This is a genomic window from Streptomyces sp. NPDC088725 (genome assembly GCF_044751305.1).
GTDB lineage: Bacteria > Actinomycetota > Actinomycetes > Streptomycetales > Streptomycetaceae > Streptomyces.
In genome coordinates this window covers 807401-864930 of sequence record NZ_JBIVLO010000001.1, presented here as the reverse complement: position 1 = coordinate 864930, position 57530 = coordinate 807401, and the positions used below count along the sequence as shown (strand labels likewise).

47 protein-coding genes (2 of these 47 running past the window's edge) are annotated in these 57530 nt (G+C 70.3%); 23 read left to right on the top strand and 24 right to left on the bottom strand.

Annotated elements, in window-relative coordinates:
- Window positions 1-767 carry the end of a Tex family protein gene (locus tag ACIP6N_RS03650; protein ID WP_401812651.1) on the top strand. Its footprint begins 1585 nt before the window's first position, so the window shows 767 of its 2352 coding nt (coding positions 1586-2352); the start codon falls outside the window, past its left edge; the stop codon is at window positions 765-767.
- A gap of 349 nt (window positions 768-1116) precedes the next feature.
- On the opposite strand, the gene ACIP6N_RS03645 is transcribed toward ACIP6N_RS03650, so the two are convergent.
- The 4 genes from ACIP6N_RS03645 to ACIP6N_RS03630 form a co-directional block, all read right to left on the bottom strand.
- On the bottom strand, window positions 1117-2754 hold the full coding sequence (locus tag ACIP6N_RS03645) for an ABC-F family ATP-binding cassette domain-containing protein (protein WP_401812517.1): 1638 nt from the start codon (window positions 2752-2754) through the stop codon (window positions 1117-1119).
- A gap of 78 nt (window positions 2755-2832) precedes the next feature.
- Window positions 2833-4668, bottom strand: a complete 1836-nt coding sequence (locus tag ACIP6N_RS03640; RefSeq protein ID WP_401812515.1) for a BCCT family transporter — start codon at window positions 4666-4668, stop codon at window positions 2833-2835.
- Between the two features lie 66 nt (window positions 4669-4734).
- A complete protein-coding gene (locus ACIP6N_RS03635) occupies window positions 4735-6021 on the bottom strand; it encodes a M14 family metallocarboxypeptidase (RefSeq protein WP_401812513.1) in 1287 nt (428 codons plus the stop codon).
- On the bottom strand, window positions 6021-8009 hold the full coding sequence (locus ACIP6N_RS03630; RefSeq protein ID WP_401812511.1) for a Xaa-Pro dipeptidyl-peptidase: 1989 nt from the start codon (window positions 8007-8009) through the stop codon (window positions 6021-6023). Before ACIP6N_RS03630 ends, ACIP6N_RS03635 begins: the two co-directional genes overlap by 1 nt.
- 419 nt (window positions 8010-8428) lie before the next feature.
- Between ACIP6N_RS03630 and ACIP6N_RS03625 the strand changes: the two genes are divergently transcribed.
- On the top strand, window positions 8429-9469 hold the full coding sequence (locus ACIP6N_RS03625) for a LacI family DNA-binding transcriptional regulator (RefSeq protein ID WP_401812509.1): 1041 nt from the start codon (window positions 8429-8431) through the stop codon (window positions 9467-9469).
- A 111-nt stretch (window positions 9470-9580) separates the two neighbouring features.
- Here the strand turns inward: ACIP6N_RS03625 and ACIP6N_RS03620 are convergent, their stop codons facing one another.
- The 4 genes from ACIP6N_RS03620 to ACIP6N_RS03605 form a co-directional block, all read right to left on the bottom strand.
- Complete coding sequence (locus ACIP6N_RS03620; RefSeq protein ID WP_401812507.1) at window positions 9581-11755, bottom strand: 3-hydroxyacyl-CoA dehydrogenase NAD-binding domain-containing protein; 2175 nt, start codon at window positions 11753-11755, stop codon at window positions 9581-9583.
- Window positions 11756-11858: 103 nt separating this feature from the next.
- Window positions 11859-13073 carry an acetyl-CoA C-acetyltransferase gene (locus tag ACIP6N_RS03615; protein ID WP_401812506.1) on the bottom strand — a complete coding sequence of 405 codons (1215 nt, stop codon included), beginning with the start codon at window positions 13071-13073 and terminating at the stop codon, window positions 11859-11861.
- 40 nt (window positions 13074-13113) lie between these two features.
- The gene (locus ACIP6N_RS03610) at window positions 13114-14238 is read right to left on the bottom strand and encodes a CaiB/BaiF CoA transferase family protein (RefSeq protein WP_401812504.1); all 1125 of its coding nucleotides are present in this window, start codon (window positions 14236-14238) and stop codon (window positions 13114-13116) included.
- Window positions 14239-14343: 105 nt separating this feature from the next.
- Window positions 14344-15024: an endonuclease V gene (locus ACIP6N_RS03605; protein WP_401812503.1), complete on the bottom strand. Its 681-nt coding sequence runs from the start codon at window positions 15022-15024 to the stop codon at window positions 14344-14346.
- 35 nt (window positions 15025-15059) lie between these two features.
- On the opposite strand from ACIP6N_RS03605, the gene ACIP6N_RS03600 reads away from it, so the two are divergent.
- From ACIP6N_RS03600 to ACIP6N_RS03590, 3 genes are all read left to right on the top strand, one after another.
- The gene (locus ACIP6N_RS03600; protein WP_401812501.1) at window positions 15060-15353 is read left to right on the top strand and encodes a YciI family protein; all 294 of its coding nucleotides are present in this window, start codon (window positions 15060-15062) and stop codon (window positions 15351-15353) included.
- A 211-nt stretch (window positions 15354-15564) separates the two neighbouring features.
- On the top strand, window positions 15565-15981 hold the full coding sequence (locus ACIP6N_RS03595; RefSeq protein WP_401812650.1) for an SsgA family sporulation/cell division regulator: 417 nt from the start codon (window positions 15565-15567) through the stop codon (window positions 15979-15981).
- Window positions 15982-16319: 338 nt separating this feature from the next.
- A complete protein-coding gene (locus ACIP6N_RS03590; RefSeq protein WP_401812499.1) occupies window positions 16320-17906 on the top strand; it encodes an ABC-F family ATP-binding cassette domain-containing protein in 1587 nt (528 codons plus the stop codon).
- On the opposite strand, the gene ACIP6N_RS03585 is transcribed toward ACIP6N_RS03590, so the two are convergent.
- Window positions 17878-18816 (bottom strand): alpha/beta fold hydrolase, encoded by a 939-nt coding sequence (locus ACIP6N_RS03585; protein ID WP_401812498.1) that lies wholly within the window; start codon window positions 18814-18816, stop codon window positions 17878-17880. The genes ACIP6N_RS03590 and ACIP6N_RS03585 overlap by 29 nt on opposite strands.
- A gap of 201 nt (window positions 18817-19017) precedes the next feature.
- On the opposite strand from ACIP6N_RS03585, the gene ACIP6N_RS03580 reads away from it, so the two are divergent.
- Entirely contained in the window at window positions 19018-19992 is a 975-nt protein-coding gene (locus ACIP6N_RS03580) for an acyl-ACP desaturase (protein ID WP_401812497.1), read from the top strand.
- A 63-nt stretch (window positions 19993-20055) separates the two neighbouring features.
- On the opposite strand, the gene ACIP6N_RS03575 is transcribed toward ACIP6N_RS03580, so the two are convergent.
- The 3 genes from ACIP6N_RS03575 to ACIP6N_RS03565 all read right to left on the bottom strand — a co-directional run bounded on the left by ACIP6N_RS03575 (window position 20056) and on the right by ACIP6N_RS03565 (window position 22483).
- Window positions 20056-20328: a WhiB family transcriptional regulator gene (locus ACIP6N_RS03575; RefSeq protein WP_401812495.1), complete on the bottom strand. Its 273-nt coding sequence runs from the start codon at window positions 20326-20328 to the stop codon at window positions 20056-20058.
- A gap of 121 nt (window positions 20329-20449) precedes the next feature.
- Window positions 20450-21244 (bottom strand): VOC family protein, encoded by a 795-nt coding sequence (locus ACIP6N_RS03570; protein ID WP_401812494.1) that lies wholly within the window; start codon window positions 21242-21244, stop codon window positions 20450-20452.
- Between the two features lie 174 nt (window positions 21245-21418).
- Entirely contained in the window at window positions 21419-22483 is a 1065-nt protein-coding gene (locus ACIP6N_RS03565) for a multicopper oxidase domain-containing protein (RefSeq protein ID WP_401812649.1), read from the bottom strand.
- 251 nt (window positions 22484-22734) lie between these two features.
- Between ACIP6N_RS03565 and ACIP6N_RS03560 the strand changes: the two genes are divergently transcribed.
- From ACIP6N_RS03560 to ACIP6N_RS03550, 3 genes are all read left to right on the top strand, one after another.
- On the top strand, window positions 22735-25173 hold the full coding sequence (locus ACIP6N_RS03560) for a ThuA domain-containing protein (protein WP_401812493.1): 2439 nt from the start codon (window positions 22735-22737) through the stop codon (window positions 25171-25173).
- On the top strand, window positions 25170-27389 hold the full coding sequence (locus tag ACIP6N_RS03555; protein ID WP_401812491.1) for an OmpL47-type beta-barrel domain-containing protein: 2220 nt from the start codon (window positions 25170-25172) through the stop codon (window positions 27387-27389). The genes ACIP6N_RS03560 and ACIP6N_RS03555 overlap by 4 nt, the downstream gene beginning before the upstream one ends.
- Before the next feature lie 198 nt (window positions 27390-27587).
- Entirely contained in the window at window positions 27588-28685 is a 1098-nt protein-coding gene (locus ACIP6N_RS03550) for an FAD-dependent monooxygenase (RefSeq protein WP_401812490.1), read from the top strand.
- 19 nt (window positions 28686-28704) lie between these two features.
- On the opposite strand, the gene ligD is transcribed toward ACIP6N_RS03550, so the two are convergent.
- On the bottom strand, window positions 28705-29715 hold the full coding sequence (gene ligD, locus ACIP6N_RS03545; protein ID WP_401812488.1) for a non-homologous end-joining DNA ligase: 1011 nt from the start codon (window positions 29713-29715) through the stop codon (window positions 28705-28707).
- Between the two features lie 73 nt (window positions 29716-29788).
- On the opposite strand from ligD, the gene ACIP6N_RS03540 reads away from it, so the two are divergent.
- Together ACIP6N_RS03540 and ACIP6N_RS03535 are read left to right on the top strand one after the other, a co-directional pair.
- Window positions 29789-30859, top strand: coding sequence for an ATP-dependent DNA ligase (locus tag ACIP6N_RS03540; protein WP_401812487.1), 1071 nt, complete (start codon window positions 29789-29791; stop codon window positions 30857-30859).
- 165 nt (window positions 30860-31024) lie between these two features.
- On the top strand, window positions 31025-31414 hold the full coding sequence (locus tag ACIP6N_RS03535; RefSeq protein WP_401812648.1) for an SCP2 sterol-binding domain-containing protein: 390 nt from the start codon (window positions 31025-31027) through the stop codon (window positions 31412-31414).
- Window positions 31415-31459: 45 nt separating this feature from the next.
- Here ACIP6N_RS03535 and ACIP6N_RS03530 read toward each other — a convergent pair whose 3' ends face one another.
- Window positions 31460-31921: a YchJ family protein gene (locus tag ACIP6N_RS03530; protein WP_401812486.1), complete on the bottom strand. Its 462-nt coding sequence runs from the start codon at window positions 31919-31921 to the stop codon at window positions 31460-31462.
- Between the two features lie 147 nt (window positions 31922-32068).
- Here ACIP6N_RS03530 and ACIP6N_RS03525 point away from each other — a divergent pair, with 147 nt between their 5' ends.
- Genes ACIP6N_RS03525 through araD form a run of 3 tightly spaced genes read left to right on the top strand, consistent with a single transcriptional unit; the run spans window position 32069 to window position 35519 of the window.
- Window positions 32069-32728 carry a GntR family transcriptional regulator gene (locus ACIP6N_RS03525; protein WP_401812484.1) on the top strand — a complete coding sequence of 220 codons (660 nt, stop codon included), beginning with the start codon at window positions 32069-32071 and terminating at the stop codon, window positions 32726-32728.
- A complete protein-coding gene (locus tag ACIP6N_RS03520) occupies window positions 32725-33762 on the top strand; it encodes a dihydrodipicolinate synthase family protein (RefSeq protein WP_401812482.1) in 1038 nt (345 codons plus the stop codon). The genes ACIP6N_RS03525 and ACIP6N_RS03520 overlap by 4 nt, the downstream gene beginning before the upstream one ends.
- Window positions 33759-35519: an L-arabinonate dehydratase gene (araD, locus tag ACIP6N_RS03515; RefSeq protein WP_401812480.1), complete on the top strand. Its 1761-nt coding sequence runs from the start codon at window positions 33759-33761 to the stop codon at window positions 35517-35519. The genes ACIP6N_RS03520 and araD overlap by 4 nt, the downstream gene beginning before the upstream one ends.
- Window positions 35520-35582: 63 nt before the next feature.
- Here araD and ACIP6N_RS03510 read toward each other — a convergent pair whose 3' ends face one another.
- On the bottom strand, window positions 35583-36425 hold the full coding sequence (locus ACIP6N_RS03510) for an SMP-30/gluconolactonase/LRE family protein (protein ID WP_401812478.1): 843 nt from the start codon (window positions 36423-36425) through the stop codon (window positions 35583-35585).
- Window positions 36426-36433: 8 nt separating this feature from the next.
- Window positions 36434-37204: an IclR family transcriptional regulator gene (locus ACIP6N_RS03505; RefSeq protein ID WP_401812476.1), complete on the bottom strand. Its 771-nt coding sequence runs from the start codon at window positions 37202-37204 to the stop codon at window positions 36434-36436.
- Between the two features lie 220 nt (window positions 37205-37424).
- Between ACIP6N_RS03505 and ACIP6N_RS03500 the strand changes: the two genes are divergently transcribed.
- The 7 genes from ACIP6N_RS03500 to ACIP6N_RS03470 all read left to right on the top strand — a co-directional run bounded on the left by ACIP6N_RS03500 (window position 37425) and on the right by ACIP6N_RS03470 (window position 46002).
- Window positions 37425-38588 carry a mandelate racemase/muconate lactonizing enzyme family protein gene (locus tag ACIP6N_RS03500; RefSeq protein WP_401812646.1) on the top strand — a complete coding sequence of 388 codons (1164 nt, stop codon included), beginning with the start codon at window positions 37425-37427 and terminating at the stop codon, window positions 38586-38588.
- Window positions 38585-39643, top strand: coding sequence for a zinc-binding dehydrogenase (locus ACIP6N_RS03495; protein ID WP_401812474.1), 1059 nt, complete (start codon window positions 38585-38587; stop codon window positions 39641-39643). The genes ACIP6N_RS03500 and ACIP6N_RS03495 overlap by 4 nt, the downstream gene beginning before the upstream one ends.
- Before the next feature lie 73 nt (window positions 39644-39716).
- Window positions 39717-40724 carry a hypothetical protein gene (locus tag ACIP6N_RS03490; protein WP_401812472.1) on the top strand — a complete coding sequence of 336 codons (1008 nt, stop codon included), beginning with the start codon at window positions 39717-39719 and terminating at the stop codon, window positions 40722-40724.
- Between the two features lie 6 nt (window positions 40725-40730).
- Complete coding sequence (chvE, locus tag ACIP6N_RS03485) at window positions 40731-41840, top strand: multiple monosaccharide ABC transporter substrate-binding protein (protein ID WP_401812470.1); 1110 nt, start codon at window positions 40731-40733, stop codon at window positions 41838-41840.
- 29 nt (window positions 41841-41869) lie between these two features.
- Window positions 41870-43390: a multiple monosaccharide ABC transporter ATP-binding protein gene (gene mmsA, locus ACIP6N_RS03480; RefSeq protein WP_401812645.1), complete on the top strand. Its 1521-nt coding sequence runs from the start codon at window positions 41870-41872 to the stop codon at window positions 43388-43390.
- Between the two features lie 5 nt (window positions 43391-43395).
- A complete protein-coding gene (gene mmsB / locus ACIP6N_RS03475; protein WP_401812469.1) occupies window positions 43396-44580 on the top strand; it encodes a multiple monosaccharide ABC transporter permease in 1185 nt (394 codons plus the stop codon).
- Window positions 44581-44649: 69 nt separating this feature from the next.
- Window positions 44650-46002: a 6-phospho-beta-glucosidase gene (locus tag ACIP6N_RS03470; RefSeq protein WP_401812468.1), complete on the top strand. Its 1353-nt coding sequence runs from the start codon at window positions 44650-44652 to the stop codon at window positions 46000-46002.
- Window positions 46003-46219: 217 nt separating this feature from the next.
- On the opposite strand, the gene ACIP6N_RS03465 is transcribed toward ACIP6N_RS03470, so the two are convergent.
- Window positions 46220-46456 (bottom strand): DUF397 domain-containing protein, encoded by a 237-nt coding sequence (locus ACIP6N_RS03465; protein ID WP_401812466.1) that lies wholly within the window; start codon window positions 46454-46456, stop codon window positions 46220-46222.
- Window positions 46457-47320, bottom strand: a complete 864-nt coding sequence (locus ACIP6N_RS03460; protein WP_401812465.1) for a helix-turn-helix domain-containing protein — start codon at window positions 47318-47320, stop codon at window positions 46457-46459. It abuts the gene before it with no gap.
- 207 nt (window positions 47321-47527) lie between these two features.
- Here ACIP6N_RS03460 and ACIP6N_RS03455 point away from each other — a divergent pair, with 207 nt between their 5' ends.
- On the top strand, window positions 47528-47992 hold the full coding sequence (locus tag ACIP6N_RS03455; protein ID WP_401812463.1) for an ATP-binding protein: 465 nt from the start codon (window positions 47528-47530) through the stop codon (window positions 47990-47992).
- Window positions 47986-48420, top strand: coding sequence for a hypothetical protein (locus tag ACIP6N_RS03450; protein ID WP_401812462.1), 435 nt, complete (start codon window positions 47986-47988; stop codon window positions 48418-48420). The genes ACIP6N_RS03455 and ACIP6N_RS03450 overlap by 7 nt, the downstream gene beginning before the upstream one ends.
- 17 nt (window positions 48421-48437) lie before the next feature.
- On the opposite strand, the gene ACIP6N_RS03445 is transcribed toward ACIP6N_RS03450, so the two are convergent.
- The 6 genes from ACIP6N_RS03445 to ACIP6N_RS03420 form a co-directional block, all read right to left on the bottom strand.
- Window positions 48438-50624 carry an alpha-galactosidase gene (locus tag ACIP6N_RS03445; RefSeq protein WP_401812460.1) on the bottom strand — a complete coding sequence of 729 codons (2187 nt, stop codon included), beginning with the start codon at window positions 50622-50624 and terminating at the stop codon, window positions 48438-48440.
- 71 nt (window positions 50625-50695) lie between these two features.
- Window positions 50696-52090: an ABC transporter substrate-binding protein gene (locus ACIP6N_RS03440; protein ID WP_401812459.1), complete on the bottom strand. Its 1395-nt coding sequence runs from the start codon at window positions 52088-52090 to the stop codon at window positions 50696-50698.
- Complete coding sequence (locus ACIP6N_RS03435) at window positions 52087-53208, bottom strand: acetylxylan esterase (protein WP_401812457.1); 1122 nt, start codon at window positions 53206-53208, stop codon at window positions 52087-52089. Before ACIP6N_RS03435 ends, ACIP6N_RS03440 begins: the two co-directional genes overlap by 4 nt.
- Window positions 53202-55643: a glycosyl hydrolase family 95 catalytic domain-containing protein gene (locus ACIP6N_RS03430; protein ID WP_401812455.1), complete on the bottom strand. Its 2442-nt coding sequence runs from the start codon at window positions 55641-55643 to the stop codon at window positions 53202-53204. The genes ACIP6N_RS03435 and ACIP6N_RS03430 overlap by 7 nt, the downstream gene beginning before the upstream one ends.
- An 89-nt stretch (window positions 55644-55732) precedes the next feature.
- A complete protein-coding gene (locus tag ACIP6N_RS03425) occupies window positions 55733-56650 on the bottom strand; it encodes a carbohydrate ABC transporter permease (RefSeq protein ID WP_401812453.1) in 918 nt (305 codons plus the stop codon).
- A gap of 11 nt (window positions 56651-56661) precedes the next feature.
- Window positions 56662-57530 carry the 3' portion of a carbohydrate ABC transporter permease gene (locus ACIP6N_RS03420; protein WP_401812643.1) on the bottom strand. 76 nt of this gene lie beyond the right edge of the window, so the window shows 869 of its 945 coding nt (coding positions 77-945); the start codon falls outside the window, past its right edge; it ends in the stop codon at window positions 56662-56664.

Below are 57530 nucleotides of genomic sequence, written 5' to 3'. Positions count from 1 at the left end.
CGTTCCGCTCCCGCAAGTCGCTCAAGGCGGTTGCCCGGCTCGGCCCGAAGGCGTACGAGCAGTGCGCGGGCTTCCTGCGGATCCGGGACGGCGAAGACCCGCTGGACTCGTCGAGCGTGCACCCGGAGGCGTACCCCGTGGTGCGGTCGATGGTGAAGGCCGCGGGCACGGAGGTCGCGTCCCTCGTCGGGAACGCCCAGGTACTGCGCTCACTGAAGCCGGCCGACTTCGTGAACGACTCCTTCGGCCTCCCGACGGTCACGGACATCCTGCGCGAGCTGGAAAAGCCGGGCCGCGACCCGCGACCCGCCTTCAAGACGGCCACCTTCAAGGACGGCGTCGAGAAGATCGGCGACCTGACACCCGGGATGATCCTGGAGGGCGTCGTCACGAACGTGGCGGCGTTCGGCGCGTTCGTCGACATCGGTGTGCACCAGGACGGTCTGGTCCATGTGTCCGCGATGTCCAGGACATTCGTCAAGGACCCGCGCGAGGTGGTGAAGCCGGGCGACGTGGTGAAGGTCAAGGTCCGCGAAGTCGACGTCCCCCGCAAGCGGATCTCCCTGACCCTGCGCCTGGAGGACGAGGCGGAGCCGAAGACGGCCAGCGGCTCCCGTCCACCGCAGCCACGCCAGGGAGGCCGCCGTGAGGCACGCGGATCCGGCGGCAACGGCGGCGCCAGGCGCCAGGCAGCACCCCCGGCCAACAGCGCGATGGCAGACGCCCTGCGCAGGGCGGGCCTGACAGACCCCAAGCGGGGCAGCTGACCGCCACAAGGGTCTCGTGTGCCGCGATTCACCGGCGCACGAGACCCGCACCACCGGTGACCGGTGACCGGTCGTCCGCGGACGGAAGGGGGCCGCGGAGGGGCTGTGTCCAGAACGTAAAGCGTTACTTTGCGTAGCGGACACCACCGGCCCGGTGTCCGCTACGCGTCAACGCCCCGTAAATAATGCAGTGGCGGACACTGCCCCTGCGCGGAACCCGGCACCGACCGCACCCAAGACGCCCCGGCCACAGAGACCCGCACGGCTCCGGGGCGACAACCGCGACCCCGACCACCACCCCGACCGGCCACCCCGCCCCGAGACACCGCAACGGGCCGCACGGCGACACTCACCGCTCCGAGACCCGCCCCGCCGCCACCTCGAATCGCCTCGACGTGGCGACCGCGTCCAGCATCCGCCGGTCGTGCGTCACCAGCAGAAGCGTCCCGTCGTACGAGTCGAGCGCCGACTCCAGCTGTTCGATGGCCGGCAGGTCCAGGTGGTTCGTCGGCTCGTCGAGGACGAGCAGGTTGACGCCCCGCCCCTGGAGCAGCGCGAGCGCGGCACGGGTCCGCTCCCCCGGCGACAAGGTCACCGCGGGGCGCGTCAGATGGCCCGCCTTCAGGCCGAACTTGGCGAGCAGCGTGCGGAGTTCGGCCGGTTCCGTGTCGGGGACGGCCAGCCGGAACGCGTCGAGCAGCGCCTCCGTCCCGGCGAAGAGCGCACGCGCCTGGTCGACCTCGCCGACCACCACGCCCGAGCCCAGCGCCGCGTGCCCGGCGTCCAACGGCAGGCGCCCCAGCAGGGCGGCCAACAGGGTTGATTTACCTGCGCCGTTGGCGCCGGTGATGGCGACCCGGTCGCCCCGGTCGATCTGGAGCGAGACGGGGCCGAAAGCGAACTCGCCGCGCCGTACGGCGGCTTCGCGGAGTGTCGCCACCACGGCGCCCGACCGCTCGGCGGAGGCGATCTCCATCCGCAGCTCCCACTCCTTGCGGGGCTCCTCCACCACGTCGAGGCGTTCGATCAGCCGCTGTGTCTGGCGCGCCTTCGCGGCCTGCTTCTCGGTGGACTCCGTACGGAGCTTGCGGCCGATCTTGTCGTTGTCCGTGGCCTTGCGGCGGGCGTTCTTGACGCCCTTGTCCATCCAGGCGCGCTGCATCTGCCCGCGCGCCTCCAGCGAGGACTTCTTGTCCGCGAACTCCTCGTACTCCTCACGGGCGTGCCGCCGCGCGGTCTCCCGTTCCTCCAGGTACGCCTCGTAGCCGCCGCCGAAGAGCGTGATCTTCTGCTGGGCCAGGTCGAGTTCCAGCACCTTGGTGACCGTACGGACCAGGAACTCGCGGTCGTGGCTGACCACCACCGTGCCGGCGCGCAGCCCGCGCACGAATGTCTCCAGCCGCTCAAGACCGTCCAGGTCCAGGTCGTTGGTCGGCTCGTCCAGCAGGAACACGTCGTAGCGCGAGAGGAGCAGTGACGCGAGGCTCGCGCGGGCCGCCTGGCCGCCGGAGAGCGTGGTCATCGGCTGGTCGAGCCCGACGGTCAGACCGAGCGACGCGGCGACCTCCTCGGCCCGCTCGTCCAGGTCCGCGCCGCCGAGCGCCAGCCAGCTCTCCAGTCCGGCCGCGTACGCGTCGTCGGAGCCCGGGGCGCCGTCGACCAGTGCCTGCGTCGCGGTGTCCAGCAGCGCCTGCGCGGCGGTGACTCCGGTCCGCCGCCCGAGGAAGTCCCGTACGGTCTCCCCCGCACGCCGCTCGGGCTCCTGCGGAAGGTGCCCGACGGCGGCACCCGGCGGCGACAGCCTCAGCTCGCCGTTCTCAGGCGTGTCGAGGCCGGCGAGCAGCCGGAGCAGGGTCGACTTCCCGGCGCCGTTGGCTCCGACGAGACCGATCACGTCGCCGGGTGCGACGACCAGGTCGAGTCCGGTGAAGAGCGAACGGTCGCCATGTCCCGCGGCGAGATCCTTGGCTACAAGCGTGGCAGTCATCAGACCCAGATCTTAACGAGAGCCCGGACCGGCTCCGACCCACGGCTCCCGGCGGCTGCCGCGGGTCGGAGCCACGGCTCAGGACCGCGTGTCGGCGCCCTCCCGGTCCGGCAGGCTCACCCTGTCAGTCCGATCAGTCCGATCAGCCCGGTCCGCCCTGTCCGGCAGGCTCACCCTGTCAGCCCGGTCCGCCCCGTCCACCCTGTCCGCCTGATCCTCCGGGCCCGCCTGGTCCTCCGCGGGCCCGATCCGTAGCTCGAAGTCACCGTCGTACCTCTCCTGTCCCGCGATCACCGCGGACTCCATGGCCTCCTCGCCCTGCTCACCGCGCACGATCAGCGGGTCGCGCCGCAGGTCCCGCAGGAGTGCCACGCACATGCCGGTCATGACGACGACGAAGGGCGCGGCCACCAGAATGGTGAGGTTTTGGAGGCCTTCGAGCGCGTCGCCCCCGCCACCGCCGATGAGCAGCATCACCGCCCCGACGGCGCCGGTGACGACGCCCCAGAAGATGACCACGGACCGGGTCGGTTCGAAGGCGCCCTTCTGCGAGAGCGTGCCCATGACGATGGACGCGGCGTCCGCGCCGGAGACGAAGAAGATCCCGACGAGGACCATCACCAGCACGCTCATCACGGTGGCGAGGGGGAACTGCTGGAGCAGCGCGAAGAGCTGGCCCTCCGGGGTCGCCTCCTTCACGAGCTGTCCGTTCTGTTCCTGCGCCCTGATCGCCGAACCGCCGAAGATCGCGAACCAGAGGAGGCTCACGGTGCTGGGCACGAGAATGACCCCGCCGATGAACTGCCGGATGGTCCGGCCCCGGCTGATGCGCGCGATGAACATGCCGACGAACGGCGTCCAGGAGATCCACCAGGCCCAGTAGAAGACCGTCCAGCCGCTCAGCCAGTCCGCCACGCCCTTGCCGCCCGTGGCGCCGGTGCGGCCGGCGAGCTGGGCCAGGTTTCCGGCGTACGCGGCGACGGACGTCGGCACCAGGTCCAGTACGAAGACGGTCGGCCCGGCGATGAACACGAAGAGGACGAGCACCACGGCGAGCACCATGTTGGTGTTGGACAGCCACTGGATGCCCTTCTCCACTCCGGAGACCGCGGAGGCGACGAAGGCGACGGTCAGTACGGCGATGATCGTGACGAGCAGTCCGGTGCCGGCCTTGTCCATCCAGCCCAGCTCATGGAGTCCGCTGCCGATCTGCAGCGCGCCGAGGCCCAGGGACGCGGCGGAGCCGAAGAGCGTGGCGAAGATCGCCAGGATGTCGATGACCCGGCCGGTGGTGCCGTACGCGTGCTTCTTCCCGAGGAGCGGGACGAACACGGCGCTGATCGTCTGCCGCCGTCCGCGCCGGAAGGTGCTGTACGCGATGGCGAGGCCGACCACGGCGTAGATGGCCCAGGGGTGCAGCGTCCAGTGGAAGAGTGTCGTGGCCATGGCGGTCTGCAGCGACTCGGCCTGGGACGCCGGGTGGGTGCCGGGCGGCGGCTCGGTGAAGTGCGCGAGAGGTTCGTTCACGCCGTAGAACATCAGCCCTATGCCCATGCCCGCGCTGAACATCATCGCGACCCAGGACACCGTACGGAACTCGGGATCCTCGCCCTCCTCGCCGAGCGTGATCTTCCCGTACCGGCTCACCGCGAGCCACAGCGCGAAGACGACAAAGCCGGAGGCCGCCAGGACGAACGCCCACCCACCGTTGCTTATCAGGCCGTTGAGCGCGCTCGTGGACACGTTCTCCAACGAGTCGGTGGCGAGCGCGCCCCAGGCCACGAAGGCGAGGGTCAGCGCGGCCGAGATGCCGAACACCAACCGGTCGGTGTGCGGCCGCCCTTCCCGGTGGGCACCGGGGAGGTCCGGTGCCGGCCCTCCCCGGTTCTCCGCTTTCTGTACGTCCTCTGACACGAGCTGCACCTTTCGGGTTTCACGGAGCCGGAGCGTCGCCCCGCCGGCCCGAACCCGGGTCCGGGCTCAGCAGGCGGTCACGGGCGTTCCGGCCGTCAGGTGGTATTCCGCACGCTCGTCCAGGAGCAGCGGCACCAGGTTCCGCTGCGACTGCCGCAGCGGTACGAAGGCCGCCTTCCCGAGGGGTACGGAAAGCACACCGTGCAGAGCGAGCCGATCCTTCACGTCTGCGAACTGGTGTGCGTCGAGCCGGTATCCGCAGGGCGGATCCTGGAGAATCTCGTCGGCCGTTGCCGGATCGTTGTCCGCGCCGCCGAGATAGACAGGGCCCCGGTCCTTCAGACCGGCCAGCCTGGCGGACGCCGTGGCGGTCACGATGGCGGCCCGGTGTGCGTCGGTGTAGGTGAGTAGACCGCCGAGGGAATCGAGCTGACTGGTAACCCGGCGCCGGTTGTTGAGCGACGGGTCGGCCTTCTCCGCGTCGGTCGTCGGGTCGACCCGGCTCTCGATGAGCAGGCCGAGGGTGTTCTTGACGCCGGCGGTGTTGCGGAGGATGCGTTCCTGGCCGTCGCCCGCGGTCTGTTTGACGGGGTCTCCGGTCTCCGGGTCGGTCCAGATGCCGTAGGTGCCGATGGAGAATCCGGCGGCGCGCGCGGCGGGGCGTACGTACTGCTCGGACAGCGTCTGCGACTCGTCGTGGATCCGCTGGTCGGTGTTGAGGTTGCGCGGCCAGAGGTCGAACAGGTCCTTGTCGTAGTAGCGCGGGGTGGCGCCGTATTCGTGCAGGTCGTAGATGATGTCGGGGTGCCGGTCGCGCATGACGGCGGCCATCGCGCGGGCCTCCGCGGTCTCCAGCGCGATGTGGTCGCGGTTGATGTCGGTGCCGTCGGAGTTGCCTCGGGTGTCCGCCGCGTGGCCGTCCGGGTTGGCCGTCGGGACGACCAGCACGGTCGTACGGTCGAGGAAGCGGCGGGTGGCGGGGTCCTTCGCGTAGGCGAGGTCGCGGATCTCGGTCAGACACGCCTCGCGCCCTGACGGTTCGTCGCCGTGCTGGCTGCAGATGAGCAGCACGGTGGTGGCGGCGTGCGCGGCGCCGACCCGGACGAGCTGGAGCGGGCGGCCCTGCTTCGTCGTGCCGATGGTGGTGAGCGAGGTCCGGTCGCCGCCCCGGTCGACGGCGGCGAGGAAGTCCTGTTCCTCGGGCTGCCCCGTCCAGCGTGCGCCGTCGGTGGTCTCGAATTCGGTGCGGGGCGGGCTGTCCGCCGCCTGGGCGGGGACGGTGACGGTGACAGCGGAGATCGCGAGCGCCAGGGCGGTGGCCGCCGGCGCGAGGGTGCGGAAACGGGGTGTCATCAGCGGTGCTCTCCCGGGATCGGCGGTGTCGGGCGCGGCTGGGCCGGCCCGCTCTTACGGGACTCGCGCGGTGCGCTGTGCGGCGGGACCGGGTCCGTCGTGGCCCGGGTGAACGCCTCGGCGCCGCCGGCCAGCGGCAGCGCGGCGGCGGTCTTGGCGAGGTCGAGGGTGAGGGTCGGCTTGGTGGACGGCGGGTCGATGAGGCCCCGGTCCGTACCGCCGATGATCAGGGCGAGGCGGTGGCCCGCCGGGACGACATGGTCGCTCGCCGCGAGGGCCAGCGTGATCGTGTACGGCGCGCCCGGGGTGAGCGGGCTGCCGTGGTCCGCCGACGTGGCCGTGCCGAGATCGGCCCAGCCGCGGCTGAAGACGGTGTGCTCCACGGCGGTCGTGTCGGCCTGGGTCTCCTTGTAGCAGGAGCTGTCGCCAGTGGTGCTCGAACCCCAGCAGGTGCGCTCGGTCAGGGTGGTGATGCCTTCACCGGAGGCGGAGTAGTCGCGGATGGTGGCCGGGCCGAGGTCGACAAGCACCGCGGAGAGATGGGCTGTCGCGGTGGACGGGGTGGCGGTGACGGTCACCGTGGAGGTTCCGGACAGCCGCAGGTCATGGCTGAGCGGCGGGGTGGTGAAGCCGGACTTGCCGGGGGTGGCGGTGTCGATGTCCGCGGCCCAGTCGTCCTCGTCGAGGGCCGGGTCGTCGGTGAAGGCCGCGGTCGCGCCGGGCTCGGCGGCCGTAAGGCTGAGGACGCCGGCGCCGCTGTTCTCCGCCTTGCCGGGGTGCAGGGTGGTGGCGTCAGTGGCGCTCGGCGGCCAGACCCGGTCGGTGGACCACTGGTCGGGTGCGCGCTCGATGTCCGCCATGGGTTCGCGGTCGATGCCGTTGTCGTAGCCGAGGAGGGTGTGGTCGAACCAGCGGTGCAGGGTGTCGACCCACTCGGCGCGGCGGTAGTCGAAGGGGTCGACGTGACCGGTCTGGGAGAGCCAGACCTTGCGCTGCACACCGGCGCCGGCGAGCGCGTCCCACCACTGACCGAGGTGTCTGGTGCGGACGTTGAGATCCTGCATGCCCTGGACGGCGAAGACGCTGGCCGTGACCTTGCCCGCGTCCTTCACGTAGTCGCGCTCGTCCCACAGCGCGGTCCGGTCGCCGGTCCTGGGCGCTCCGTCGACCAGGCGCCGCTGTACGGCCTGGCAGCGGTCGTGGGCCTCGGGGCTCTCCACGTAGCCGGCGAGCCAGTCGGGGCCGGAATCGTAGAGGGGCGCGCCCTGGGCGAAGAAGTAGTCGTACCAGGAGCTGATGGCGCTGATCGGGACGATGGTCTTGAGGCCCTTGACCCCGGTGGCGGCGACGCCGTTGGCTATCGTGCCGTCGTAGCTCTTGCCGATCATGCCGGTGCTGCCCGTGGTCCAGTCGGCCCGCGCGGGCGTGATGCCGGTGCGGGTGGAGTAGCCGTGGGCGCGGCCGTTCAGCCAGTCGACGACGGCCTTGGCGGACTGGACGTCGGAGCGGCCCCCGACGTCGACGCAGCCGTCGGAGCGGTTGGTGCCCGCGAGGTCGACGGCGACGAAGGCGTAGCCGCGCGGCACGAAGTAGTTGTCGTAGTGGAGCGGGAAGCCGACGGGCGCGCCCGTCTCGTCGTAGGTCTTCAGCTGGTTCTCGTTGCCGCGTCCGCAGCAGGAGTAGTAGGGGCTCGCGTCCATGATCACGGGGATCTTGCGGCCCTGTCGCGCGGTCTCGCTGGGGCGGACGATGTCGACGGCGACGCGGTCGGTCCTGCCGTCCTCGTCGCCGTCGAGTCCGGTGTCCACCCAGACCGATTCACGGATCGCGTTCTCGTAGGAGTAGACCGGGCTGCTCTCCTTGGCGCGGGGCGACGGCTGCGCCCCCTGTGCCCCGGCCGGGGCGAGCAGCACCCCCATCAGCGCGGCGGAGGCCGCCACGACCAGCGTTCTGTACGACCAGCGGACCTGCCGCGCACGGATCTTCATGGGGGTGGAAGGTACCTCGGTCAACTCCCTTGCAAAAGAGGGCAGTCGAGGGGCGGGTGAGGAGCGGGGGACGGTCGGCGCGTTTCTGCTGCCTTTTCTCGGCGTGCCCTCCGCGTGGCAAATCGTGCGGCAATCGCGTGCGCCGCGTCGTGGAAGGGGATCGTCGCGGCGGACGGCCGGGGCCGCCGCTGTCGGCTCGCGCGAAACGTCCGTGCCGTGCCTGTGCCGTGCCGCCTCCGGGGCGGTGCGGCACAGTGCTGTTTCGCCGATCCCGTGCAGGGGCTGTGAAAGCGCTCTCAAAAGTTCGAGGACGGGGCATTACGCTGGAGGACGTGTCTGGTGGATCTTGCCGTGCGCGTGGGCGCCGGCGGTCCGACAGGACACACTTCAGCCCGATCCGCCGACGAGGAGCGCATGCCGTGCCCGAGCCGTTCTCTGGGGACCGCCCCACGCTGGAAGCCGTCGCGGCCCGCGCCGGTGTCTCCCGCGCCACCGTCTCCCGGGTCGTCAACGGCAGCACGGGCGTACGGCAGTCGCTCGTGGACAAGGTGGTTCTCGCGGTCGAGGAGCTGGGCTACGTACCGAACCACGCGGCCCGCACGCTGGTGACCCGGCGCACCGGCGCCGTCGCCGTGATCCTCGCGGAGCCGGAGGACCGGATTTTCTCCGACCCGTTCTTCTCGCTCCAGATCCGTGGTATCAGCAAGGAACTGACCTCCCACGACACCCAGTTGGTGCTGCTGCTCGTGGAGGGATCCGGCGACCACGACCGGATCGCGCGCTATCTCGCGGGCGGCCATGTCGACGGTGCGCTCGCCTTCTCCCTGCACACCGACGACCCCTTGCCCGCGATCGTCCGCCGGGCCGGGCTGCCCACGGTCTACGGCGGCAGGCCGTTGTGGACGGTGGCCCCCGAGCAGCAGGCCGTCCCGTACGTGGACGCCGACAACCGGGGCGGCGCGCGGGCGGCCGTGCGGCATCTGCGCGATCTCGGGCGGACCCGGATCGCACACATCGCGGGCCCGCCCGACCAGACGTCGGCCACGGACCGGCTCGACGGCTACCGGGATGTGCTGGGGGACGCCGATCCCGCGCTGACCGCCCAGGGCGCCTTCACCACCGAGAGCGGCGCGCGGGCCATGACGGAGCTGCTGGAGCGGCGGCCCGACGTGGACGCGGTGTTCGCCGCCAACGACCTGATGGCGTCGGGCGCGCTGCGGGTGCTCAGGGAGCGGGGCCGTACGGTCCCCGGCGATGTGGCGCTGGTGGGCTTCGACAACCTGGACTCGGTCGCCGAGACCACGCAGCCCCCGCTCACCACGGTCCAGCAGGATGTCGAGGGCCAAGGCCGCCTGATGGCACGGCTGTTGCTGCGCCGGCTCGGCGGGGAGCCCGAGGACGGGCCCGACCAGGGCTCGGTGGTCATGCCGACCACACTGGTGCGGCGGGCGTCCGCCTGAACTGGTGCGGCGGGCGTCCGCCAGAGCCGTACGGCCGGCGCCGCGGGCCATGCGCGCCGGGGGCGCGAGCCGCGCTCACCGTGAAGTGAACACGGCCCGCGGCCGGGGGACTTACGCGTCGGAGAACGTCTCGCCCTTCTCCGCCTTCTCCGCCAACAGCCGTGAGGGCTCGAATCGTTCACCGTATCGCTCCGCCAACTGCCTTGCTCGCGCGACGAATCCGGCGGGGCCGCCCGCGTAGCCGTTGATGTACTGGAGCGCACCGCCGGTCCACGCGGGGAAGCCGATGCCCATGAGGGAACCGATGTTGGCCTCGGCGACCGAGGTCAGGATGTTCTCCTCCAGGCAGCGGACGGTGTCCAGCGCCTCCGAGAAGAGCATCCGCTCCTTCATGTCGGTGAACGGGATGTCCGCGTCCGGCCTGCCGAAGTGCTCACGCAGGCCCGGCCAGAGGCGGGTCCGCCGGCCGTCCTCGCCGTATTCGTAGAAGCCCGCGCCGCCGCTGCGTCCCGGGCGGCCGAACTCGTCCACCATCCGGTCGATGACGGCGTCCGCGGGGTGCCCGGACCAGTCGCGGCCCGCCTCCTGTGCCGCGCGCCGTGCCTCGTCACGGATCCTGCGCGGGAGCGTGAGCGTCAACTCGTCCATCAGGGAGAGCACCCTGGCCGGGTAACCGGCCTGCGCCGCGGCCTGTTCGACCGACGCGGGCTCGGCGCCCTCGCCGATCATCGCCACGCCCTCGTTGAGGAACTGTCCGATGACCCGCGAGGTGAAGAAGCCGCGTGAGTCATTGACGACGACCGGTGTCTTCCTGATCCTGCGGACCAGGTCGAAGGCGCGCGCCAGGGCCTCTTCGCCGGTCCGTTCGCCCTTGATGATCTCGACGAGCGGCATCTTGTCGACGGGTGAGAAGAAGTGCAGGCCGATGAAATCGGCGGGCCTGGACACACCTTCCGCGAGGACCGTGATGGGCAGGGTGGAGGTGTTGGAGCACAGCAGCGCGTCGGGCTCGACGACGTCCTGGATCTCCTGGAACACCTTGTGCTTGAGCGCGGAGTCCTCGAAGACCGCCTCGATCACCGCGTCGCACCCGGCGAGATCCGCCGGGTCGGCGGTCGGGGTGATGCGGGCGAGCACCTGGTCCCGCTCGGTCTCCGTCGTACGGCCCCGGGAGAGCGCTTTGGCGAGCAGCTTCGCGGAGTACGCCTTTCCCTTCTCGGCCGCTTCCCGCGTCACGTCCTTCAGTACGACGTCGAGGCCGGCCCGCGCGCAGGAGTACGCGATGCCCGCGCCCATCATTCCGGCGCCGAGGACCGCCACCTTGCGGACCTCGCGCGCGGGGATGTCCTGCGGGCGGCCGGCACCGGCGTTGACGGCGTTGAGGTCGAAGAAGAACGCCTGGATCATGTTCTTGGCGGTCTGTCCGGTCACCAACTCGGTGAAGTAGCGCGCCTCGACGGTCTGCGCGGTCTCGAAGTCGACCTGGGATCCCTCGACGGCCGCCGCGAGGATGTTGCGCGGCGCCGGGTAAGGGGCGCCCGCGAGTTCCTTCTTGAGACTCGCCGGGAACGCGGGCAGGCCGGCGGCGAACCGCGGGGTGGACGGGGTGCCGCCGGGGATCTTGTAGCCCTTGACGTCCCAGGGCTGCCACGACTCGGGATGGGTGTCGATGAAGGCGTGCGCCAGAGCGAGCATCTCGTCGCGCGTGGCGGCGACCTGATGGATCAGGCCGTTCTCCAGCGCGCGCCCCGGGGAGTACCGCGTGCCGTGCAGCAGGACCTTGAGCAGCGCGTCGGCGATGCCCATCAGCCGTACCGTGCGGGTGACTCCGCCGCCTCCGGGCAGCAGTCCGAGAGTGACTTCCGGCAGGCCGATCCTGGATCCCGGCGCGTCGAGGGCGATGCGGTGGTGGCAGGCGAGGGCGATCTCGTAACCGCCGCCCAGGGCAGCGCCGTTGATGGCGGCGACGAGGGGCTTGCCGAGGGTTTCGAGGCGGCGCAGGGCGTCCTTCACGGCCAGGCCGCGGGCGAAGACCCGCTCGGCGTCGTCCGGGCCCGCCTTCATCATGTCCTTGAGGTCGCCGCCCGCGAAGAAGGTCTTCTTGGCGGAGGTGACGATGATGCCCCGGATGCTGTCCTTCTCGGCCTCCGCGCGCTCGGCGATGGCCGCGACGGACGTGCCGAACGCCTCGTTCATGGTGTTGGCGGACTGGTCGGGGTCGTCCAGTACGAGGGTGACGACGCCGGTCTCGTCCTGTTCCCATCGGATGGTGGTGGACTCGCTCATGCTGCCGCTCCGTAAAAGTCCGTGAAGTGCGTGAGGTCCGCGGTGTGTGAGGTCGGTGAGGGCCGCCCGCGAGCGCCCCGTACGGTCCGTGACGGGCGGTCGGTCACAGGCGCTCCACGACGGTGGCCACGCCCATGCCGCCGCCGATGCACAGCGTGGCGAGGCCGAACCGCTTGTCCTGGCGCTCCAGTTCGTCGATGAGCGTGCCCAGGAGCATCGCACCGGTGGCCCCGAGCGGGTGGCCGAGCGCGATCGCGCCGCCGTTGACGTTGATCCTGTCCAGCGAGAGGCCCATGTCCGCGGCGAAGCGCAGCACGACCGCGGCGAAGGCCTCGTTCATCTCGACGAGGTCGATGTCGCCGATGCTCAGTCCGGCCTTGGCGAGTGCCTTGCGGGTGGCGGGCGCGGGCCCGGTCAGCATGATGGTCGGCTCGGACCCGGAGACGGCGGCGGACACGATCCGCGCGCGCGGTGTGAGCCCGTAGCGCTCGCCGGTCTCCCTGGATCCGATGGCGACGAGGGCCGCGCCGTCCACGATGCCGGAGGAGTTGCCCGCGTGGTGGACGTGGTCGATCCTCTCGACCCAGTGGTATTTCTGGAGTGCCACGGCGTCGAAGCCGCCGGCCTCGCCGATCGCGGCGAACGACGGCTTCAGTGCGGCGAGTGTGTCGGCGGTGGTGCCGGGACGCATGTGTTCGTCGTGGTCGAGGACGGTGAGTCCGTTGCGGTCGACGACGGGCACCACGGAGCGCTGGAAGCGGCCTTCCTTCCACGCCGTCGCGGCCCGCTCCTGGGAGAGCGCGGCGAACTCGTCCACGTCGCGGCGGGTGAAGCCGCCGAGAGTCGCGATGAGGTCGGCACCGATGCCCTGCGGGGCGAAGCCGGTCCGGAAACTGGTCATCGGGTCCATCGCCCAGGCCCCGCCGTCGGATCCCATCGGCACGCGTGACATCGACTCGACGCCGCCCGCGAGCACCAGGTCCTCCCAGCCCGAACGGACCTTGGCGGCCGCCAAGTTGACGGCTTCGAGGCCGGAGCCACAGAAGCGGTTCTCCTGGACACCGGCGACCGTGTCGGGCAGCCCGGCGGCGACGGCTGCGATTCTGGCGATGTCCGAGCCCTGGTCGCCGAGCGGACTGACCACGCCGAGCACGATGTCGTCGATAGCCGCCGGGTCGAGCCCGGGAAAGCGGCCGCGGATCTCGTGGATCAGCCCCACGACGAGGTCGATCGGCTTGGTGCCGTGCAGGGCGCCATTGGCCTTGCCACGACCGCGCGGTGTGCGGATCGCGTCGTAGACGAACGCTTCGGTGCTCACGACAGCTGCCTTCCGGAAGTGGGGCTACGGGGTGGGTGGTTCAGTCGGTGCGGATGCTCGGTACGTCCCAGTCGCGGGCGATCTCCGCGGTGTCCGCGCCCGGCAGGGCGGGCGCGCGGCGTACGGAGGCGGGCGTGGCGGAGAAGCGCGGCGCGGGCGCGGGCTGGGTGACTCCGGCGTGCTCGGTGAACGTGCCACGGGCCGCGAGGTGGGGATGTGCGGGCGCCTCGCGCAGCGAGAGCACCGGGGCGACGCAGGCGTCCGAGCCCTCGAAGACGGCGGTCCACTCCTCGCGGGTCTTCTCCTTGAACCGGGCGGCGACGGCGGCCTCCAGCTCGTCCCAGCGGGCGAAGTCCTTGCGCGCGGGGACCTCGTCCTTGATGCCGAGCAGCTCGATGAACTCGTTGTAGAACCGCTGCTCCAGCGCGCCGACCGCCATGTACTGGCCGTCGGCGGTCTCGTACGAGCCGTAGAAGGGGCTGGCGCCGTCGAGCAGGTTGGCGCCGCGTCGGTCCTGCCAGCCGCCCGCGGCCATCATCGCGTGGATCATGGTGGTGAGGTGCGCGGCGCCGTCGACGACCGCCGCGTCCACGACCTGGCCGGCGCCGCCGGGCGTACGGGCGTGCTGGAGCGCGGCGAGCAGTCCGATGACGAGGTAGAGGGATCCGCCCGCGTAGTCGCCGAGGAGATTCGCCGGGATGGCGGGCGGCTCGTCGGCCGTACCGATCATGGAGAGCGGGCCCGCGACCGCGATGTAGCCGATGTCGTGACCGGCTGTCCGCGCGAGCGGGCCCTCCTGGCCCCAGCCGGTCATCCGTCCGTACACCAGCCGCGGATTGCGGGCGAGGCATTCCCCGGGCCCGATGCCGAGGCGTTCCGTGACGCCGGGGCGGTAGCCCTCGATGAGCACGTCGGCGCGTTCGACCAGGTCGAGGACGCGGGCGGCTCCGTCCGGCTCCTTGAGGTCGATCAGCACGGACCGTTTGTTGCGGTTGGTGAGGTCGTGCGCCGGGTCGATGCCCAGCCCGGCGCCGCCGGGCCGGTCGATCCGTACGACGTCGGCGCCGAGATCGGCGAGCACCATGGCGGCGAACGGCCCCGGCCCGATACCCGCCAGCTCGACCACCCGTACCCCGGTCAGCGGGCCGTTCCCTGTCCCTGCCATGTGGCTGTCTCCGCACTGTGACTCAACTGATGTGACAGCAATCATGCCGCCGGTGCCCCTCCCCGGCACAAGTCGGCGTCCGCCGCGCGGCCGGGGCCACCGGCCTCAGCCGGTCGCTTCGCACAGCGCCTTCCGGCAGAGCGTGTCGGCCCTGCGGGTGGACTCGGGGAGGCGGTAGCCGGGCGCGAGACGCAGGGTGTGGGCGCACGCGTTCGACAGCCCGACGCGGTGGCCGACCGACACGAAGACGGGTTTGACGCCGTCCTGGGTGCGCAGCGCGCGGCCGACCTCCTCGCCGTCGTCGGCGAGCAGCGGTGAGGAGGCGCCGCGCCGGGTGCCCGGCTGGTCGTACGAGAAGGTGAAGGGGTTCTTCGCGACGCCGATCACGGGGAGGCCGGTCAGGACGCCGAGGTGGCTGGCGAGTCCGAACCGGCGCGGATGGGCCAGGCCGTAGCCGTCGCAGACGACGAGACCGGGGTCCGAGGTGAGCGATTCGAGCGCGGTGAGCACGGTCGGCAGCTCACGGAAGGCCAGCAGTCCCGGGACGTACGGGAAGGCGACGCGCCCGACGGCGGTGGCCTCCTCGACCACGGTGAGGGTGGCCGCGTCGAGCACCACGGCCGCCGCGGCGACGACATCGTGTGCGTCGTCGTACGCCACGTCGACGCCGGTGACCAGCCCCGTACCCGGCACCGGCCCCTCCTCGTCGAGGACCACGCGGCCTCGCAGCTCGTCCTGGACGGCGCGTGCCCCGGTCTCGTCGGCGGGCATCCTGAGGGTCGTCATGTGCGCACCCTAAGGGCTCTCGTAACCTGACGATCATGTTCGTACTGGAGTTGACCTACACCGCGCCCGTCGAGCGCGTCGACGCGCTCGTGGAAGACCATGTCGCCTGGCTGGACGCGGAGTACGAGTCCGGCGTCTTCATCGCCTCGGGCCGCAAGAATCCGCGCGACGGAGGGGTGATCCTGGCCGTCGGGGAGGACCGTGCGCACATCGAGCGGCTGACGGCGACGGATCCCTTCGTCACGGGCGGCGTCTGCGCGTACCGGATCACCGAGTTCGTGGCGACGAAGACCTCGGCGGCGCTGGCGCCGTACCGGCAGCAGCGCTGATCACCTGGCGGACGGCGCGCGGCGCCTCGCGCTCCGCGTGCCGGACCCTGCCGGGACGCTCAGGGCCGCCGTACGGTTCCCGGGTCGTACGGTGACGCACCTCACGCTCCTCTCCGGTGCACGGATCGGACCGTTCTCTCGTCTTACTCAGTGGTGGAGGACCATCCTGAGTCAGTCCGCCGCGCCGAAGTCGAGGGAGCAGGCCATGTCACTGTCACCTGTCATCGAGCAGGCCGTGCGAGCCCGGGTGATCGCGGCGGTCCCGCGGATGGAGACCGTTCCCGCCACCCTGCGCTACGACCGCTCGGACCCTTTCACCGTATACATGTCGTTCCCGGCCCCGGCGACGCTGGAAGGCACCGACGTGACCTGGGAGTTCGCCCGCGAACTGCTGGCCACGGGCGTGGACGGGCCGGCCGGCGCCGGTGACGTGCGGGTACGGCCGTTCGGCTACGGCAGGACGGCCCTGGAGTTCCACGCCCCGGAGGGCACGGCGATGGTGCACCTGCACACCTCCGAGCTGCGCCGCTTCCTGGAACGCGCCGAGGCCCTGGTCCCGGCGGGCCACGAACACCTCTACCTGGACCTGGACCACGACCTGACAGAACTGCTGCGCGACGCCCGCTGAGCGCCGGCCCCGCGCCGGGGGGGATCAGGCCGTGTCCGGGGTCCGCGACCGCGGCCGGATCCGCCTGGCTGCTTGAATCGCGTTGACGCGCTCCCGACGCCTTCGTAACGTTCTTCGTGGCCTTGTTGTCGTCGATCGGAGTGGGACGTTGCGCTACTGAGGTTCTGAGACACCGTGCCGTGCGGCTTTGCGCCGTGCGGATCTCGTGTGCGACCTCGGCAGCCGAGCCGTCCTCTCCCGGACCGGGCCTTCCTCTCCGGTCCCGTGACGGACGTCGTCCGTGTCCCGGTGTCTCCATCCGTTGCCCCCGCACGCCTCTTCAGCAACCGGAGACCGCCATGTCCGCCACCCCCGCCTCCCTCACATGCACCGCCCTGTCCTTCGCCTGGCCGGACGGGACCGAGGTGTTCGATGGACTCCAACTCACCTTCGGACCGGGCCGAACCGGTCTCATCGGGCTCAACGGGTCTGGTAAATCGACCCTGTTGCAACTGATCGCCGGTGAACTCACCCCGTCCGAGGGGCAGGTCCGGGTCGTCGGCGAGGTCGGGCATCTGCCGCAGACCGTGGTGTTCGACACCGGGCTGCGGGTGGACCGGGCGCTGGGGATCGCCGGGGCGCGTGCCGCGCTGCACGCCATCGAGGCGGGTGACGTGCGCGAGGAGCACTTCGCCGCGGTCGGCGACGACTGGGACGTCGAGGAGCGGGCCAGGGCCGCCCTCGATCAGCTCGGTCTCGAACACGTCGGCCTTGACCGCACTCTCGGCGAGGTGTCGGGCGGCGAGTGTGTTCTGCTGCGGCTCGCCGCGCTGCTGCTGGCACGGCCCGACGTGCTCCTGCTGGACGAGCCGACGAACAATCTCGACGCGCGGGCGCGCAGGCGGCTGTACGACGCGGTCGACGCCTGGCCCGGTGTGCTGGTCGTGGTCAGCCACGACCGGGAACTGCTCGACCGCGTCGACCGGATCGCCGATCTGCGGGACGGGGAAGTCGCCTGGTACGGAGGGAACTTCTCCGCGTACGAGGAGGCCCTGGCGGTCGAGCAGGAGGCGGCGGAGCGTACGGTGCGCGCCGCGGAGAACGATCTGCGCCGGCAGAAGCGCGAACTGTCCGAGGCACAGGAGAAGTTGGCCAGGCGCGCGCAGTACGGGCGGCGAATGAACGAGAGGGGGAGCGAACCGCGCATCGTGATGGGGATGCGCAGGCGCGCCGCGCAGGAGTTCGCGGGCAAGCACCGTGCCACGCACGAGAATCGGCTGTCCGCCGCGAGGAAACGGCTGGACGAGGCCGTCGAGGCGGTACGGGACGACGACGGGATCCGGATCGAACTGCCGCACACCAGGGTCCGTCCGGGCCGGACCGTACTGACACTGCGGGAGCTGGAGCTTCGCCACGGGAGCGCGATCGGGGACGAGTTCGAGCTGCGCGGTCCGGAGCGGGTCGCCCTCGTCGGTCGCAACGGTTCGGGCAAGACGACGCTTCTGCGCACGATCGCGGGGCAGCTGGAGCCGGTGTCGGGCGAGGCGGTGGCGCATGTCCCGCTGCGGTTCCTGCCCCAGCGGCTCGATGTGCTGGACGACGGGCTGACGATCGCGCGGAATGTCGCGCTGGCGGCGCCGACGGCGACCGACAACCAGATCAGGGCTCAGCTGGCCCGCTTCCTGTTCAAGGGCGCGCGGGCCGATCAGCGGGCCGGAACCCTCTCGGGCGGGGAGCGTTTCCGGGCCTCGCTGGCCACACTGCTGCTGGCGGAGCCGGCACCGCGCCTGCTGCTGGACGAGCCGACGAACAGTCTGGACATGGCGAGCGCGGACCGGCTGACGGCCGCGCTGGACGCGTACGAGGGCGCGCTGATCGTGGCGAGCCACGACATGGCGTTCCTGGAGTCGATCGGTGTCACCCGGTGGCTGCGGCTCGACGGCTGAACTCGTCGGACGGCGGGGCCCCGGCGCGCGGGTGCGAGGCGCCCGGGTCCCCCGCGCGCGGGCTCGCGTGCGTGATGACTCCCGCCAGGACGCCCGGCATGGAGAGGAACGGGGAGTGCGAGGAGTCCAGTTCGACCACCCGGGTGGGGTTGTCCGGGAACGCCTCGTCGGCCTGGGCCACGAAGCGGCGCTGGAGCACCGGCCGGATGATGTTGTCACGGGTGGTGTGCACATACGTACGCGGTACGGAGCCCCAGCCACGCGTGGTGAGGGTGGTGGACCCGCTCGCGATGCGGGCCGGGGCGTCGCAGCTGAGCAGCGCGATGGCGGCGTCGGCGGTCACCGGGTCGACGTCGTTGTAGAAGACATGGCGAAGGAGCGCCTGGTATTCGGGATCGGCGGAGCCCGGATCGAGTCTCAGCGCTCCGACATCGGCGGGGTCGGCGCGGAGCAGGGCCGGCAGGAGCTCACCCTCGTTCCCGGGTGAGCCCAGGTACTTCGACGCGGGGATGCCGGTCGGCGGCATGAAGGCGCAGACGTAGACCAGGTGGGAGATGACGTCGGGCGCCATCTCGGCCGCCCTGTTGGCGACCGTGCCGCTCATGCTGTGCGCGACCAGGACGCAGGGGCGGCCGCCGCCGGTCTTCTTGATCTGGGAGACCAGCAGTTCCCCTGCCTCGTCCAGCGAGACGTGCGAGACCGGGGAGTGCTCCGCGGCGAACCCGTTCGCGCTGAAGGGCCGGGCCCGCGCCGCTTCCGGGCGTCTCGCGTGCAGGCCGTGACCTGCCATGTCGACGGCGACGGCGGATCTGCCCCGGGCCGCCAGCTCGGCGACGACGGGGGCCCAGCACCAGGTCCCGTGCCAGTAGCCGTGCAACAGCACGATCGGGGTCGGGGGAAGTCCGGGCATCGCCCCTCCAGAATCGACCGGAATATACGCTTTTCATTCCTTCTGGCGATGGTATTGGCACTTCGATCGGACCGCTCAGAGTGGAGGCTCTCGTTCCTTTCCGGCCTCACGGGCTTGGCCCAGGGCTTACCGCGGCTTTAACCTACGGTCTCGTAACCTACGAACCCGTAGGTAAATATTCTCCCGTCCCCAGGAGTACCCGTGACCCTCGCCTCTCCCCCGCTCGGCAGTTCGGCAGCGTGGACAGACGCCCGACTGCTGTACGCCCTCGAAGAGGTGGTGGAGAAGGAGCTGAACCGCCATCTCGGCGTGGCCAAGGACTGGATGCCGCACGAGTACGTGCCCTGGGGCGACGGCCGTAACTTCCCGGGATTCTTCGAGGACGGCGAGTCCTGGGACCCGGCGCAGTCCAAGGTCACGGACATCGGCAAGACCGCGCTCGTGGTCAATCTGCTGACCGAGGACAATCTCCCCAGCTACCACCACGAGATCGCCGCGCTCTTCGGCCGCGACGGCGCCTGGGGCACCTGGGTGCACCGCTGGACCGCAGAAGAGGGCAGGCACGGCATTGTGCTGCGTGATTATCTGCTCGCCTCGCGCGCCGTCGACCCGGACAAGCTGGAGCAGTTCCGGATGTCGCACATGTCGGAGGGCTTCGAGTCCGACAACCGCCACTCGATGCTGCACACCGTCGCGTACGTCGCGTTCCAGGAGCTGGCGACCCGGGTCTCGCACCGCAACACCGGACACCAGTCGGGCGACCCGGTCTGCGACCGGCTGCTGGCGCGCATCGCCACCGACGAGAACCTGCACATGGTCTTCTACCGGAATCTGCTCGGCGCGGCCTTCCAGCTCGCCCCGGACCTGACCATGAAGTCCGTGCGCGACGTCGTGGTGGACTTCCGGATGCCGGGGCACGGCATCCCCGGCTTCGAGCGCGCCGCCGCGCAGATGGCCATAGGCGAGATCTACAACATGCGGATCCACCACGACGACGTACTCCAGCCCGTGCTGCGCTACCTCAAGGTCCTGGACATCGACGGGCTCGGCCCCGAGGGTCTGAAGGCGCAGGAGGAGATCGGCATGTACATGGGCGGTCTCGACAGCGAGGCCAGCAAGTTCGACGAGAAACTGGCGGCCCGCAAGGCACGGATGGCCGCGCGCGCCGCGAGCTGACGCTCCGGCCGGGCGTGCCCGTGAGCGCCGTCCCCGCCGTCTCGTACGGCGGCGACGGCGCGGTCAGCGGCCGGTACGGCGGAGGCGGCTGCGTTCCTTCTCGGAGAGCCCGCCCCAGACGCCGAACCGTTCGTCGTGCGTGAGTGCGTACGCGAGGCACGCCTCTCGCCCCTCGCAGGCACCGCACACCCGCTTCGCGTCGCGGGTGGAGGAGCCGGGGGCGGGGAAGAAGAAATCGGGCCCCGTCTGGGCGCAGAGCGCGTTCTCCTGCCAGGAGAGCTCGTTCGCCGGCCCGCAGGCCGTGTCGGTGGTGCTGGCGGTGATGTTCGTCGGCATACGGGACAGGCTGCCCCGCCGCGATAAACATTTGATTGATAAGGCGGCGACGGCGACCGCGGTCGGGCCGCGCTGCCCCCCGGGCGCCGCCGCCGGTCGCGTCCGGCACACCGCACGGGCGTCAGTCGCGCTTGACGCCCTGCATCAGCGCGAAGCGCGCCCCGTAAGGATCGGTGAGCTTCGCGAACCGGCCGACTCCCTCGATGTCCATCGGCGCCGCCCTCACCGTGCCGCCCAGCCGTTCCGCCTCGGCCACGGTGCCGTCGCAGTCCGCGACCTCGAAGTACAGGAGCCAGTGCGGCGGGATGTCGGACTCCGTCTGGTCCGAGCCGATCGGCACGAAGCCGCCGAACATGGCGTCCGCGCCCTCGCCCGCCGGATTCACCATGCGGTACGTGCCGGTACCGCCCGGCATCGGCATGCTGATGGTCTCCCAGCGGAAGACGGAGCTGTAGAAGCCGGTGGCGGCGCCCTCGTCGGAGGTGTACAGCTCCACCCAGCAGAGACTGCCGGGATCCTGGACCCGTTCGAGCCCCATGAGCTTGCCCGGCTGCCAGACCGAGAACCCGGCGCCGGCCGGATCCGTGAAGATCGCCATCCTGCCGAAGTCCATGACGTCCACCGGCTCGGACAGGACAGAACCGCCCGCCTCGCGGACGCTCGCGGCCGTGGCGTCGGCGTCGTGCGTCTGGAAATACACCGACCAGGCCGGGGGTGCCTGCTCCGACGGCATGGGCATCGCTCCCGCGACGGTCCTGCCGCCCAGCTGGAACATGCTGTACCCGCCGGTATCAGGCCCGCCGGAGATCGTGTCCCAGCCGAAAAGCCCCTGGTAGAAGGCGGAGGCCCCGGCCATGTCGGGGGTGGTCAGATCGGCCCAGCTCGGGGCGCCGGCAACAAAATTGGTGCTGAGCATGGCGTGCTCCTTCGTGGGATCCCGCTGTACTCCCCTTTCCGAGTCTCCACCTGTTGCCGCAGGCCCGCATGTACTCCCGGGGCCGGGCCCGCGAGCACCGCTCGCGGGAGCACACGACGGAAGCCCGGCCGGTCCGCCCGGCCGGGCTTCCGCACACCCCCCGCGTCCGTACCGCTAGTGACTCATCCCCGGCATGTCCGCCATGCCGTCCGTACCATGCGCCGCGCCCATGGACGCGGCGGTCTCCTTCGCCTTCTTCGCCGACTTCTCGGCTGTGGCGTGGTCCGGGTGGTGCGGCTCGTAGCCCGGAATCGTGCCGTCCGGCTTGGCGAACAGCAGCAGTCCCGCCATCCCCATGTCGGAATGGCTCTGCACATGGCAGTGGTACATCCAGGCGCCCGCGCCCACGCGTTCGCCCGCGATGATCTGGAAGCCGAACGATTCGGCGGGGCCGGTGATCTTCGTGTCGATGATCCTGCTGGTGTCGTCCGCGCCGGCGAGCAGGCCCGTCCTGTTGTCCGCCCAGCGGTGACCGTGGATATGGAACGTGTGGTAGTACTCGCCGTGCGTGATCATGATGATCTCGACGCGATCGCCCACCGTGGCCTCGAAGTTGGGCGTCTCGGCGGCGGGCTTGTTGTTGATCGTCAGGTCGTTGAAGACGATGGTGAACTGCTTGTCCGGCAGGATGTCGCCCTTCCTGCGGACCACCACGGGACCGAAGAGGCCCTTGCGGATGCCACCGGTGCCGTGCTCCGTGCCGACGACATGGTCGTGATAGTGCCAGTAGCCCGCGCTGCCCGCCTCCCACGTGCCGTCGGCGCGTTTGCCGGGGACATGGGTGCGCCATGTGTAGGTGCGCTTGCCGCCCGGTTCCACCTGGCTCTTGTTGAGCACGGTGCCGTCGTTGGCCACGTCGTAGTCCACACCGTGCACATGGAGGCTGGCGGCGACATCCGTGGTGTTCTCGAAGTCGATGTGCAGGGTGTCGCCCTCGACGAGTTCGATCAGCGGTCCCGGGACGCTCGCCTTGCCCTTCTCGAAGCCGTAGCCCATCGATCCGTCGGCCAGCGTCTCGGCGAACAGGGTGATATGGCGGACCTGTCCGCCCGCGGGCGCGGTCCTGGGCGGCGCCTCGGCCGACGTCGCCGCAGGGGCGGAGGCAACTGCCAGCGAGGTCACGCCCGTTGCCGCCGCGCCTCCCGCCAGCAGACGTCGCGTGAAGCTCCTTCTGTCCATGGCCATACCGAACTCCCCAGTGCCGTACGGAGATTGCAGGGCGTTGCAAGGTGCATGACACCCCGGACGGCCACACGGTAGACCAGCGATCTCCGTTTATCCACACTCAGGACAAAGTTGGCACCATTACAGTCATACCTATTGGCGATCCACGGAAAGGGGTCTAGCTTCCTGGCTGTTGCTGTGACCAAAGAGGGGTGGGTGAACACATGCAGCGCGCACCACATCACCGGTCGAGATCCAGGCGCGGGATGACCGTGGCCCTGGTGACCGGCGCCATGGCGGCGTCACTGCTGGGCGGTACCGCCGCCAACGCCAGGCCGTACCCGGACGCTCCGGCTGCCGCCTTGGCTCTTCCTTCGCCGCCGGGCGGCGAGAACGTCAAGGTCCTCGTCTTCACCGGCTCGGACTCCGAGGAGACACCGGCCGTCAACGCCGGTATCGCGGCGATCGAGGCCATCGGCCAGTCGGGCGCGGCCGACAAGCGCTTCAAGACCGAGGCCACGGACGACGGTTCGGTCTTCACCAGCGCCAACAAGCTCGGCAAGTACAACGCGGTCGTGTTCCTGACAGGCGGCGGCGATGTGCTCGACCCCGATCAGGAGGCGGGCCTCGAATCGTACGTGGAGGCGGGCGGCGGCTTCCTGGGCATCCATGACGCGGCCCGTACGGAGCCGTACTCCGACTGGTTCACCGGACTGATCGGTGCCAGGCCGGCGGACACGAGCCCGGCGAAGGTCCAGCGGGCGACCGTGGAGGTCGGTGACCGGGTCCACCCGGCCACGAAGAACCTCCCGCTGGAGTGGAAGCGCCCCGACGCGTGGTTCAACTGGAAGACCAACCCCTCCGGCACGGTGCACACCGTCGCCAAGGTCAGGGAGAGCACGTACCAGCCGGGCGAGGGCGCCAACGGCGCCGACCACCCGATCTCCTGGTGCCGTGACTACGACGGCGGCCGGTCCTTCTACACCGGCATGGGCGGTACCGCCGAGTCGTTCGCCGAGACCGACTTCCGCGACCACCTGCGCGGCGCCCTGGAGTGGACGACGCGGCTCTCGCGCGCCGACTGCAAGGCGACGATCGACGCCAACTACAAGGCGGAGCGGGTCACTCAGCCGAACCAGCCGGGCCAGCAGGACGTGATCGGCGAGCCGCACGGCATCACGATCGCCCCCGACGGCCGGGTGTTCTACATCAGCCGCGGCGGCGGCACGGCCGATGACCCGGTCGTCACCGACTGGAACGACCCGGACATCGGCAAGGGCCAGGGCGACATCCGCATCTACGACCCGAAGACGAAGCAGGTCTCCCTCGCGGGTTCGCTGACCGTCTTCGGCAACAAGGGCGGCGGCGACGAGCTGTTCAAGGTGGAGGAAGGGCTCCTCGGCATCACGCTGGACCCCAACTTCACCTCCAACGGCTGGGTGTACGTGTACTACTCGCCGCACTCGGAGATCAACCGCGACACCCAGATCGGCCAGCGCCGGGTCGCGCGCTTCACCCTGAACCAGAAGACGAACAAGCTGGACATGACCTCGGAGAAGGTCCTGCTCCAGTGGCCCGCGCAGATCCACAGCTGCTGCCACGCGGGCGGCGGCATGGCCTTCGACTCGAAGGGCAATCTCTACATCGCGGTCGGTGACAACAACTCGTCGCTGTACAGCGACGGTTACTCGGGCAACAACCCCGAGCCCAACTACAAGGGTGTCTCCTTCGCCGACGCGCGCCGCACGGCCGGCAACACCAACAACCTCAACGGCAAGATCCTGCGCATCCACCCGGAGCAGGACGGCACGTACACCCTGCCCGACGGCAACCTCTTCACGGGCAAGGAGACGGCCGAGGGCGGCGGGAAGACCCGCGGCGAGATCTACGTGATGGGTGTACGCAACCCGGCGCGCATCTCGATCGACCCGAAGACCGACGTGCTCTACGCGGGCTGGGTCGGCCCCGACGCCGAGTCGCCGAGCACCACGTGGGGCCCGGCGAAGTACGACACCTTCTCGGTGATCACCCACGCCGGCAACCACGGGTGGCCGTACTGCATGGGCAACAAGCAGCCCTACCGTGACCGCAATCTGCCCGATCCGGAGAAGCCGCTCGGCTGGTACGACTGCGACCACCTGAAGAACGAGTCCCCGAACAACGACGGCCTGGTGAACATCCCGCCGGCCGAGGCCAACAACATCTGGTACTCGCCGCAGGGCGGTGCTCCCGACTACCCGCGTGACGCCGACGGCGTGCCGAGCTACCAGGCCGACCAGGCCACGTTCCTGCTGCCGTGGCTCAAGGGCGGCGGCCAGGCGACCATGGACGGTCCCGTCTTCCGGTTCAACCCGACGCTCAAGAGTGACGTCCAGTGGCCCGAGTACTGGGACGGCAAGTGGTTCGTCGCGGACTTCTACGACGCGACCAACCCGCGCCACGCGGTCCAGATGAACCCCGCCAACGCCGGTGAGGGCGGACTCCCCGTCAGCGCCGACTCGTTGCGGAAGATCGTGCCGGTCGGTGACGGCGGCATCCGCAACCTCATGGACTGGAAGTTCGCCCCGGACGGCTCGCTCTACGTCCTGGACTACGGGCGCGGCTTCTTCACCTCCGACTCCGAGTCCGCGCTGTGGCGTGTGACGTACAACGGCGGCGAACCGACCCCGGCCGCCGCGGACCTGGCCAGGAAGGCAGCGCAGTGAGACAGCGACCTCTACGCCTCTGGGCGTCCCTGCTGGGCGCCTTGCTCCTGGTGCTGGGGCTGACCTCGACAGCCGCGTACGGACGCGGCACCGACCGTGCCGGGGCCGCCGCCCAGACTCTCACCTGGACGGCGGGCGATCCCACCGATCATTTCCTCAGCTTCCCCACCACCGCGGTGGCCGGACCGGCCACGATCGTCTTCGAGAACACCCCGGAGTCCAACTCCACGGGTATGCCGCACACGTTGACGTTCGACGTGTCGAACACGCAGTACAACAACGACGTACCGCTCAACATCCTGGCCAACCCGAGTGACGACGCGGGCGGCAAGCACACCGCCGAGGTCACCCTGACCCCGGGCACGTACCACTTCTTCTGCAGCATGCCGGGGCACGCGCAGATGAGCGGCATCCTCACCGTGACCGAGGGGGACGGCGGAGGCGGCGGTGACGAGGACACCACCGCGCCCGAGACGTCCGCGTCGGTGACCGGTCAGCAGAACGCCGACGGCGCGTACGTCGGTTCCGCCACGGTCACCGTGACGGCGGCCGACGAAGAGGGCGGCTCCGGTGTGAAGACCACCGAGTACGCCGTGGGCGCGGACGGCGAGTGGCAGCCGTACACCAACCCGGTGGTGGTCGACCAGGTCGGGGATCACACGATCCGCTACCGGGCCACCGACACGGCGGGCAACGCGGCGGCCGAGAAGTCCGTCGACTTCACCGTGGTGTCCCCGCCGACCGACGACACGACGGCGCCGGAGACCTCGGCGACCGTCAGCGGTGAGCAGGACGCCGAAGGCAACTACCTGACGATGGCCACGGTCACCGTCACCGCGTCGGACACCGGCTCCGGCGTCAACACCATCGAGTACGCGGTCGGCGCCGACGGCGCGTGGCAGCCGTACACGGCGCCGGTGATGGTCCACGAGACCGGCGCCCAGACGGTCCGCTACCGCGCGGCCGACAAGGCGGGCAACGCGGCGGCCGAGAAGTCCGTCGACTTCACCGTCGTCGAGGCACCCGCCGAGGACACCACGGCGCCGGTGACCAAGGCCGCCGTGACCGGGGACAAGAACTCCAACGGCGCCTACATCAGCAGCGCCAAGGTGACCCTGACCGCGACCGACGACGACTCGGGCGTGGACAAGGTCGAGTACTCCCTCGACGCCGGTCCCTACCTCGCGTACACCACGCCCGTCCTGGTCGACCGCGTCGGCTCGCACACGCTCTCGCACCGTGCGACCGACAAGGCCGGCAACACCTCCGAGGCCCAGCAGGTGTCGTTCTCCGTCGCGGAGGGCGGCGGTGTTCCCGCCCCGCCCTGCGCGGAGTACGACGAGCGGCTGACGGTCATCGTCGGTACGGTCGACACGGGTGTGCCGAACCGGATCACACCGAACCGGTGCACCATCAACGAGCTGATCGAGGACGAGAGGGAGTGGACCTCGCAGGCCCTCTTCCTCAAGCATGTCGACGCCGTGACGGACAAGCTGCTCGCCGACAACGTCATCGACCAGCGTGAGTTCAAGCTGATCAACAAGGCCGCGAAGCAGTCGAAGATCGGGCTGCCCGGCCAGACGACGGGCTACCGCGACCTCTTCGACGGTACGCAGAAGTCCCTGGACAAGTGGGAGCAGGTGGGTGGTGGCAAGTTCACCCTCACCGACGACGGTGCCATCACCAGCAGCACCACGGTCGACGGCATGGGCATGCTGTGGTTCCCGGAGCGCACGTACGGCGACTTCTCGCTGAAGCTCCAGTTCCGGGACGACGGCGCGGACGCGGTCAACTCCAACGGCGGTGTCTTCGTACGCTTCCCGAACGTCCACAACCACCCGGAGGAGTCGCGTCCCGAGTGGGTCGCCATCAACTACGGGCACGAGATCCAGATTTACGACGGTCCGGGCGGCGACATGTACAAGACCGGCTCGGTCTACGGTTTCGACCGCGTGGGTCTGGCCGGTGCGGGTGTCACACCGAAGGGCACCTGGAACGACTACGAGATCCGCGTGGTCGGCCAGCACTTCGAGATCCTGCGCAACGGTGTCCTGATCAACGAGTTCGACAACAACGGGGGCCAGGTCTTCGAGCCCCCGCGCGACGGTGACCCGGGCACGGACGGCCGGCGCTACGCCACCGGTTACGTCGGGCTCCAGGTCCACAGCACGGACGACGTGGTCTCGTACCGCAACGTCCGCATCAAGGAGCTGTAGCCCGGCTCCGAGTTGAAGCGCCGGTGTGCCCCCTCCCCCGTACGACGGGGAGGGGGCGCAGTGGTGTTCTCGCACGGGCGCGGCGCGGATGCGTCTGGGTAAGGGCACGCGTCAGAACCGTGCATTTGAAGTTGGCGGGCTCCACGCGTTGGCTGGGTACCGGCGCCGTCCGGCGCTCAGGAACGTCAGGAGGCAACGATGCGCACAGTGATCGCCGGCGGTGGTCTGGTCGGGCTCACCGCGGCCGCGTCGCTCCGGTCGGCCGGGCACGAGGTCACCGTGCTGGAGCAGGCGCCGCGGGTGCGTGCCGCCGGAGCGGGCATCGGCCTGTGGCCCAACGCGCTCAGGGAGTTCGACCGGATCGGGATCGGCGCGGACGTCCGCGCCATGGGCAGGGAGATCGACACCTGGTTCTTCGACACCACGGGGCATCCGGTGCGTGCCACCGGCTACGACGCGTCCGCACACCGCTTCCTGCTCGTGCCGCGGCCCCGTCTGAACGGCCTGCTCGCCGACACCGTGGGCCGGGACCGGATCGTCCTCGACGCCCGGGTGACCGGCTACACCGAGCACGAGTCGGAGGTGGCCGTCCACCTGGCCAGTGGTGAGGAACTGCGCGCGGACCTGCTGATCGGGGCGGACGGCGTGTACTCCCGCGTGCGCGCCCAGCTCGTGCCGGGCAGCGACGCCGCGGTGCACGCCGGGCACCACGCCTGGCGCGCGGTCGTGCCCGCCGGGGACGAGCGCCCGGAGGGGACGGTGCTCACGATCGGGCGGGAGCGCACCCGTGGCGGGTACGCGCGCGTCTCGGAGGGGCAGACCATGTGGATGGTCAACCAGTTCGAGGCCGGTCCGCTCACCGGCACCAAGCGGGATCGGGCACTGGACCGCGCATGGAAACTGGCCGGCCCCGGCTGGCACGACGACCTGCTGCGGATGATCGAGCGAACCCCCGAGGAGGCCGTCCTGGAGAGCGGGATCATGCTCGTTCCCCCGCTGTCGCACTGGACGAGCGGGCGGGTCGCGCTGATCGGTGACGCCGCACACGGCTTGTCCCCGCACATCTCCGCGGGCGGCACCCTCGGCATCGAGGACGCCGGTGTGCTGCGCGCCTGCCTGGCGGCCGGGCCCGACACGGCCACGGCGCTCGCCCGGTACGAAGACGCCCGCACCACCCGGTTCGACCGGGTCCGCGAGCACGCCGCCGCTGTCGAACAGGCCTCGGGGGCCGCCGAGTTCGCCGAGAGGTACGCGGAGTTCAGCCACTGGATGCTCACCACCGCGCCCACCGGCTGAGCCGGCGGGAACCACCCCGTCAAGGCGCCGGTCTGGCCCGGCTCGGTGCGACCCGCTTCGGCTCGCCCGGCATCTTCGGGTAGTCCGGCGGATACGGCAGGTCGCCGAGGTCGTGGTCGCGTTCGTGCCGGTCCGCCAGTTCGAGCAGCCCCTCCAGACTGTGCACGTGGTCCTCCATGTCCGCGTGTACGTCGCCCAGTTCGGCGAAGCGCGCCGGCATCGTCACGATGTCGAAGTCGCGCGGTACGACCGCGTCCAGCTCGTCCCAGCGCAGCGGCGCGGAGACCGGGGCGTGCGGCCGGGGGCGTACGGAGTAGGCGCAGGCGATGGTACGGTCGCGAGCCGTCTGGTTGTAGTCGACGAAGATCCTCTCGCCGCGCTCCTCCTTCCACCAGGCGGTGGTGACCCGGCCCGGCATCCGGCGTTCCAGCTCGCGCCCCACGGTGATCGCGGCGCGGCGCACCTCGGTGAAGGTCCAGCGCGGTTCGATCGGCACGAACACGTGCAGGCCGCGGCCGCCGGAGGTCTTGAGCCAGCCGCGCAGGCCCTGTTCCTCCAGGAACGCGTGCAGTTCGTGGGCGGCCCGTACCGCGTCGGCGAAGTCGGTGCCCGGCTGCGGGTCCAGGTCGATGCGGAGTTCGTCGGGGTGGTCGAGGCGGCCGCGCCGCACCGGCCAGGGGTGGAACGTCAGGCAGCCGAGGTTCGCCGCCCAGAGCACGGCGGCGGGCTCCGTCGGACACAGCTCGTCGGCGCTGCGGCCGCTCGGGAAGGTGATGTGGGCCGTGGGAATCCAGTCGGGAAGGTTCTTCGGCGCCCGTTTCTGGAAGAAGGACTCGCCCCCGACGCCTTCGGGGAAGCGTTCCAGGGTGGTCGGCCGGTCGCGCAGGACGCGCGTGATCCCCTCCCCCACGGCCAGGTAGTAGTGGGCGACGTCCAGCTTGGTGAAGCCGCGCTCGGGAAAGTAGACCTTGTCGGGGCTGGACAGCCGTACGGTCCTGCCGCCCGCCTCCAGCTCCACCGCTGCACCCATGCGGCCACGGTAGGCCGGACGGCCGGACGGCGCATATCGGGCGCGGGCGCACGTTCCCCCGCACAATCGGGTCATGGATCTGCCGGTGATGCCTCCCGTGAAACCCATGCTCGCCAAGTCCGTGGCCACGATCCCGCCCGGGATGCAGTACGAGGCCAAGTGGGACGGCTTCCGCGCGATCGTCCACCGGGACGGCGACGAGGTGGTGATCGGCAGCAGGAACGGGAAGCCGCTGACCCGCTACTTCCCCGAGCTGGTCACGGCGCTGCTCGCGCAGCTGCCCGACCGGTGTGTGGTGGACGGCGAGATCGTGATCGTGCACGAGGACCGCCTCGACTTCGACCGGCTCACCGAGCGCATCCACCCCGCGGCGTCCCGGGTGAAGCTGCTCGCCGAGCGGACCCCGGCGAGCTTCGTCGCCTTCGACCTGCTGGCCAAGGGCGACGCGTCGCTGCTCACGACGGCGCAGTCGCTGCGCAGGGAGGCGCTGGAGGCGGCCCTCGTCGGCGTGGGACCTCCGGTGTATCTGGCGCCCGCCACCACCGATGTCGAGGTGGCGCGCGAGTGGTTCGAGCAGTACGAGGGCGCGGGGCTCGACGGGGTGGTGGCCAAGCCGCTCGACCTGCCGTACCGCCCCGACACCCGGCTGATGTTCAAGATCAAGCACGAGCGGACCGCGGACGCGGTCGTCGCCGGCTACCGCCCGCACAAGAGCGGCCCGGTGGTGGGCTCACTGCTGCTGGGTCTGTACGACGCGGGAGGCGCGCTCCAGCATGTGGGGGTGTGCGCCGCGTTCCCGATGAAGCGCAGGGCCGAGCTGATGGACGAGCTGGCACCACTGCGCATGGACTCCGCGGACGGCCATCCGTGGGCCGCGTGGGCGAACGAGGCGGCCCACGAGAGCGCCAGGATGCCGGGCGCGCCCAGCCGCTGGAGCGGGAAGAAGGACCTCTCGTGGGTGGCGCTGCGGCCCGAGCGCGTGTGCGAGGTCGCCTACGACCACATGGAGGGCGACCGCTTCCGGCACACCGCGCAGTTCCGCAGGTGGCGCCCCGACCGTACGCCGGAGAGCTGTACGTACGAGCAGCTGGTGGAGCCCGTGCGCTACGACCTGGCGCGGGTGCTCGCGCCGCCGGGAGGCTGAGCGCCTTGCCGGTCCCGGTGGCGCGTCCTAGCCTGCTGGAAAGCAGGAGGAGCGCGTGTGGGCGGGAGTGCGCGTGAGGGAGGGAGCGCCGGCGTGAACAGGGACATCCGTAAGGTGCTCGCGGGTCTGGACTTCGGCGCGGTCTCCCCGCGGGAGTTCGCCCGGATGGTCAAGGGGCTCTCCGGCCGGGAGCTGGCCGAGGCGCTGCGGGGCGAGCTGCGGCAGCGGGTGCTGAGGGAGATCTTCGGGCGGATGCGGGAGCAGTTCCGTCCGGAGAACGCGGGCACGCTGAGCGCGGTGATCCGCTGGAGGATCACCGGGGAGAGCGACGCGGTCTTCGAGACCGTCATCGACAACGGCCACTGCACGGTCCGGGAGGGCCCGGGCGAGGACCGGCCGCGTACGACGTTCGTGCTGCGCGACGTGGACTTCCTGCGGCTGGCGTCCGGGAACGCGGGGCCCGTGACGATGTACCTGACGCGCAAGGTCAGGATCACCGGAGACCTGAGCGTGGCCGCGGGGCTGCCGCGCTACTTCGAGATACCCAAGGCCTGAGGGGCCTTCCGACGGCCTTCTCCGCGCTCGCCCCGCTGCCCGGACTCACTCCAGGTAGGTGCCGTCCACATAGACCCAGGCACCGTCGTGGCGCGCGAAGCGGCTCTGCTCGTGCAGAGCGCCACGCCTGCCGTGGCTGCGGTAGCGGGCGCGGAAGGTGACCGAGCCCGCGGTGTGGAACGGACTGCCGTCCGTGGTGTCCAGGATCTCCAGGCCCTCCCAGCGCATCTCCGGGTCCAGGTCCACGCCGGGCGGCCGGGTGGCCGGGTCCCATGTCTTCAGCAGATACGCCTCGTCGAGGACGACGAACGCGCTGTAGCGCGAGCGCATCAGCAGCTCCGCGGTGGGCGCGTCGGCGATACCGACGTGGAAGCGACCGCAGCACTCGCCGTAGGTGGCGGGCAGGCCGCAGGGGCATGACAGGTCGTGCGACGGGTCCGACGCTTCCGGGCGGTCGGAACGTTCGGGGGGCGGGGTGCGATCGGCACGGGTGGGACGCTGAGGCATACGTACATTCTGCCTCCGCGAGCCGACCGCTGCCTGCGGCCCCCCTTGACGGACGGGGCCGTGGCGCCTAGCGTCCCTGCCCGTCGTACTTCATACGTCATATATGAGACATGATCCGCGCGACGCGTGAACGAGGCGAGCCGTCCGATGACCTTCCCACCAGCACCGGTCCCTCCCATCCCGATCCCCTCACGCACCCAATACATATTGGAGGCGGTCAGACACCGCATCCTGACCGGTGACCTCAGCCCGGGCCGCCCGCTGGTGGAAACCGAACTCGCGGCCCAGTACGGGGTGTCGAAGACACCGGTGCGCGAAGCGCTCAAGACCCTCGCCGGCAGCGGACTCGTGGTGATGAGCCAGTACAAGGGCGCCACGGTACGCACGGTGGACGCCGCGATGGCGCGTGAGGTGTACGACGTACGGCTGCTGCTCGAACCCGAGGCGGTACGGCGTACGGTCGCCGCCGGCGCGCCGCCGGACGAGGCCGCGGACGCGCTCGTACGGGCGGACACGGCGACCGACACGGCTCAACGGTCCCTCGCCAACAGGGACTTCCACCGCGCGCTGTACCAGGCGTGCGGCAATCCGCTGCTCGTTCGGATGCTGGACGAGGTACGTGACCAGGCGGCCCTGGTGGCCGCCGCCGCCTGGTCCGCGGAGCCGACCTGGGAGCGGGAGGCCGCCGAGCACCGGCGGATCCTGCGGCTCGCGCGGGCCGGTGACGCCGAGGGCGCGGGCCGCGCGCTGTACGACCACATCGCCCGCTTCGTCGAGCGGGCCTTCCCCGGAGGGACCGAGGCATGACGGACCACGGCACGACGGACCACGGCGCGGCGGAGCGGGACACACCGGAGCGGGGCACGCACGACCGGGGCACGCACGACCGGGGCGGCGTGGCGGCGGATCCCTCCCCGCTGTTTCCTCCGCGCGCCGCCTCGCCGTTCTCCTCGCAGCGGGCCGCCCTGGCCGGTGTCGTCGCGATCCCCGTGACGCCTTTCGACGAGGCCGGGAACGTCGACCGGGCCACGTACCGCGCGCTGCTGCGCCGCCTGCTGGACGGGGGAGTCACGGTGGTCACCCCGAACGGCAACACCGGCGAGTTCTACGCGCTCTCCCCCGAAGAACGGCTGCTGGTAACGGAGTTGACCGTGGCGGAGGCCGCGGGGGGAGCGGCGGTGCTGGCCGGTGTCGGACACGATCTGCACACCGCCGTCACCTCGGCCCGGCACGCGCGGGACGCCGGAGCTTCGATGATCATGATCCATCAGCCGGTGCATCCGTATGTCTCGCAGGAGGGGTGGGTCGACTACCACCGGGCGATCGCCGACGCCGTCCCCGGACTGGGCGTCGTGCCGTACGTCCGCAATCCGCAGCTGGAGGGCCGGACGCTGGCGCGGCTCGGGGCCCTCTGCCCCAATGTCGTCGGGGTGAAGTACGCGGTGCCCGACGCGGCGCGCTTCGCCGCCTTCGCCCGCGACGCGGGCCTGGACCGCTTCGTGTGGGTCGCCGGGCTCGCCGAGCTGTACGCCCCCGCCTACTGGGCGGCCGGAGCAACCGGTTTCACCTCCGGTCTGGTCAATGTGGCCCCTGACCTGTCGATCGCCCTGCTGACCGCCCTGCGCGCGGCCGACTACCCGGGCGCGATGCGGATCTGGGAGCGGATCCGGCCGTTCGAGGAGCTGCGGGCAGCGCGGCAGTCCGCGGACAACGTGTCAGTCGTCAAGGAGGCGCTGGCCGTGCTCGGTCTGTGCCGCCGCGAGGTGCGCCCGCCGAGCCGGACGCTGCCCGGGGACGTGCGGGCCGAGGTCGCCGCGCTGGTACGGGGATGGTCCCTGTGACGGCGTCGGATGCGGTGGAGGAGCCGGGGGCCGGTGCGCTGAAGAGGCCCGAGGAGCTGCGCAGTCATCAGTGGTACGGGACCGACGGCCTGCGTTCCTTCAGCCACCGGGCCCGCACCCGGCAGCTCGGTTATCTGCCCGAGGAGCATCTCGGCAAGCCGGTCGTCGCGATCCTCAACACCTGGAGCGACATCAATCCCTGCCATGTCCATCTGCGGGAGCGGGCGCAGGCGGTGAAGCGCGGGGTGTGGCAGGCCGGCGGCTTTCCGCTCGAATTCCCGGTCTCCACCCTCTCGGAGACCTTCCAGAAGCCGACCCCGATGCTCTACCGCAATCTCCTCGCCATGGAGACCGAGGAACTGCTGCGTTCGTACCCGGTGGACGGCGCGGTGCTGATGGGCGGCTGCGACAAGACGACGCCCGCACTGCTGATGGGCGCCGCGAGCGTCGATCTGCCGGCCGTGTTCCTCCCGGCGGGACCGATGCTGCCGGGGCACTGGCGCGATCAGGTACTGGGCTCGGGCACCGACATGTGGAAGTACTGGGACGACAAACGGGCCGGGCTCATCGGTGACTGCGAGCTGGCCGAGCTGGAGAGCGGGCTCGCCCGCTCCCCCGGCCACTGCATGACGATGGGCACGGCCTCCACGCTCACCGCCGCGGCCGAGGCGCTGGGGGTGACCGTGCCGGGCGCCTCGTCCATACCGGCGGTGGACTCGGGGCACGAGCGGATGGCCGCCGCGTCAGGACGGCTCGTCGTGGATCTCGTGCGGCGGGACGTGCGGCTGTCGCGGATCCTGACGCGCGAGGCGTACGAGGACGCCGTCGCCACCGTGCTCGCGCTGGGCGGCTCGACGAACGCCGTCATCCATCTGATCGCCATGGCGGGGCGCAGTGGTGTGCGGCTCACCCTGGACGACTTCGACCGGGTCGCGCGTACGGTCCCGGTCCTCGCGAACGTACGGCCCGGCGGCCGTCATCTGATGGAGGACTTCCACTTCGCGGGCGGACTGCCCGCCTTTCTGGCGCAGTTGACGGATCTGCTGAATCTGGACAGGCCGACCGTCGCCCACTCCACCCTGCGGGAGCAACTGGCCGGCGCACGCGTCCACGACACGGACGTGATCCGCGGGCGCGAGAATCCGCTCGCGGAAGAGGGCGGTGTAGCCGTGCTGCGGGGAAATCTCTGCCCGGACGGCGCCGTGATCAAGCACATCGCCGCGGAGCCGGAGCTGCTGCGGCACACCGGTCCTGCCGTGGTCTTCGACGACTACCGGACCATGCAGCGCACCCTCAACGATCCGGGGCTCGGCATCACCGCCGACCATGTGCTGGTCCTGCGTAACGCCGGGCCCAAGGGCGGTCCTGGAATGCCCGAGTACGGCATGCTGCCGATCCCCGACGCCCTGCTGCGGCAGGGGGTCAGGGACATGGTGCGGATCTCCGACGCCCGGATGAGCGGCACGAGTTACGGCGCGTGCGTACTGCATATCGCACCGGAGTCGTACGTCGGCGGACCGCTCGCCCTGGTCAGGAACGGCGACCTGATCACCCTGGACGTCGAGGCGCGGACCCTCCGGCTCGAGGTCACCGACGAGGAGTTGGCGCGCAGGAAGGCCGACTGGACTCCGCCGCCCGCGCGTTACGGCCGGGGATACGGCGCCCTGTACACCGAGCAGATCACCCAGGCCGACACGGGCTGCGACTTCGCGTTCCTGTCACGGGAGGGAGACGTGCCGGAGCCGTACGCGGGCTGAGCCGTACGCGGGCTGAGCCGTACGCGGTCGGGGCAGCCCCGGATCACGCCAACTCCCCTTCCGTCAGCCGCCGAACGGGGTGGCGGGGAGGCCCTGGCCGGCGTCCGGCAGGACCAGCAGCGAACCGGCCGGTGAGCGCGGGCTTTCGAGGCCGACGCGCGCCGAGGTGACGTAGAGGTCCCGCAGTCCCGCTCCACCGAAGGCGCAGGAGGTGGGGCGGCGTACCGGCAGCTCGACGGTACGGTCCAGCGCGCCGCGCGGTGTGTAGCGGCGGAGCCCCGCGCCGTCCCAGAGGACCACCCAGACGCAGCCGTCGGTGTCGACGGTGAGGCCGTCCGGGCTGCCCGCTCCCGGTTCGATCACGGCCAGCGTCCTCCGGTCCGCGAGCCGTTGGCCGTCGAAGTCGAAGGCGTCGACACGGCCGGTCGGCGTGTCGACGTAGTACATCGTGCGGCCGTCGGGGCTCCAGCCCGTGCCGTTGCTGACGTCGGCGGTCAGCTGTGGAGTGACCGTGCCGTCCGGGGCGACCCTGATCAGGGCGCCGCCGCCCGGGGCCTCGTCGTAGCGCATGCTGCCCGCCCAGAGCGCGCCGTCGGGGGCGACCACCGCGTCGTTGCCCCTGCGTCCCGCGACCGGGTCGCGCACCAGCCAGGAGAACGCCCTGTCCGGAGCGTAAAGCCCCACGCCGTCGCGGAGGTTGACGACCAGGCCGCCGCCCGCGCGCGGTACGGCCGCACCGACGTGCTGCTCCGTGGCCATCACCGTACGGCGTCCCGTGGCCGGGTCGAAGGTGTGGATCCGCGACGAGAGGATGTCGACCCAGATCAGCCGGCCCGTCACCGGGTCCCAGGTAGGGCCTTCGCCGAGCGCGGCCCGCTCCGGTACGGCGACTTCCGGCTTCGTCACGCCGCTCCTCAACGCCGCCCCCGGTGGCCGAGGCGCCCCGAGAGCGCGCCCGCGCCTTTCTTTGCCAGCCCGGCGAGTTCGGCCTCACGCGTGCCGCTCCAGCGGATCATCGGGACGGAGATGGACAGCGCCGCGACGACCCGGCCCGCACTGTCGTGTACCGGCGCGGCCACGCAGCTCACGTCGGGGTTGGACTCGCGGTGCTCGACGGCGATGCCGCGTTCCCTGATACCTGCCAGCTCGGCGCGCAACACCGCTGGATCGGTGACGCTGTTGGGGGTCATGGCGATGAACTCATGTCCTTCGAAGCGTGCTTCGAGTTCCGTCTCGGTGAGTGAGGCCAGCAGCATCTTGCCGACCGACGTGCAGTGGGCGGGCAGCCGTCGGCCCGCCGCCGAGACCATCCTGACCGCGTGGGTGGAATCCACCTTCGCGATGTAGATGACGTCGGTGCCCTCCAGGACGGCGACATGGACCGTCTCGTCGCAGGTCTCGGCGACATCGCGGGCGACCTGCTGTCCTTCCGCCGCGAGGTCGAGCCGTTCCGCGTACCGGCTGCCGAGCTGGTACGAGCGCACACCGAGCCGGTAGCGCCCCGGCTGTTCCGGGACCTGCGCGAGGTACGAGCGGGCCGCGAGGGTGGTGAGCAGTTCGTGCACGGTCGTGCGGGGCAGCCCCAGTCTGCGGACGACGTCAGGCGCGGAGAGTGTGTCCTCGCCTTCCAGGAACAGCTCCAGAATGTCCAGGGCCCGCGTCACGGCGGGAACCAGCCGTCCCATGCCCGGCCTCCAACCCTCATGTTCCGACTCTGATCGGGTGCGTATGCGGTGTGTTCGGTGTGTTCGGAGTTTCGACCAGTGACCGGTAGGACGAACACAGGCTAGTCCGTGCGCAACCCATTGACACCCCCCGGGCACCTGAATACCGTCACGCCAGCATTTCGAACGCATGACGAAATCTCGAACGCTGGATTCCGAACTCACCCTGGGGACAGTGGCCTTGCGCATCACGGGAATCAGTACGCACGTCGTCGGCACACCCTGGCGGAATCTCACCTATGTCCTCGTCCACACCGACGAGGGCCTCACCGGGGTCGGCGAGACCCGGATGCTCGGCAGGACCGACGCGCTGATCGGCTACCTGCGCGAGGCCGAGGCCAACCACCTCGCGGGATCGGACCCGTTCGCGGTGGAAGATCTCGTACGGCGCATGAAGTACGGCGACTACGGGCGGGCCGGCGAGATCGTGATGTCGGGCATCGCCGTGGTGGAGATGGCCTGTTGGGACATCAAGGGCAAGGCACTCGGAGTGCCCGTGTGGCAATTGCTCGGCGGCAGGGTGACCGACCGGGTCAAGGCCTACGCCAACGGCTGGTACACCACCGAGCGCACCCCGGAGGCGTATCACCGGGCGGCGCTCGCCGTGGTCGGGCGGGGCTACCGGGCCCTGAAGATCGACCCGTTCGGCACCGGGCACTTCGAGCTGGACCGCGCCGCGTCCAACGACGCCGTGGCCCTGATCGAGGCGGTACGGGACGCGATCGGCCCCGACACCGAGCTGATGCTGGAGATGCACGGCCGGTTCAGTCCCGCGACCGCCGTGCGGCTGGCCCACGAGATGGCGCCGTACGCGCCGGCCTGGCTGGAGGAGCCGGTGCCGCCGGAGAATCTGAAGGCGCTGAGCAAGGTCGCGGAGAAGGTCGAACTGCCCATCGCCACCGGCGAACGCATCCATGACCGCGTGGAGTTCCGCGAACTCTTCGAGTCGCAGGCGGCCGACATCATCCAGCCGGACGTCGGGCACGTCGGCGGCATCCTGGAGACCAGGAAACTGGCCGCCACCGCGGAGACCCACTACGTGATGATCGCACCGCACAATGTCGGCGGCTCCGTACTGACCGCCGCGAGCCTCCAACTGGCCGCGTGCACACCGAATTTCAAGATCCTTGAGCACTTCAACGATTTCGCGGACGCCGAGATCAAGAAGGTGGTCAAGGGCGCTCCGCAGGTCGATCCGGCCACCGGCTGCTTCGAGGTGTCGCACGCACCGGGCCTCGGTGTCGAGTTCGACGTGGACGCGGCGGCCGAATTCCCGCAGCAGCGGGCCCGGTTCGACTTGTGGGCCGAGGGCTGGGAGAAGCGCGTTCCCAAGGAAACCAGATGAACGTCCGGCCCCCGGCGGACGGCCGCCCTTCCGTGAGTCCCGCCATCAGCAGGGCGATCGTCGTCGAACGCCCCGGCCGGCACCGGCTGGTGACCGGCGAGCCGCCGGTCCCGGGACCCGGTGACGTACGGGTACGGGTCGCAGCGGCCGGTATCTGCATGAGCGACCGCGAGCTGTACGACGGCCGGCGGGACACGGCCTACGTCCGCTATCCCGTGACGCCGGGCCACGAGTGGTCGGGCACGGTCGAGGCGGTCGGCCCGGGCGTCGACGGCGGGCTGATCGGCCGCAGGACCGTCGCCGAGGGATTCCGGGCCTGCGGGGCCTGCGCACGGTGCCGTACGGGCGAGACCTCGCTGTGCACCGGCGGATACGAGGAGACCGGCTTCACCCGGGCGGGCGGCTTCGCCGACCATGTCGTGGTACCCGCACGGCTGTTGCACCCCCTCGCCGACCACGCCGATCTGCGGGCCGCCGCCCTCCTGGAGCCCGCCGCGGTGGTGGCGGCCGCCGTGCGCGCCGCGCGTCCAGAGCCCGGTGAGCGGGTCGCGGTGGTCGGCGCCGGAACCCTGGGGCTGCTCGCCGTACAACTGCTCGCCGCCTCCTCCCCAGGTGAGCTGACCGTCATCGACCCCCGTATCCAACGAGCCTCCCTCGCGGGTGACTTCGGCGCGACGGACGCCCGTACCCCGCAGGAGGCCGAGGAGCTGGACGGCCGCTACGACCTGGTCGTGGAGACCGCCGGAGCGCCGGCCACCGCGGCTTCCTCGTGCCTGCTGGCGCGGCGCGGCGGCCGGGTGATCCTGACGGGGATCTTCGCGCCGGGCGCGGCCGGCATCGATCCGGCGCGGCTGTCGCTGAACCAGCTGACGGTACGGAGCGTCTTCGGCGCGCCGTCCGCCGCCTGGACGTTCGCGGTGCGCGCCTTCACCACCGGGCTGCTCGACCCGGCCCCGCTGATCACCCACGAGTTCCCGCTGGAGCGCTACGCCGAGGCGGTGGCGCTGGTCGGCGGCGGCGGAGCGGACACCGGAAAGGTCCTGCTGCGCCCCTGACGGACCGCCTCCCCTCCCACAGCGGCGCCCCGGGCGCCGTGTCCGGCCCACAACCGAACCGAAGGACCCGTCCGTGACCGACGCAGCGCCTCCTGACCCCCAGCACCCCGGTTCCTCACGCCCCGGCCCCCGGCGCCCGGGCGCGCACGCGCTCGCCGCGCTCGGCCTGGCCGCACCCGGTCCCGACCCCGCGGACTCCTCCCCGCACGCGTTCCCCGACGGCGGCCGCTGGCGTACGGAGATCCCGTCCGTCGAGGGTCCGGAGGCCCTGACCGAGGTCTTCAAGGAGGCGTCCCGTCTCGATGTGCCGGTCCACCGCGTCAGCCAGGGCAGTGGCGTATGGATGCTGACCGACGCCGAGATCACCGAGATGGCCGACGCGTGCGCGGCTCGCTCCGTCGAACTGTGCCTGTTCACAGGCCCGCGCGGCACCTGGGACACCGGCGGCTCCACCCGTACGGACTCCGGCGGCGCGGGACTCCGCGCCCGGGGCCATGACGCGCTGGCCGGCTGCGTCGAGGACGCGCTGCGCGCCACGGAACTCGGTGTGAAGTGCCTGCTCGTCGCCGACGAGGGCGTCCTGTGGTCCCTGCACCGGCTGCGCGCCCATGGTGTCCTGCCCGCCGACACCACCCTGAAGGTCTCCGCGCTGGTCGGCCCGGTCAACCCGGCGTCGTTCGCGGTGTTCGAGCGGCTGGGGGCCGACTCCGTCAACATCCCCTCGGACCTCTCGCTCGCGCATCTCACCGAGATCCGGCGCGCCTCACGCGCCCCCATGGACCTCTACATCGAGGCGCCCGACGATCTCGGCGGCTACGTCCGGATGTACGAGACGGCCGAGCTGATCCGGCGCGGCTCCCCGCTCTATCTCAAGTTCGGCCTGTCGAAGTCCCCGGGCATCTACCCGTACGGCGCCCAGCTGCGCGAGACCGCGCTGAGCGGCGCCCGCGAGCGGGTACGGCGCGGGCGGCTCGTCCTGGATCTGCTCGGCCGGCACGGGGCGGACGGCGGCATGTCGCCGCTCGGCTCCCGGCTGCCCGGCCCTCTCCACCGCTTCCCCCTCACCCACGACAAGGACTGATACCCCATGCGCACCCGCCACCTCGCACTCACCGTCGTCGCCACGTCCCTCGTCCTCTCCCTCGCCGCCTGCGGGCAGAGCAGTGAGGGCGGCAGCAAGCAGGAGGAGAAGAAGGGCAGCGCGGGGTCGACCATCGGTATCGCGATGCCGACCAAGTCCTCGGAACGCTGGATCGCCGACGGCAACAACATGGTCGCCCAGTTCAAGAAGCTCGGTTACAAGACCGACCTCCAGTACGGCGAGGACGATGTCGCCCAGCAGGTCTCCCAGGTCGAGAACATGATCACCAAGGGGGTCGACGTCCTGGTGATCGCCGCCGTCGACGGCAAGGCGTTCAGCGACGTCCTCCAGCAGGCCGCCGACAAGAACATCAAGGTGATCTCGTACGACCGGCTGCTGCTCGGCACCAAGAACGTCGACTACTACGCGTCCTTCGACAACGAGAAGGTCGGTGTCCTCCAGGCGACGTACATCCTCGACAAGCTCGGCCTGAAGGACGGCGCCAAGAAGGGCCCGTTCAACGTCGAGCTGTTCGCCGGGTCCCCGGACGACAACAACACCCGTTATGTCTTCGACGGCGCGATGAAGACCTTCAAGCCGTACATCGACAAGAAGCAGCTCGTCGTCAGGAGCGGCCAGACGCGGCTGGACCAGGTCACGACCCTGCGCTGGGACGGCGGCACCGCGCAGAAGCGGATGGACGACCTGCTGACCAAGGCGTACAGCTCGCAGGACGTGGACGCGGTCCTCTCGCCGTACGACGGGATCTCCATCGGCATTCTCTCGGCGCTCAAGTCGGACGGATACGGGACCTCCGCCAAGCCGTATCCGGTGGTCACCGGCCAGGACGCGGAGGTCGCCTCGGTGAAGTCGATCATCGCGGGCCAGCAGACGCAGACCATCTACAAGGACACCCGGGCGCTGGCCAAGCAGGCCGTGCAGATGGCGGACGCCATGCTGAACGACAAGAAGCCCGAGGTCAACGACACCAAGACGTACAACAACGAGGCGAAGATCGTCCCGTCCTTCCTGCTCGACCCGGTCAGTGTCGACACGTCCAACTACCAGGCCGTACTGGTGGACTCGGGCTACATCAAGGCGAGTGACCTGAAGTGACGGGAGTTGCGGCCGAGCCCGTCCTGGAGATGCGCTCCATCGTGAAGACCTTCCCCGGGGTCCGAGCGCTCTCCGACGTGACCCTCACCGTCGCCCCCGGTGAGGTGCACGCGATCTGCGGGGAGAACGGCGCGGGCAAGTCCACCCTGATGAAGGTGCTCAGCGGGGTTCATCCGCACGGCAGTTACCAGGGCGACATTCTCTTCGAAGGATCGCCCTGCGCCTTCAAGGACATCCGGGCCAGTGAGTCCCAGGGCATCGTGATCATTCATCAGGAGCTGGCGCTCATACCCTACTTGTCGATCGCGGAGAACATCTTCCTCGGCAACGAGCACGCGCGACGGGGCATCATCAGCTGGAACGAGACGCTCAAGCAGGCCGCCGCGCTGCTCAAGCGGGTGGGACTGGCCGAGCATCCGCAGACCCGGGTCGCCGACATCGGGGTGGGCAAGCAGCAGCTCGTGGAGATCGCGAAGGCGCTCGCCAAGCAGGTGAAGCTGCTGATCCTGGACGAGCCGACGGCCGCGCTCAACGACGGTGACAGCGCCCAGCTCCTGCGGCTCATCCGTGAGTTGAAGGAGCAGGGCATCACCTCGATCATCATCTCGCACAAGCTGAACGAGATCGCCGAGGTGGCCGACTCCGTCACGATCCTGCGCGACGGCAGGACCATCGAGACGCTGGACGTGAAGGCGGAGTCGACCACCGAGGACCGGATCATCCGGGGCATGGTCGGCCGTGATCTCGACAGCCGTTTCCCCGAACGCACCCCGTACGAGGGCGATCCGCAGGCGCGGCCCGCGCTGGAGATCCGCGACTGGACGGTGCACCACCCCATCGACCAGCAGCGCAAGGTCGTCGATCACGTCTCGGTGCGGGTCCGCAGAGGCGAGATCGTCGGCATCGCCGGGCTGATGGGAGCGGGCCGCACCGAACTGGCCATGAGCGTCTTCGGCCGCTCGTACGGCCGCAACATCAGCGGAACGGTCCTCAAGGACGGACAGGAGATCAGTACGAGGACGGTGCCGGAGGCCGTCCGGCACGGCATCGCGTACGTCACCGAGGACCGCAAGCAGTACGGGCTCAACCTCATCGACACCATCGGCAGGAACATCACCCTGGGCGCGCTCTCCAAGGTGGCCAGGCACGGGGTGGTGGACGAGCACGAGGAGACCCGGGTCGCCGAGTCGTACCGCACCTCCATGAACATCAAGGCGCCGACCGTCTTCGAGCAGGTCGGCCGGCTCTCCGGCGGCAACCAGCAGAAGGTCGTCCTCAGCAAATGGATCTTCGCCGGTCCCGAGGTGCTGATCCTGGACGAACCCACCCGGGGGATCGACGTCGGCGCGAAGTACGAGATCTACACCGTCATCGACCAACTCGCCGCGCAGGGCAAGGCCGTTGTCTTCATCTCCTCCGAACTCCCGGAACTGCTGGGCATGTGCGACCGCATCTACACGATGGCGGCGGGCCGGCTCACCGGAGAGATTCCGCGGGCGGAAGCGACCCAGGAAGTCCTGATGCGCCACATGACCAAGAACACGAGGTAGTCGACATGGGTCCGGGAACCACCGGGGCGCTGCTGCTGGAAGCCGCGCGCCGCAATATGCGGCAGTACGGGATGCTCGTCGCCCTCTGTCTGATCGTCGTGCTGTTCCAGATATGGACCGGCGGCGTGCTCCTCAAGCCGAACAACGTCACCAATCTGGTGCTGCAGAACAGTTACATCCTGGTCCTCGCGATCGGCATGATGATCGTCATCATCGCGGGGCACATCGATCTCTCGGTGGGCTCGCTCGCCGCGTTCGTCTCCGCCGCGTGCGCGGTGATGATGGTCGAGCACAAGGTCCCCTGGGTCCTGGCGCTCGTCCTCGGCCTGCTCATCGGGGCGGTGGCCGGCGCCTGGCAGGGCTTCTGGATCGCGTATGTGGGCATTCCGTCGTTCATCGTCACGCTGGCCGGGATGCTGCTGTTCCGCGGCGCCACCCAGATCTTCCTCGGGTCGCGCTCGCTCGGCCCGTTCCCCGACGGCTTCCAGAAGATCTCGACCGGTTATCTCCCCGACGTCGGTCCTTCCACCAACTACCACAATCCGACGGTGGTGCTGGGCCTGGTCCTGCTGGCTTTCGCGCTGTTCCAGGAAGTCAGGGACCGGCGCAGGCAGAAGGCGTACGAACTGGACGTGCTGCCGCGCAACCTGTTCCTCATCAAGTGCGTGGCGATGGCCGCCGCCGTCCTCGCGTTCACCATGACGCTGGCAAGCTACAAGGGTGTGCCGGTGGTCCTGCTGCTGCTCGCGGCCCTGCTCATCGGCTTCGGATTCGTCATGCGCAACGCGGTCGTCGGACGCCACGTCTACGCGCTGGGCGGCAATCAGGCCGCCGCGAAGCTCTCCGGGGTCAAGGACAAGCGCGTCACGTTCCTGGTCTTCGTCAACATGGGGGTGCTCGCCGCGCTGGCCGGCATCGTCTACGCGGCCCGGCTGAACGCGGGCGTGCCGCAGGCGGGCGTGAACTTCGAACTGGAGGCGATCGCCGCCGCCTTCATCGGCGGCGCCTCGATGAGCGGCGGTGTCGGCACCGTGTTCGGCGCGATCATCGGCGGGCTGGTGCTCGGTGTCCTCAACAACGGCATGTCGCTGGTGGGTGTCGGCACCGACTACCAGCAGGTGATCAAGGGCCTTGTGCTGCTGGCCGCGGTCGGCTTCGACGTCTGGAACAAGCGCAGGGTGGGTGCCTGATCCGCCGACCTGCCCGCTCCTCGTGGATGATCGGTCCATGCGGACGACCGGATCACGGGAGGAGCGGGTATGAGGCTGACGATTCTGGGAGGGGGCGGCTTCCGGGTGCCCCTGGTGTACGGGGCGCTGCTGCGCGACCACGCCGAGGGCCGGGTCACCCGGGTCACCCTGCACGACGTGGACGCGGGACGGCTCACAGCCGTTTCCCGGGTCCTGGCCGACCAGGCGGCGGGCGTGCCGGACGCGCCGGAGGTCTCCGTCACCACGGATCTCGACGAGGCGCTGCGCGGCGCCGACTTCGTCTTCTCCGCGATCCGGGTGGGCGGGCTGGAAGGCCGGGCGGCCGACGAGCGGGTGGCCCTGGCGGAAGGGGTGCTCGGCCAGGAGACGGTGGGGGCCGGCGGTATCGCGTACGGCCTCCGTACGGTCCCCGTCGCGACGCACATCGCGCGGCGGGTGGCCGCGCTCGCCCCCGACGCGTGGGTCATCAACTTCACCAACCCGGCCGGTCTGGTCACCGAGGCCATGTCGCGGATCCTCGGTGACCGGGTCATCGGGATCTGCGACTCACCGGTCGGCCTCGGCCGCCGGGTGGCCCGGGTGCTCGGGGCCGACCCGGACGAGGCGGTGATCGACTACGTCGGCCTCAACCACCTGGGCTGGCTGCGCGGGCTGCGGGTCGCGGGACGCGACGAACTGCCCCGGCTGCTGGCCGACTCCGAGGCGCTCGGCTCCTTCGAGGAGGGCAAGCTGTTCGGCCCCGAGTGGCTGCGCTCGCTGAGGGCCGTTCCCAATGAGTACCTGCACTACTACTACTTCAACCGGGAGGCGGTACAGGCCTATCAGCGGGCCGAGCGGACGCGGGGAGAGTATCTCCGGGACCAGCAGGCCGGTTTCTACGACGAGTTGAGCCGCGCGGGCGGTGCGGACGGCGCCGCGCTCGGCGCCTGGCACCGTACGCTCGCCGACCGCGAGGCCACGTACATGGCGGCGAACCGCGACGCGGCCGGGGTCGGTGAACGTGACGCCGACGATCTGGAGTCGGGCGGCTACGAGAAGGTCGCGCTGGCCCTGATGCGGGCGATCGCGAGGGGCGAGCGTACGACGCTGATCCTGAACGTGCGCAACCGCAGCACGCTCTCCGTACTGGACGCCGACGCGGTCATCGAGGTGCCGTGCCTGGTCGACCGCGACGGCGCGCTGCCGGTGGCCGTGGACCCGCTGCCGTATCACGCGGTCGGGCTGGTCACGGCGGTCAAGGCGGTGGAGCGCGAGGTGCTGGCGGCGGCGGAAAGCGGCTCGCGGGAAAACGCGGTGGCGGCCTTCGCCCTGCATCCGCTGGTCGACTCCGTCACGGTGGCCCGGCGGCTGCTCGACGGCTATACGGCGGCGCACGGCGGCCTCGCCTACCTGCGGGCCTGAGCCGGTATCCGCGGGCCAGAGGCGGTGTCCGCGGACCTGAGGCGGCGGGCGGGCCCGACCCGGTATCCGCGACCGGGCAGGACGGCCCGGCGGCCCGGCGCGGAAACCGCGCGGCGTCGCAGCGCACCTGAAAAGTGCTGCGACGCCGCGCGGGTGTGTCCCCGTTGGTTCATGGTGTGTGTGTGAGGTTCTTGGGGTGCGCGCACTCCGGGGACGCTCAGGCGAGCAGGAAGTCCGCCTGGCCCGATTTGGCTCCCTGGATGAACGCGGCGATCTCGTTGGGGGTGTAGATCAGTGCGGGCCCGCCCGGGTCGGCGGACTGGCGCACGGCGATTCTGCCGTCGGCCAGCTTCATGGCCTCGATGCAGTTGCCGCCGTTGCCGCCGCTCCACGGACGGTGCCAGCCCGCTGCGCCGAGGTCGGTGGCGGGCATGCCGTTGTATATGGGATCCATTCACAGCTCCTTGCGGACATCCTTGAGGATCTCCTTTGTGCGTTGTGCAGTCGCGGCCTGCGCCGCCATCCGGTCCATGACCTCCAGGTGAGTGGCCACTTCCGGTCGCGCGTCGAGGTAGACGGCGCCGGTGAGGTACTCGCTGTAGACCATGTCCGGCAGCTCGGGTACGGCAAAGCGGAAGATCACGAAGGGACCGTAGGTACCTGGGTGGTGCCCACTGGCGAATTCGGCGATCTGCAGGGTCACATTGGGCATCGCGGAAGCTTCGGCCAGCCGGTCGATCTGCTCCCGCATGACGTCCGGGCTGTCACCGACAGGGCGGCGGAGCACCGTCTCGTCCATGATGACCCAGAATTTGGGAGCGTCCTCCCGGGTGAGCAGTGACTGTCGCCGCATGCGGAGTGCGACATGGCGCTCGATGTCCTCCGGCTGGGACTGTCCCACGGCCCCCGCCTGCATGACAGCGCGCGCGTAGGCCTCGGTCTGGAGCAGCCCCGGGACGAAGTGCGGCTCGTAGCTCCGCAGCAGCGCGGCGGCCCCCTCCAGACTGACGTACATGCTGAACCAGTCCGGCAGGATGTCGTGAAAACGCTGCCACCAGCCGGGTTTGTTGGCCTCCTCGGTGAGTTCGACGAACGCGTCGGATTCGGCCTCCGTGATCCCGTAGGCCCGCAGGAGCACCTGCACGTAAGGGATCTTGAGGGTGACCTCCGCCGTCTCCATACGGCGGATCGTGGCCGGTGCCACGCGCAGAAGCCTGGCGGCCTCTTCGCGTTTCAGGCCGGAGCGCTCACGCAGATCTTGCAGGCGTCTGCCGAGTACGACCTGGCCCACGGTCGGGGCCGACCGCGGTTCACTCACTTCTGGGACCTCCCCACGCACGATTGCGAGCAGTCTGCCACGTCCTCGCGGCGAAGAACACGGCACTCTGGATTTTTCAGAGTGCCACTTGCCAAGTGTCCTCTGCGGGTGGAGAGTAGAAGCGTGAACCAGTTCACGCGGTTGTCACGCTCTTCCATGGAGAGGTTCAACGTGCAGCAACCGCTTCCCCACCGTTAGGAATCGGTCGTGGCACCTGGTAACGCGCTCACCCCCCAGCTCATCACCGAGTGCCCCCCTGTCAATGTTGTCCACCGGTACGGGTTCGAGTTGCCCGCACACGCCGAGTCCGTGGGCCGGGCGAGAACACTGACGCGCGGACGCCTGCTGAACTGGGGCCTGGACGAAGGCACGTGCGAGATCGCCGTGCTCGTCGTGTCGGAACTGTTCACGAACGCGGTCGTGCACGCGGCGGGCGACCACGTCGTCTGCGAGCTGCGGCAGGGCGAGGACCGCGTGCGGATCGCGGTGGAGGACCAGGGCTGCGGTCCCACGGGGCCGCAGATGCACCGCGGGTCCCAGGACGAGCACGGACGCGGACTGTTTCTCGTCGACTCGCTCTCCTCCGGCTGGGGAGCCTACGACGTCTCGGGTTACTGCCCCGGGCGTGTCGTCTGGGCCGAACTGCCGCACGGAGTGGAGAAGCCGTGCTGAAGACCGCCCTGCACCGCTTCTCGCGCGGTCTGCTCGGTGATCCCGCCGGCCTGATCCAACTGCCGCTGCCGGCCATCCTGCCGGCCTCGCTGGGCTGTGACGCGGTGGGTGTGCCCGCACGGCACGGCTTCCGGCTGATGGCACGGCTGCCCAGGACCGGCTGTGTCTTCGCCGACGCGGACTGGTGGTGGTGGATCGTCCCGGCGGGCTCCGACCACGAACTGGACTGGCCGGACCCGGCCCGCTACGTCGCGGGTACGCGCGTCCCGGCGGCCCGCCGCCCCCGGCTGATCCACTGGCCGGACGACCGTACGCCGTACACCCCGCCGATCCCCTTCTATCTCATGGTCTGCCAGCTCTCCGGCACGGCCCCCTCGTGGGCCCCGGGAGTCCCCGGACCCACCCCCGGAGCCGTGACCGCGCGATAGCGGGACGCTGTCCGCCGTCATTGAAGAGCGGCCGCCTCGAACAGCAGGGCCTGGCCCGGGTCGAGGGTCGGCATCGGCAGACCGGCGCCGCCGAGCACGGCGCCCGGCAGGGTCACCCAGCCGCCGAGCGCCGCCGTGAACCACGCGGGCCCCGAGGTCTGGTGCAGGGCGGGCAGCCCCGCCTCGTCACGGATACGGACCCGGTAGCGGCCCCGCGTATCGAGACCGGGCAGCTGTACCCGGCCCGACTGGGCCCGCGGCGAGGTCGCGACCCTGACCCAGCAGTAGACGGCCGCGCTCGCGTCCGCGGCCACCACTCCGTGCAGCAGGGTGGCCTCACCGTCCAGGTCGGCGCGGACGACACGCCCGCTGTGCAGCAGCGGCCGCAGTTCCTTGTACAGCTCCGCCCACCGCTTCAGCCCGGCCCGTTCCTCCGGTGTGCGCGCGGTGAGGTCGTCCTCGATGCCCGCGTGACCGAACAGCGCGGTGAGGTGGCGGAAGGAGGCGGCGGTGTCGCGCCCCGACGTGTGACTGTGCGGCGCACCCACATGCGTACCGACCAGCTCGGGCGGCAGCAGCTGACCCGTCCAGCGCTGGATGGCCTGGCGCTCCACCGGATCGTTGCAGTCGGACGCCCACACCCGGTCCGTCCGGGCCAGGACGCCGAGGTCGACACGGGAGCCGCCGCTCGCGCAGCTCTCGATCTCCAGGCCGGGATGACGTGCCTTGAGCGCGTCGAGCAGCCGGTAGAGAGCGGCGACCTGGGCGTGTACGCCCGGCCGGTCGAGACCGCCGGCCCCCCGGCTCACCGCCTCGTGCAGATCCCGGTTGTGGTCCCACTTGAGGTAGTCGACGGAGTAGCGCGTGACGATGTCGTCCAGGGAGGTCAGCAGATAGGACCAGGCGTCGTCGTGGGCGAGGTTCACCACATGCTGGTGGCGCCACGTCGGGCCGGGTCCGGCCGAGGGGGCGAGCAGCCACTCGGGGTGCTCCCGGGCGAGTCGCGAGTCCGGGTTCGCCATCTCCGGCTCGACCCACAGGCCGAACTGCATGCCGTGGCCGTGCACCCGGTCGGCGAGTGGCGTGAGGCCGTCCGGCCACACCGTCCCGTCCACGGTCCAGTCGCCGAGGCCCGCGGTGTCGTCCCGGCGGCCGGTGAACCAGCCGTCGTCCAGCACCAGGCGTTCCACGCCGGTCTCGGCGGCCAGGTCGGCGAGTTCGAGCAGCCGGTCGAGGCGGTGGTCGAAGTACACCGCCTCCCAGGTGTTGAGCGTCAGCGGGCGCGGTGAGGCGGGATGGGTGGGGCGTGCCCTGAGGTGTTGGTGGAACCGGTCGGCGAGGCCGTCGAGGCCGTCGAGGGACCAGACGAAGTAACAGACCGGCGAGGAGTAGCTGTCGCCGGGCGCGAGACGGACCTCGCCGGGTGCCAGCAGCTCGCCGCCGCCGAGAGCGGCGCCGTGCACGCCCGCGCCCTCCGGCAGCCGCTCGGCCACCCAGCGCTGGTTGCCGCTCCAGCCGATGTGCATCCCCCACACCTCGCCGGTACGGAACCCGAAGCCGGGCACGCCCGCGGTCAGCAGGTACGGCGAGTCCGCGCCCGGCCGTCCTCGGCGCACCTCCCTCACGTGGCTGCCGAAGCCCAGCCTGCCGCGCTGCGGGGAGACTTCGCGGCACCACTTGCCGGTGAAGTCGAGAATTTCACCGGCCCGGTGCGGCAGTGGAAGCAGCGCGGTCACCCCGGCCAGGTCGTACGGTGCGGGGTCCTGGCCCTCTCCCCCGAGCTGCCTGGTGAGATCCGTACGGACGCTGAGCACGCCGGAGGCATCGAGCCGGTAGGTGAGGGTGATGTCCAGCTCGCCGATGTCGTCCGCGAGCCGCAGGACCAGCTCGCCGGGCCCTTCGTGTGCTTCGACGAGCCGCGCTCTCGGGGTGGTCGCGGCGCCGCCCCGGTGGCCCAGCTGGGCGGGGGTTCCGGACCAGCCCTCGGCCTCCGTCGGCCAGACGGTGAATTGGCGCGGGGTGTCGAAGGAGCTGTTGAGCACGGCTCCTTCGGCTGTCAGGCTCAGCGCGGCGGTGTCCTCGTCGGTCAGCTCACCGAGATCCGCGCCCCAGTGCAGGATCCGGGGCAGTGGATGGCTGAGTTCGACGACGAAACTCACTCCGGCCGCACGCAGATGGACCGTCCGCGCGGTGGTGCGCGTCATGCGGTGTCCTCTCGAACCGTGGGGGGTGCTGGGGGTGGAGGGCATGATGGGGTGCTCAGGGCCGCCCTGCTCTATTTCCCTTCGGCCAGAAGGGACTTGGTCTTCTTCGCCATCTGCGCGAAGACGTCCTCGTTGCGGCCGTGGGAGAAGTACTCCTGGATCAAAGGCTCCACCACCGCCTGGAGTTCGGTGCCGTTGCCGTACGGAGGACTGGGGTTCAGCTCACCGTTCTTCTGCTGGTCGATGAAAACCGACAGGTCGACGCCCTTCCGCAGCATGGACTTCGCCGAGGCGTCCATCGCGGCCGGGATGGACGGGAAGAAGCTGCCGCCCGCGGACGCCCTGGTCTGGCAGTCCTCGGAGCCCATGTACGAGACCCATTTCCAGGTGAGGTCGGGGTGCGGGGTGCCGGCCCAGATGTTGTTTCCGTTGGAACTGGACACCTCCCCCCGGGTCTTGCCGTCGGGGCCGAGCACGGTCGGCGCGATCTTGATCTTGAGCTTCGGCACCAGGGCGTAGTTCGCGGCCGCCCAGGATCCGTCGGGCATGAGGGCGACCTTGCCGGAGCCGATCAGTTCGGGCCCGCTGGGAGTGTTGCCCGCGGAGGCGAACTCACCGTCGCGCGGGGCGAATCCGCGGTCGCTGAGCGAGCGTATGTACTTCATCGTCCGGGCGAAGCGCGGGTCGTCGTAGTTGAACTTGGTGGGCCAGAGCGCCTTGTCACCCATGTGCCAGCCCATTGAGAGGAGGAAGGGCGCCCAGGTCATCTGTCCGGTGAAGTCCTTGGTGCCCATGGTGCCGATGCCGAAGGTGGCGACGTGCTTCTTGTCGAAGCCGGGCTCGTCACCGCGCACACCCTTCTTGTCCACGGTGAGATGGGCGACGACCTTGTCGAAGGAGCCGCCGTCGTCCGGGTTCCACGTCATGGAGTCGAGGTCGGCGGCGGTGTAGCCGGCCTTCTTCATGGTGTCGCCGCTGTAGAAGAAGGCGGCGGACGCCCAGTCGAGCGGCAGCCCGTACTGCTTGCCGTCGGTGTACTTCCAGGTGTTCGTGCCGGTGGAGAACTTGTCGAGGTCGTACCCGGTCCTGGCCATCAGGTCGTCGAGCGGCATCAACTGGTTGAGCGAGGCGTACTGCTGGAAGAACTGGGGGCTGTTCTGGAAGGCGTCGGGAGCGGTCCCGGCGACGAAGTTGGCGAGCAGCTTGGTGAAGTAGTCCGTCGACTGGTACTGCGAGATCTTCACGTGGACGCCCGGGTTGGCCTTCTCGAAGGCCGTGGCGCACGCCTCGTAGCCGGCGGCCTGTTTGTCGTCCCAGGTCCACCAGTTGATCTCGTTCGGCCCTGAACCCGTGCCCGCGCCGCAGGCGCTGAGCAGCGCGGCCATGGACGTGGCGACGAGTCCCGCGATGAGCTTGCGCCGTACGCGGGTGCGGGCGCGCCGTGTGGTCCGGATCCGGATCGTCATCGTTCCTCGTTTCCTGGGGCCGGTGCGTTGCGCGGGGCCGGTACGTTTCCCGGAACCGGTGTGTTTTTCGGCGGTGTGTCCGCCGGGAGCGGCGTGTTCGCCGGGAGCGGCGTGTTCGCCGGGAGCGGTGCTTTTCCTGGTGCCGGTGCTTTCGCCGGATCCAGCGCCGAGCGGAAGGCCGCGAGCACGTCGGTCACGTCCTCGGAGCCGCCCGCCTCGTGTCCGTTGAACTCCCATGTCCTGATCCGCTTGGGGCCCCGGTAGGCGTGGTAGGCGCCGAAAGCGGTGGACGGCGGGCACACGGTGTCCATCAGCCCCGTCGAGAAGTGGGCGGGGGCCAGGGCCCTGCGGGCGAAGCCGACGCCGTCGAAGTAGGCGAGGGTGGTGAAGGCAGTCGCGGCGGACTGCCGCCGCGCACCGAGGTAGCCGGCCAGTTCGGCGTACGGATCCGTTGCCGTGACGCGCAGGGCGCGGCGTATGTCGGTGAGGAACGGTGCCTGGAAGTACCCGGCGGCCAGGTCGGGCACCAGTCCCGCGGTGGCCAGGGCGATCCCGGCGCCCTGGCTGTTGCCCGCCACCGCGACCCGCGCCGGATCCACCGCGTCGAGCGACCGTACGGCGTCCACCGCGCGCACCGCGTCGGTGAACACCCGCCGGTAGTAGTAGGTTTCCCTGTCCTCTATACCGCGCGTGAGAAAGCCCGGGTAGGACGGGCCGCTGCCCACCGGGTCCGCGGTGGCTCCGCCCGCGTGGGCGCCCCCCTGCCCCCGGGTGTCCATCAGCAGATGCGCGTATCCGGCCGAGGCCCAGAGCAGGTCGTCGTACGGGCCGCCGCGGCCGCTCCCGTATCCGTGGAACTGCACAACGGCGGGCAGCGGACCGCTTCTCGTACGCGGCAGACGCAGCCAGGCGCGGACCGGGTGACCGCCGAATCCGGCGAACTCCGCGTCGTACAGGTCGATGGTGGTCAGCTCGGTGGGCACCGGTGTCAGCGTGATGCCGCCTCCCGACGCGCGGGCGGTCGTGAGGGTCGACGCCCAGAACGCGTCGAAGTCGTCGGGTTCCTGGTAGCCGCTGCGGTACTCCCACAGGGCGGGCAGATCCAGATCGGTCAGCACGCCGGCCTCAACTTCCCGTCGAGATTGCTCTGTTCACCGACGGCGAGACGCAGGGTCGTCTCGGTGTCGCGGTAGCGGATCCGAACCGGGCTGTCCGCGTCCCCGGCGATCCTGCGCACCGTCACCGAAGTGAGCACGCCGTCAGTCCAGTTGAGGCCGGTCTCCAGACCGCCCCGGCAGCGCAGCCCGCGCAGCGAGCCTTCGCGCCAGGCGGCGGGCAGCGCGGGCAGCAGCCGGACGAGGTCGCCGTGGCTCTGGACGACCAGTTCGGCGAGGGCGGCGGTGAAGCCGTAGTTGCCGTCGATCTGGAACGGCGGGTGGGTGCTGAACAGGTTGGGCAGCAGACCGCCCCACTGCGAACCGTCGACCGGGGCGTGTTCCGACTCGTCGTACGAGAGTGGCCTGACGGCTTCCTGGAACAGCTCCCGCGCGGTGTCGCCGTCGCCGAGCCTGGCGCGCAGGGCGATCTTCCATGCCCAGGACCAGCCCATGGCGCCCGGCCCGCGCCGCTCCAGCAGCCTGGTCGCGGCGGCGGCGAGGTCCGGCGTGGTGTCCGGGTCGATCTGGCCGAGCGGGAAGACGGTGACCATCTGCGACATGTGCCGGTGAACGGGGTCGACTTCGGTCAGGTCCTCGGCCCACTCCTGGAGCCATCCGCCGCCGGCGATCGCCGGGGTGCGCAGCCGGGGCAGCGCGGCCTCGATCTCCGCGCACAGCGGGTCGCGGAGGCCCAATGCCCGGGCGGCTTCTAGGCAGTTGGTGAACAGCGCCCGGATGAGGGCCATGTCCATGGTGGCGGAGCGGGTGAGGGATTCGGGAGTGCCCGCTCCGGAGCGGAACAGGTTCTCCGGCGAGGTGCTGGGGACGGTGTCGAGGAGGCCGTCCGCGCCCTCGACGAGCCAGTCCAGGCAGAAGGCGGCCTGTCCGCTGAGCAGTGGCCAGCCGCGCTCGCGCAGGAATTGCGTGTCACGGGTGAAGTCGTAGTGATCCCATATGTGTTGGGCGAGCCAGGTGCCGCCCATCATCCAGATCGCCCAGGACGGATTGCCGTGTCCCCTCCCGGCCGGCAGCGACCAGCCCCACATGTCGCTGTTGTGGTGGACGACCCATCCCCGGGCGCCGTAGAGATCACGGGCGACCTCGGCGCCGTTCTCGGCCATGCGGTCGAGCAGGTCGAAGAGCGGCAGGTGGCACTCGCCGAGACCGGTCGTCTCGGCCGGCCAGTAGTTCATCTCCGTATTGATGTTGAGCGTGTAGTTGGAGGACCAGGCGGGGCGCAGCTCCTCGTTCCAGATGCCCTGGAGATTCGCCGGCGGGCCCGTGCCCGGCCGGGAGGAGGAGGCGAGCAGGTAGCGGCCGAGCTGGAACATCACGGTGGCGGTCAGGGCGTCGTCCGTGCCCGGGAGGAGGTCGTCCCGAACGTCGAAGGTGCCCGCCCTGCGCGGTCCGATCCGCAGGGCGGAGGCGGCGAGCAGCGAACGCAGGTCGTCCTGGTGCTCCCGGAGGAGCCGGTCGCGTCCGGCGGCGAGGGCCCGCTCCGCGACGGCGGCGGCGCCCGCGCGGTGTTCCGTACGGTTCCTGGCGGCGGCACGGGACCAGAAGGCAGCCCCGGAGGTGGAGGAGGCGACGGTGATCAGCGCGCGGGTCATGCCCGACACCGACCACCGGCCGTTCCCGGTGCTCACCCGGCCGTCGGTGTCGATCCGGACGGCGAGGGCCGCGTACGGGTCGTACCCGCCCGGTGTCGGGCCCTGCGCGTACCGCAGTGGCTCGGGCACCTGCGGCTCGTGCAGCGGCGCGCCGTCGACGGGGACCGCCACACCGAGGACCAGTCCCGACGGGTCGCAGACGCGGTCGAGTTCACGCAGCGGCGAGGTGAGGTCCAGCGTCATGCCGACCGTACCGGCGTCGGCCGTCACCTCGACGCACAGGGCGCCCGCGGGCCCGCTGGCCCAGCTCAGCCTGCGTACGGTGCGTTCGCCGAAGCGGATCTCCTCCTCGACGACGCCGTTGTCGAGGTCGAGGGTGCGGCCGAGGTAGCTGCCGGGCTGCTGCTCCCCTGTTGTGTCGGGGCCCGCGGATTCCAGGCCCATGACGAGGTCGGTGAAGGGCAGGTACTCCTGGCTGTAATCGCCCTCGAAGGACATCAGCAGCGACTCGGCGCGACGGTGGTCCCCGGCCCTCACGGCCGCGCGGATCTCGGCGAGCCGCTCCGGGCCCGCGCCGCCCCTCCGCACGGCTTCCAGGGCGCGGGCCGGTCCGTCGGGCGTGCCGGACCAGACCGTCGAGTCGTTGATCTGGTACCTGGCGCTGCCGACGCCGCCGAAGACCATCGCGCCCAGTCGGCCGTTGCCGACGGGGGCGGCCTCGGTCCAGCCTTCGGCGGGCCGCGGCCAGCGGAGCCGCAGATCGTCGGGCGTACAACTGTCGTTCATAGGTGCGTGCTTCCTCGGGATGCGGCGGCGGTGGCCCAACTGATCGCGGTCCGGACGCCGGTGGCGTGACGTGACGGCCGGTGGCCCGGCTACTTGATGCCGGTGAAGCCGATGGAGTCGACGATGCGCCGGCCGAAGACCATGAACAGCGCCAGCATCGGCAGGGCGGCGATCAGCGTGGCCGCCATCAGCCCGGCCCAGTCGGGCGCGGCCTGCGGGGAGGACTGTTTGAAGACGCCGAGGGCGAGGGTCAGTGGCCGTGCGTGCTCGCCGTTGGTGACCAGCAGCGGCCAGAAGTAGTCGTTCCAGGTGTTGATGAAGGTGAGCAGCGAGAGTGTGGCGATCGGCGCGGAGGTCATCGGCAGTGTGATCGTGAAGAAGATCCGCATCCGTGACGCGCCGTCCACCACGGCCGCCTCCTCGATCTCCGTGCTCAGCCCGAGCATGAACTGCCGCAGGAAGAAGATGTTGAACGCGGAGAAGAAGGCGCCCGGCAGGATCAGTCCCCCGAAGGAGTCCATCAGGCCGAGGTTGCGTACGAGAACGAAGTTCGGCAGCAGGGTGAGGATGCCGGGCACCATCAGCGCGCAGAGCAGCACGGTGAAGACGGCGTCGCGGCCCTTCCAGCGCAGCCGGGAGAAGGCGTAGGCCGCCATCGCCGAGCAGAACACGACGCAGGCGGTCTGCACGGTCGCGTAGATCACTGAATTGCGCAGGTACAGCGCGCTGTTCAGGGAGGCGCCTGAACCGCCCTGGGCCTGCGCCTCCGCCGTCGACGCAAGCCCGAGCGCCCGCTTGAAGGCGCCGAACGTGAAGTCGACGGGAAGGAGGGACGAGGGATCGGTGGGCAGCGCGACGGTGTTGGAGAGCGCGGTCCGCAGGATCCAGTAGAAGGGGAAGATGGTGACGACCAGCACGACGACGATGTAGAGCCAGGCGATCGCCCTGCCCGGTCGCAGGCGCGAGCGCGGCGCGGGTGCCGTAACCGTTGACGACATGGTGGACATGGGCCGGCTCCTCAGTTCAGGTCGGATTCGTTGGCGCGGGCCAGCCGCATCTGGGTGAAGGTGATCGCGATGAGCATCGCGAACAGCGCCAGCGACATCGTCGAGGCGTAGCCGAAGTCCAGCTCGCCGAAGGCCTTCCGGTAGATGTACATCTGGAGCACGTTCGAGGAGTCTGCAGGCCCGCCCTTCGTGGTGACCTGCACGATGTCGAAGACCTGGAACGACCCGATCACGGTCAGGATCACCACCATGACCAGAATCGGCCGCAGCAGCGGCACGGTGAGCCTGCGGAACATCTGGAACTCGCTCGCCCCGTCGAGCCGGCCCGCCTCGTACACCGTCGGCGGTATGGTCCCGAGCCCGGCGAAGATCAGCACGGCGTTGTAGCCCATGGACTTCCAGACGCTGATCGCCGCGAGCGAGGGAACCGCCCAGTCGCTGTCGCCGAAGAACAGCAGGTGCTGCCCCGTGACCTTCTCGATCAGGGCGCTGACGATGCCCAGTTGCGGGTCGAGCATCCACTGCCAGACCAGCGCGGCGACCACACCGGAGATCAGGAAGGGCAGGATGATCAGGCCCCGGACGACGGTGGAGCCGGTCAGCCGGTGCAGGACGACGGCGGTGATCAGCGAGAGCAGCACACCCAGGACCACCGAGAGCACCACGAAGTAGACAGTGACTCCGAGGGAGTGCCAGAAGGCGCTGTCTCCGGCGAGTTCACGGAAGTTGGCGAGCCCCACCCAGCGGGCCGGGGTGAGGATATGGAATTCGGTGAAGCTGAAGTAGAGACCGCGCGCGGTCGGATAGGCGAAGAAGACGAGGAATCCGATGACCGCCGGGGTGATGAGCAGCCACGCCAGCTTCGCGTCACCGCGTCGGC

Excerpts from the sequence above, each read along its gene's own strand:
- ACIP6N_RS03645 (WP_401812517.1), bottom strand. The coding sequence starts at position 2,754 with ATGACTGCCACGCTTGTAGCCAAGGATCTCGCCGCGGGACATGGCGAC.
- ACIP6N_RS03440 (WP_401812459.1), bottom strand. The coding sequence starts at position 52,090 with ATGACGATCCGGATCCGGACCACACGGCGCGCCCGCACCCGCGTACGG.
- ACIP6N_RS03605 (WP_401812503.1), bottom strand. The coding sequence starts at position 15,024 with ATGACGACCCTCAGGATGCCCGCCGACGAGACCGGGGCACGCGCCGTC.
- ACIP6N_RS03425 (WP_401812453.1), bottom strand. The coding sequence starts at position 56,650 with ATGTCCACCATGTCGTCAACGGTTACGGCACCCGCGCCGCGCTCGCGC.
- chvE (WP_401812470.1), top strand. The coding sequence starts at position 40,731 with ATGCGCACCCGCCACCTCGCACTCACCGTCGTCGCCACGTCCCTCGTC.
- mmsB (WP_401812469.1), top strand. The coding sequence starts at position 43,396 with ATGGGTCCGGGAACCACCGGGGCGCTGCTGCTGGAAGCCGCGCGCCGC.
- ACIP6N_RS03445 (WP_401812460.1), bottom strand. The coding sequence starts at position 50,624 with ATGACGCGCACCACCGCGCGGACGGTCCATCTGCGTGCGGCCGGAGTG.
- ACIP6N_RS03535 (WP_401812648.1), top strand. The coding sequence starts at position 31,025 with ATGGTCAAGGGGCTCTCCGGCCGGGAGCTGGCCGAGGCGCTGCGGGGC.
- ACIP6N_RS03540 (WP_401812487.1), top strand. The coding sequence starts at position 29,789 with ATGGATCTGCCGGTGATGCCTCCCGTGAAACCCATGCTCGCCAAGTCC.
- ACIP6N_RS03585 (WP_401812498.1), bottom strand. The coding sequence starts at position 18,816 with ATGCCCGGACTTCCCCCGACCCCGATCGTGCTGTTGCACGGCTACTGG.
- ACIP6N_RS03520 (WP_401812482.1), top strand. The coding sequence starts at position 32,725 with ATGACGGACCACGGCACGACGGACCACGGCGCGGCGGAGCGGGACACA.
- ACIP6N_RS03465 (WP_401812466.1), bottom strand. The coding sequence starts at position 46,456 with ATGGATCCCATATACAACGGCATGCCCGCCACCGACCTCGGCGCAGCG.
- ACIP6N_RS03570 (WP_401812494.1), bottom strand. The coding sequence starts at position 21,244 with ATGCTCAGCACCAATTTTGTTGCCGGCGCCCCGAGCTGGGCCGATCTG.
- ACIP6N_RS03565 (WP_401812649.1), bottom strand. The coding sequence starts at position 22,483 with ATGGACAGAAGGAGCTTCACGCGACGTCTGCTGGCGGGAGGCGCGGCG.
- ACIP6N_RS03635 (WP_401812513.1), bottom strand. The coding sequence starts at position 6,021 with ATGACACCCCGTTTCCGCACCCTCGCGCCGGCGGCCACCGCCCTGGCG.
- ACIP6N_RS03530 (WP_401812486.1), bottom strand. The coding sequence starts at position 31,921 with ATGCCTCAGCGTCCCACCCGTGCCGATCGCACCCCGCCCCCCGAACGT.
- ACIP6N_RS03470 (WP_401812468.1), top strand. The coding sequence starts at position 44,650 with ATGAGGCTGACGATTCTGGGAGGGGGCGGCTTCCGGGTGCCCCTGGTG.
- ligD (WP_401812488.1), bottom strand. The coding sequence starts at position 29,715 with ATGGGTGCAGCGGTGGAGCTGGAGGCGGGCGGCAGGACCGTACGGCTG.
- ACIP6N_RS03550 (WP_401812490.1), top strand. The coding sequence starts at position 27,588 with ATGCGCACAGTGATCGCCGGCGGTGGTCTGGTCGGGCTCACCGCGGCC.
- ACIP6N_RS03495 (WP_401812474.1), top strand. The coding sequence starts at position 38,585 with ATGAACGTCCGGCCCCCGGCGGACGGCCGCCCTTCCGTGAGTCCCGCC.
- ACIP6N_RS03525 (WP_401812484.1), top strand. The coding sequence starts at position 32,069 with ATGACCTTCCCACCAGCACCGGTCCCTCCCATCCCGATCCCCTCACGC.
- ACIP6N_RS03620 (WP_401812507.1), bottom strand. The coding sequence starts at position 11,755 with ATGAGCGAGTCCACCACCATCCGATGGGAACAGGACGAGACCGGCGTC.
- ACIP6N_RS03430 (WP_401812455.1), bottom strand. The coding sequence starts at position 55,643 with ATGAACGACAGTTGTACGCCCGACGATCTGCGGCTCCGCTGGCCGCGG.
- ACIP6N_RS03560 (WP_401812493.1), top strand. The coding sequence starts at position 22,735 with ATGACCGTGGCCCTGGTGACCGGCGCCATGGCGGCGTCACTGCTGGGC.
- ACIP6N_RS03505 (WP_401812476.1), bottom strand. The coding sequence starts at position 37,204 with ATGGGACGGCTGGTTCCCGCCGTGACGCGGGCCCTGGACATTCTGGAG.
- ACIP6N_RS03610 (WP_401812504.1), bottom strand. The coding sequence starts at position 14,238 with ATGGCAGGGACAGGGAACGGCCCGCTGACCGGGGTACGGGTGGTCGAG.
- ACIP6N_RS03630 (WP_401812511.1), bottom strand. The coding sequence starts at position 8,009 with ATGAAGATCCGTGCGCGGCAGGTCCGCTGGTCGTACAGAACGCTGGTC.
- ACIP6N_RS03590 (WP_401812499.1), top strand. The coding sequence starts at position 16,320 with ATGTCCGCCACCCCCGCCTCCCTCACATGCACCGCCCTGTCCTTCGCC.
- ACIP6N_RS03600 (WP_401812501.1), top strand. The coding sequence starts at position 15,060 with ATGTTCGTACTGGAGTTGACCTACACCGCGCCCGTCGAGCGCGTCGAC.
- ACIP6N_RS03575 (WP_401812495.1), bottom strand. The coding sequence starts at position 20,328 with ATGCCGACGAACATCACCGCCAGCACCACCGACACGGCCTGCGGGCCG.
- mmsA (WP_401812645.1), top strand. The coding sequence starts at position 41,870 with ATGCGCTCCATCGTGAAGACCTTCCCCGGGGTCCGAGCGCTCTCCGAC.